Annotated in this window: 61 protein-coding genes (1 of these 61 only partly in view); 44 read left to right on the top strand and 17 right to left on the bottom strand. The window is 72.6% G+C overall.

Annotated features, from left to right (window positions below; genetic code table 11):
• The first annotated feature begins 365 nt into the window (after positions 1-365).
• From ACZ6K0_RS41115 to ACZ6K0_RS41100, 4 genes are all read left to right on the top strand, one after another.
• Positions 366-791, top strand: coding sequence for a hypothetical protein (locus ACZ6K0_RS41115; protein WP_469235031.1), 426 nt, complete (start codon positions 366-368; stop codon positions 789-791).
• Positions 792-1,037: 246 nt separating this feature from the next.
• Positions 1,038-1,622 carry a hypothetical protein gene (locus ACZ6K0_RS41110; RefSeq protein WP_469235033.1) on the top strand — a complete coding sequence of 195 codons (585 nt, stop codon included), beginning with the start codon at positions 1,038-1,040 and terminating at the stop codon, positions 1,620-1,622.
• 103 nt (positions 1,623-1,725) lie between these two features.
• Positions 1,726-2,385 (top strand): hypothetical protein, encoded by a 660-nt coding sequence (locus ACZ6K0_RS41105; RefSeq protein WP_469235035.1) that lies wholly within the window; start codon positions 1,726-1,728, stop codon positions 2,383-2,385.
• Positions 2,382-3,740, top strand: a complete 1,359-nt coding sequence (locus tag ACZ6K0_RS41100; protein WP_469235037.1) for a hypothetical protein — start codon at positions 2,382-2,384, stop codon at positions 3,738-3,740. The genes ACZ6K0_RS41105 and ACZ6K0_RS41100 overlap by 4 nt, the downstream gene beginning before the upstream one ends.
• A 117-nt stretch (positions 3,741-3,857) precedes the next feature.
• On the opposite strand, the gene ACZ6K0_RS41095 is transcribed toward ACZ6K0_RS41100, so the two are convergent.
• The gene (locus ACZ6K0_RS41095) at positions 3,858-4,166 is read right to left on the bottom strand and encodes a hypothetical protein (RefSeq protein ID WP_469235039.1); all 309 of its coding nucleotides are present in this window, start codon (positions 4,164-4,166) and stop codon (positions 3,858-3,860) included.
• 243 nt (positions 4,167-4,409) lie between these two features.
• Between ACZ6K0_RS41095 and ACZ6K0_RS41090 the strand changes: the two genes are divergently transcribed.
• From ACZ6K0_RS41090 to ACZ6K0_RS41050, 9 genes are all read left to right on the top strand, one after another.
• Positions 4,410-5,441: an AAA family ATPase gene (locus ACZ6K0_RS41090; RefSeq protein ID WP_469235041.1), complete on the top strand. Its 1,032-nt coding sequence runs from the start codon at positions 4,410-4,412 to the stop codon at positions 5,439-5,441.
• A 102-nt stretch (positions 5,442-5,543) separates the two neighbouring features.
• Entirely contained in the window at positions 5,544-7,091 is a 1,548-nt protein-coding gene (gene dndC / locus ACZ6K0_RS41085) for a DNA phosphorothioation system sulfurtransferase DndC (RefSeq protein WP_469235042.1), read from the top strand.
• The gene (locus tag ACZ6K0_RS41080; RefSeq protein WP_469235044.1) at positions 7,088-7,477 is read left to right on the top strand and encodes a hypothetical protein; all 390 of its coding nucleotides are present in this window, start codon (positions 7,088-7,090) and stop codon (positions 7,475-7,477) included. Before dndC ends, ACZ6K0_RS41080 begins: the two co-directional genes overlap by 4 nt.
• Before the next feature lie 44 nt (positions 7,478-7,521).
• Positions 7,522-8,127, top strand: coding sequence for a hypothetical protein (locus tag ACZ6K0_RS41075; protein ID WP_469235046.1), 606 nt, complete (start codon positions 7,522-7,524; stop codon positions 8,125-8,127).
• A gap of 38 nt (positions 8,128-8,165) precedes the next feature.
• A complete protein-coding gene (locus tag ACZ6K0_RS41070; protein ID WP_469235048.1) occupies positions 8,166-8,816 on the top strand; it encodes a hypothetical protein in 651 nt (216 codons plus the stop codon).
• A 140-nt stretch (positions 8,817-8,956) separates the two neighbouring features.
• The gene (locus ACZ6K0_RS41065) at positions 8,957-10,813 is read left to right on the top strand and encodes an RNB domain-containing ribonuclease (RefSeq protein WP_469235050.1); all 1,857 of its coding nucleotides are present in this window, start codon (positions 8,957-8,959) and stop codon (positions 10,811-10,813) included.
• Complete coding sequence (locus tag ACZ6K0_RS41060) at positions 10,813-11,169, top strand: hypothetical protein (RefSeq protein ID WP_388011318.1); 357 nt, start codon at positions 10,813-10,815, stop codon at positions 11,167-11,169. Before ACZ6K0_RS41065 ends, ACZ6K0_RS41060 begins: the two co-directional genes overlap by 1 nt.
• A 129-nt stretch (positions 11,170-11,298) precedes the next feature.
• Entirely contained in the window at positions 11,299-11,712 is a 414-nt protein-coding gene (locus ACZ6K0_RS41055) for a hypothetical protein (RefSeq protein ID WP_469235052.1), read from the top strand.
• A gap of 30 nt (positions 11,713-11,742) precedes the next feature.
• Entirely contained in the window at positions 11,743-12,042 is a 300-nt protein-coding gene (locus tag ACZ6K0_RS41050; protein WP_388011314.1) for a hypothetical protein, read from the top strand.
• A gap of 71 nt (positions 12,043-12,113) precedes the next feature.
• Here ACZ6K0_RS41050 and ACZ6K0_RS41045 read toward each other — a convergent pair whose 3' ends face one another.
• Both ACZ6K0_RS41045 and ACZ6K0_RS41040 read right to left on the bottom strand, forming a co-directional pair.
• Positions 12,114-12,704 (bottom strand): hypothetical protein, encoded by a 591-nt coding sequence (locus ACZ6K0_RS41045; RefSeq protein WP_388011312.1) that lies wholly within the window; start codon positions 12,702-12,704, stop codon positions 12,114-12,116.
• Between the two features lie 199 nt (positions 12,705-12,903).
• On the bottom strand, positions 12,904-13,797 hold the full coding sequence (locus tag ACZ6K0_RS41040; RefSeq protein WP_469235054.1) for a hypothetical protein: 894 nt from the start codon (positions 13,795-13,797) through the stop codon (positions 12,904-12,906).
• 302 nt (positions 13,798-14,099) lie between these two features.
• On the opposite strand from ACZ6K0_RS41040, the gene ACZ6K0_RS41035 reads away from it, so the two are divergent.
• Positions 14,100-14,693, top strand: coding sequence for a hypothetical protein (locus ACZ6K0_RS41035; protein ID WP_469235056.1), 594 nt, complete (start codon positions 14,100-14,102; stop codon positions 14,691-14,693).
• Positions 14,694-14,807: 114 nt separating this feature from the next.
• Here the strand turns inward: ACZ6K0_RS41035 and ACZ6K0_RS41030 are convergent, their stop codons facing one another.
• Both ACZ6K0_RS41030 and ACZ6K0_RS41025 read right to left on the bottom strand, forming a co-directional pair.
• Positions 14,808-16,298 (bottom strand): hypothetical protein, encoded by a 1,491-nt coding sequence (locus ACZ6K0_RS41030; protein ID WP_469235058.1) that lies wholly within the window; start codon positions 16,296-16,298, stop codon positions 14,808-14,810.
• Between the two features lie 50 nt (positions 16,299-16,348).
• Complete coding sequence (locus ACZ6K0_RS41025) at positions 16,349-16,873, bottom strand: hypothetical protein (protein ID WP_469235060.1); 525 nt, start codon at positions 16,871-16,873, stop codon at positions 16,349-16,351.
• 416 nt (positions 16,874-17,289) lie between these two features.
• Here ACZ6K0_RS41025 and ACZ6K0_RS41020 point away from each other — a divergent pair, with 416 nt between their 5' ends.
• The 7 genes from ACZ6K0_RS41020 (at position 17,290) to ACZ6K0_RS40990 (ending at position 22,139) form a co-directional block, all read left to right on the top strand.
• The gene (locus tag ACZ6K0_RS41020; protein WP_469235062.1) at positions 17,290-17,748 is read left to right on the top strand and encodes a hypothetical protein; all 459 of its coding nucleotides are present in this window, start codon (positions 17,290-17,292) and stop codon (positions 17,746-17,748) included.
• A 73-nt stretch (positions 17,749-17,821) separates the two neighbouring features.
• Positions 17,822-18,034, top strand: coding sequence for a hypothetical protein (locus ACZ6K0_RS41015; RefSeq protein WP_469235064.1), 213 nt, complete (start codon positions 17,822-17,824; stop codon positions 18,032-18,034).
• A gap of 83 nt (positions 18,035-18,117) precedes the next feature.
• Positions 18,118-18,948 carry a hypothetical protein gene (locus ACZ6K0_RS41010; protein ID WP_469235066.1) on the top strand — a complete coding sequence of 277 codons (831 nt, stop codon included), beginning with the start codon at positions 18,118-18,120 and terminating at the stop codon, positions 18,946-18,948.
• A 151-nt stretch (positions 18,949-19,099) separates the two neighbouring features.
• Positions 19,100-19,750, top strand: coding sequence for a hypothetical protein (locus ACZ6K0_RS41005; RefSeq protein ID WP_469235068.1), 651 nt, complete (start codon positions 19,100-19,102; stop codon positions 19,748-19,750).
• 257 nt (positions 19,751-20,007) lie between these two features.
• Complete coding sequence (locus tag ACZ6K0_RS41000; protein ID WP_469235069.1) at positions 20,008-20,565, top strand: hypothetical protein; 558 nt, start codon at positions 20,008-20,010, stop codon at positions 20,563-20,565.
• 99 nt (positions 20,566-20,664) lie between these two features.
• Positions 20,665-21,264 carry a hypothetical protein gene (locus ACZ6K0_RS40995; protein ID WP_469235071.1) on the top strand — a complete coding sequence of 200 codons (600 nt, stop codon included), beginning with the start codon at positions 20,665-20,667 and terminating at the stop codon, positions 21,262-21,264.
• Between the two features lie 239 nt (positions 21,265-21,503).
• Entirely contained in the window at positions 21,504-22,139 is a 636-nt protein-coding gene (locus ACZ6K0_RS40990) for a hypothetical protein (protein ID WP_469235073.1), read from the top strand.
• 91 nt (positions 22,140-22,230) lie between these two features.
• Here the strand turns inward: ACZ6K0_RS40990 and ACZ6K0_RS40985 are convergent, their stop codons facing one another.
• The 7 genes from ACZ6K0_RS40985 to ACZ6K0_RS40955 all read right to left on the bottom strand — a co-directional run bounded on the left by ACZ6K0_RS40985 (position 22,231) and on the right by ACZ6K0_RS40955 (position 27,942).
• Positions 22,231-22,536 carry a MazG-like family protein gene (locus tag ACZ6K0_RS40985; protein WP_388011288.1) on the bottom strand — a complete coding sequence of 102 codons (306 nt, stop codon included), beginning with the start codon at positions 22,534-22,536 and terminating at the stop codon, positions 22,231-22,233.
• 82 nt (positions 22,537-22,618) lie between these two features.
• Positions 22,619-23,119 (bottom strand): hypothetical protein, encoded by a 501-nt coding sequence (locus ACZ6K0_RS40980; RefSeq protein WP_388011286.1) that lies wholly within the window; start codon positions 23,117-23,119, stop codon positions 22,619-22,621.
• Entirely contained in the window at positions 23,116-24,057 is a 942-nt protein-coding gene (locus ACZ6K0_RS40975; RefSeq protein ID WP_469235076.1) for a nucleoside 2-deoxyribosyltransferase, read from the bottom strand. The genes ACZ6K0_RS40980 and ACZ6K0_RS40975 overlap by 4 nt, the downstream gene beginning before the upstream one ends.
• A gap of 19 nt (positions 24,058-24,076) precedes the next feature.
• Positions 24,077-24,895 (bottom strand): PfkB family carbohydrate kinase, encoded by an 819-nt coding sequence (locus tag ACZ6K0_RS40970; RefSeq protein WP_469235077.1) that lies wholly within the window; start codon positions 24,893-24,895, stop codon positions 24,077-24,079.
• A complete protein-coding gene (locus tag ACZ6K0_RS40965) occupies positions 24,892-25,737 on the bottom strand; it encodes an HhH-GDP family DNA glycosylase (protein ID WP_469235079.1) in 846 nt (281 codons plus the stop codon). The genes ACZ6K0_RS40970 and ACZ6K0_RS40965 overlap by 4 nt, the downstream gene beginning before the upstream one ends.
• Positions 25,734-26,444, bottom strand: a complete 711-nt coding sequence (locus tag ACZ6K0_RS40960) for a maleate cis-trans isomerase family protein (protein ID WP_469235081.1) — start codon at positions 26,442-26,444, stop codon at positions 25,734-25,736. Before ACZ6K0_RS40960 ends, ACZ6K0_RS40965 begins: the two co-directional genes overlap by 4 nt.
• A complete protein-coding gene (locus ACZ6K0_RS40955) occupies positions 26,428-27,942 on the bottom strand; it encodes a radical SAM protein (protein ID WP_469235082.1) in 1,515 nt (504 codons plus the stop codon). The genes ACZ6K0_RS40960 and ACZ6K0_RS40955 overlap by 17 nt, the downstream gene beginning before the upstream one ends.
• 208 nt (positions 27,943-28,150) lie before the next feature.
• On the opposite strand from ACZ6K0_RS40955, the gene ACZ6K0_RS40950 reads away from it, so the two are divergent.
• Positions 28,151-29,548, top strand: coding sequence for a hypothetical protein (locus ACZ6K0_RS40950; protein ID WP_469235084.1), 1,398 nt, complete (start codon positions 28,151-28,153; stop codon positions 29,546-29,548).
• 8 nt (positions 29,549-29,556) lie between these two features.
• Here the strand turns inward: ACZ6K0_RS40950 and ACZ6K0_RS40945 are convergent, their stop codons facing one another.
• The 5 genes from ACZ6K0_RS40945 to ACZ6K0_RS40925 form a co-directional block, all read right to left on the bottom strand.
• Entirely contained in the window at positions 29,557-30,354 is a 798-nt protein-coding gene (locus ACZ6K0_RS40945) for an SDR family NAD(P)-dependent oxidoreductase (RefSeq protein ID WP_469235086.1), read from the bottom strand.
• A gap of 294 nt (positions 30,355-30,648) precedes the next feature.
• Positions 30,649-31,554, bottom strand: a complete 906-nt coding sequence (locus ACZ6K0_RS40940; protein ID WP_469235088.1) for a phosphotransferase family protein — start codon at positions 31,552-31,554, stop codon at positions 30,649-30,651.
• 33 nt (positions 31,555-31,587) lie between these two features.
• On the bottom strand, positions 31,588-32,883 hold the full coding sequence (locus tag ACZ6K0_RS40935; RefSeq protein ID WP_469235090.1) for a hypothetical protein: 1,296 nt from the start codon (positions 32,881-32,883) through the stop codon (positions 31,588-31,590).
• 453 nt (positions 32,884-33,336) lie between these two features.
• Positions 33,337-33,825 (bottom strand): TrmO family methyltransferase domain-containing protein, encoded by a 489-nt coding sequence (locus ACZ6K0_RS40930; RefSeq protein ID WP_469235092.1) that lies wholly within the window; start codon positions 33,823-33,825, stop codon positions 33,337-33,339.
• Positions 33,826-33,903: 78 nt separating this feature from the next.
• Complete coding sequence (locus ACZ6K0_RS40925; RefSeq protein ID WP_469235093.1) at positions 33,904-35,292, bottom strand: Tat pathway signal protein; 1,389 nt, start codon at positions 35,290-35,292, stop codon at positions 33,904-33,906.
• Positions 35,293-35,666: 374 nt separating this feature from the next.
• Between ACZ6K0_RS40925 and ACZ6K0_RS40920 the strand changes: the two genes are divergently transcribed.
• From ACZ6K0_RS40920 to ACZ6K0_RS40815, 22 genes are all read left to right on the top strand, one after another.
• Positions 35,667-36,185 carry an ATP-binding protein gene (locus tag ACZ6K0_RS40920; protein WP_469235095.1) on the top strand — a complete coding sequence of 173 codons (519 nt, stop codon included), beginning with the start codon at positions 35,667-35,669 and terminating at the stop codon, positions 36,183-36,185.
• A 44-nt stretch (positions 36,186-36,229) separates the two neighbouring features.
• Positions 36,230-36,982, top strand: a complete 753-nt coding sequence (locus ACZ6K0_RS40915; RefSeq protein WP_469235097.1) for a hypothetical protein — start codon at positions 36,230-36,232, stop codon at positions 36,980-36,982.
• Complete coding sequence (locus ACZ6K0_RS40910) at positions 36,976-37,467, top strand: hypothetical protein (protein WP_469235099.1); 492 nt, start codon at positions 36,976-36,978, stop codon at positions 37,465-37,467. Before ACZ6K0_RS40915 ends, ACZ6K0_RS40910 begins: the two co-directional genes overlap by 7 nt.
• Positions 37,464-37,907: a hypothetical protein gene (locus tag ACZ6K0_RS40905; protein ID WP_469235100.1), complete on the top strand. Its 444-nt coding sequence runs from the start codon at positions 37,464-37,466 to the stop codon at positions 37,905-37,907. Before ACZ6K0_RS40910 ends, ACZ6K0_RS40905 begins: the two co-directional genes overlap by 4 nt.
• A 56-nt stretch (positions 37,908-37,963) precedes the next feature.
• Positions 37,964-38,986 (top strand): ATP-binding protein, encoded by a 1,023-nt coding sequence (locus tag ACZ6K0_RS40900; RefSeq protein ID WP_469235102.1) that lies wholly within the window; start codon positions 37,964-37,966, stop codon positions 38,984-38,986.
• Positions 38,983-39,366 carry a roadblock/LC7 domain-containing protein gene (locus ACZ6K0_RS40895; protein ID WP_469235104.1) on the top strand — a complete coding sequence of 128 codons (384 nt, stop codon included), beginning with the start codon at positions 38,983-38,985 and terminating at the stop codon, positions 39,364-39,366. Before ACZ6K0_RS40900 ends, ACZ6K0_RS40895 begins: the two co-directional genes overlap by 4 nt.
• A gap of 45 nt (positions 39,367-39,411) precedes the next feature.
• The gene (locus tag ACZ6K0_RS40890) at positions 39,412-40,347 is read left to right on the top strand and encodes an SAM-dependent methyltransferase (protein WP_469235106.1); all 936 of its coding nucleotides are present in this window, start codon (positions 39,412-39,414) and stop codon (positions 40,345-40,347) included.
• Positions 40,348-40,356: 9 nt separating this feature from the next.
• Positions 40,357-40,845 (top strand): hypothetical protein, encoded by a 489-nt coding sequence (locus ACZ6K0_RS40885; RefSeq protein ID WP_469235108.1) that lies wholly within the window; start codon positions 40,357-40,359, stop codon positions 40,843-40,845.
• 50 nt (positions 40,846-40,895) lie between these two features.
• Positions 40,896-41,078, top strand: a complete 183-nt coding sequence (locus ACZ6K0_RS40880) for a DUF5999 family protein (protein WP_469235110.1) — start codon at positions 40,896-40,898, stop codon at positions 41,076-41,078.
• Positions 41,075-41,605 (top strand): hypothetical protein, encoded by a 531-nt coding sequence (locus ACZ6K0_RS40875; RefSeq protein WP_469235112.1) that lies wholly within the window; start codon positions 41,075-41,077, stop codon positions 41,603-41,605. The genes ACZ6K0_RS40880 and ACZ6K0_RS40875 overlap by 4 nt, the downstream gene beginning before the upstream one ends.
• Positions 41,602-42,102 (top strand): hypothetical protein, encoded by a 501-nt coding sequence (locus ACZ6K0_RS40870; protein WP_469235114.1) that lies wholly within the window; start codon positions 41,602-41,604, stop codon positions 42,100-42,102. The genes ACZ6K0_RS40875 and ACZ6K0_RS40870 overlap by 4 nt, the downstream gene beginning before the upstream one ends.
• On the top strand, positions 42,099-42,938 hold the full coding sequence (locus ACZ6K0_RS40865; protein ID WP_469235115.1) for a hypothetical protein: 840 nt from the start codon (positions 42,099-42,101) through the stop codon (positions 42,936-42,938). Before ACZ6K0_RS40870 ends, ACZ6K0_RS40865 begins: the two co-directional genes overlap by 4 nt.
• A complete protein-coding gene (locus ACZ6K0_RS40860) occupies positions 42,938-43,654 on the top strand; it encodes a hypothetical protein (RefSeq protein WP_469235117.1) in 717 nt (238 codons plus the stop codon). Before ACZ6K0_RS40865 ends, ACZ6K0_RS40860 begins: the two co-directional genes overlap by 1 nt.
• 143 nt (positions 43,655-43,797) lie before the next feature.
• Complete coding sequence (locus ACZ6K0_RS40855) at positions 43,798-44,487, top strand: hypothetical protein (RefSeq protein ID WP_469235119.1); 690 nt, start codon at positions 43,798-43,800, stop codon at positions 44,485-44,487.
• Entirely contained in the window at positions 44,484-46,583 is a 2,100-nt protein-coding gene (locus ACZ6K0_RS40850) for a hypothetical protein (RefSeq protein WP_469235122.1), read from the top strand. The genes ACZ6K0_RS40855 and ACZ6K0_RS40850 overlap by 4 nt, the downstream gene beginning before the upstream one ends.
• A 120-nt stretch (positions 46,584-46,703) precedes the next feature.
• Entirely contained in the window at positions 46,704-48,632 is a 1,929-nt protein-coding gene (locus ACZ6K0_RS40845) for a glycoside hydrolase family 15 protein (RefSeq protein ID WP_469235124.1), read from the top strand.
• 93 nt (positions 48,633-48,725) lie between these two features.
• On the top strand, positions 48,726-48,995 hold the full coding sequence (locus tag ACZ6K0_RS40840; RefSeq protein ID WP_469235125.1) for a hypothetical protein: 270 nt from the start codon (positions 48,726-48,728) through the stop codon (positions 48,993-48,995).
• On the top strand, positions 48,992-49,531 hold the full coding sequence (locus tag ACZ6K0_RS40835; RefSeq protein ID WP_469235127.1) for a helix-turn-helix domain-containing protein: 540 nt from the start codon (positions 48,992-48,994) through the stop codon (positions 49,529-49,531). The genes ACZ6K0_RS40840 and ACZ6K0_RS40835 overlap by 4 nt, the downstream gene beginning before the upstream one ends.
• The gene (locus ACZ6K0_RS40830; protein WP_469235130.1) at positions 49,528-50,115 is read left to right on the top strand and encodes an NUDIX hydrolase; all 588 of its coding nucleotides are present in this window, start codon (positions 49,528-49,530) and stop codon (positions 50,113-50,115) included. Before ACZ6K0_RS40835 ends, ACZ6K0_RS40830 begins: the two co-directional genes overlap by 4 nt.
• Positions 50,112-50,882 (top strand): helix-turn-helix transcriptional regulator, encoded by a 771-nt coding sequence (locus tag ACZ6K0_RS40825; protein ID WP_469235132.1) that lies wholly within the window; start codon positions 50,112-50,114, stop codon positions 50,880-50,882. Before ACZ6K0_RS40830 ends, ACZ6K0_RS40825 begins: the two co-directional genes overlap by 4 nt.
• Positions 50,879-55,441 carry a DEAD/DEAH box helicase gene (locus tag ACZ6K0_RS40820; protein WP_469235133.1) on the top strand — a complete coding sequence of 1,521 codons (4,563 nt, stop codon included), beginning with the start codon at positions 50,879-50,881 and terminating at the stop codon, positions 55,439-55,441. Before ACZ6K0_RS40825 ends, ACZ6K0_RS40820 begins: the two co-directional genes overlap by 4 nt.
• A protein-coding gene (locus ACZ6K0_RS40815) for a hypothetical protein (RefSeq protein ID WP_469235135.1) crosses the window boundary here: on the top strand, positions 55,438-55,739 show its 5' portion. 916 nt of this gene lie beyond the right edge of the window; 302 of the gene's 1,218 nt are visible here — the first part of the coding sequence; the start codon lies at positions 55,438-55,440; the stop codon falls past the right edge of the window. The genes ACZ6K0_RS40820 and ACZ6K0_RS40815 overlap by 4 nt, the downstream gene beginning before the upstream one ends.

Here is a 55,739-nt window from a genome sequence, read left to right as displayed (position 1 = left end):
TCCGAGGCAGGCACTATGTTGGCCGGGTGGAATCCCCTGACCTCCCCACTGCCAGCCCGGTCCCGGGGTTCTGGTTGGTGTCGACCGATGGGATCGCCCAAGCCAGACCAGGAGTCGACTGCTCCCGTCCGCCGAGTGCCTCCGACTCCGATGTCCCGGCACGGAACTTCGCCTGCACGACGTGCGCCAGTCCCGGACCCCACACCGTGGCCGGACGGCTGGGCGGGGAGGCCCGAATCGTGTGCCACCTGTGCGGGGCACTCTGGGTTCCCCACTTCGGCCCCGACGTCGACCAAGTCCAACGCCGGCGCGACCTGCTGAGTCTGGCCGCCGCTGCGGCCTACGGAACGGGGACGACGTTCACGATGCCGGCCGAGGCAGGCCCGGAGTCGCTACGACTCGAGCTGCTCACCCGGCTGTGGGAACCCACTGCGGCCGACATCGAGTGCGCCCGCTGGCTCAAAGCGGAACTCCGTCTCGCCTCCCAGACAGGGAGCACCGGGCCGAAGCCGGTCTCGCGGTCTATGTACTGCTGCAGCCGACTCGAGTACTGGAAGCCGACCCGATCACCGGAGTTCTCCCGCCTGCTGGCCGGGGTTGTCGCCGTGCTCAGCGACGATGTCCTGACTGCCCGCCCGGCGGCGCAGAGCATCCTCGAAGCTCTCGGGAGCCTCGTCGAAGAGGTCGCCGCGTGCACGCCTCCGTCCCCCGTCCCCGTCTCCCGATGGAAGCGCGTCACGGCGGCCGGGCTGTCCCGCTGGCGACGGAGCCCCAGGGCGGAGGACCGGTAGGACCACGGCTGCGTCTTCGGCGTTCTCCACCCTCATCGGGCCACCGAACGGCACACCATCGCCACGGCGAACCGTGCGGACCCACCGCCAGCCCGTGCACGCCCCGGAACGAGGCCGTGGCCTGCACCTCTGCACTGATCGCGGACCGGTGAAACAGCCGGCCCGGGGCGACGGAGCACCGCGAGGGCCGGGCGAAGTCCGGGGATCGTCTGGTGTGGGGCTTGTCCGAGCGGCGACAATAACGGCATGCGTTTCGACCTGACCGATCTGCTGCCCGCGACCGCCGAGGTGCTGGACGCAGCCGGCCCGCTGGAACCCCTGCGGCTCGCACTCGCCGGCCGGGACGTCCAGGTCTCCTTCGCGGAGTTCACCACGATGGCAGACCAGCGCAGCAGCGTCGACCGGCTGGCAGCGGCGACCGGGGCCGACCCGGTGTTGTCCGAGCTCGGCGCACGTGCCTACACCTACACCCTGACCGCGGACCTGCCCGGCGGGATGGTGCTGGTCGCGGGAACGCACCCGACCCTGAACAGATCGCGTCCCGAACGCTCGACCTCCACCGCCGCCACAGCGACGCTCCTGCGGGCCCTTGTGCCCTGGGCGCAGACCCTGGCCGGCCTGCCGGTCTCGGTCAGCGGGCTGGAGGTCACCGACACCGCGCACCGGTTAGGAGTACAGCTGCTCGTCGACGGCGCCGACGACCCCAAGGCGGCGATGGTCGCGGCCTCGACAGGGGTCACCGCGCTGCGGACCGCCCCCGCGATCCCGTTCGGGATCGACGGCCGCGGACGCCTGCCGTCCGGGCACCCGGTGCTGATCAGCGTCATGTAGAGGAGCCTCGACCACCCGCCACACGGAAGTGTGCACCTGAGTAGACACTCGACAAAGCTGTGTGTACCTTCATGCTCACTTATCGTGAACAGGCGAGGTGGCTGTGCCCGTACCTTTCGACCAGGTCCTTCCCGCCGGGGACATCCCGGATCTCGAGGACGCCCCGCTGTGGCGCGATACGCGGGGCCAACCCCTGCGCAGGCAGTGGGGCGGCGCGACCTACGAGGTCCGCAACCACGTCGACGGTTGCATCGTGGTGTGCCACACCGCCGAGCCGACGGCGGTCAACTACCCGCTCTCGCAGGAGGCCGAGCTCGCCTTCCACCGTGCCCTGGCCGATACCGTGTTCGCCGACGCGGCGATCAACAAGGGCTGGGACGCGGACAACCGGGCGGCGGCCGGCGCGGAGCCCGGCGGAAGCCAGTGGGCCGCAGCCTGGGTCAGCAACGGCGTGCCGGGCTTCGCCGAGCACGACACCTGGGACGGAGCCCACCGCGCCGTGGCCGAGCGGCTCGACGAGATGGCCGACGGCCTCGTGCTGACCGGGGACACCCTCACCGCGCAGATCGCCAGCGCCCACCTGAGGCGCTGCGCGAACCAGGTCCGGGACGTGGTGCTGACCGCCGAGTTGGGCGATGCGGTCCGCCGGGGCAAGGAATGGATGAAGGAGGAGCGGCTCGTCACGCAGATCGCCGCCGGCCTGGGCATCAACCGCCGCTTCCTCTACCGGGTGTTCCACGGCACGGAATGGCGCCGGCTGTGACCGGGCCGGCCCGCTCCCCTGCGCGGCCGGCCTCGACGCCCGGCGGCCGTGGGCGGCGGCAGGAAGCGGACCGCGCCGCGCTGGACCGGTTCCTCTACGGCATGCCGTACGCCGATCTGCTCGCCCACGGTCCCAGGCTGCCACTGAACACCGCCTGGCGGCGCCTGCTGCACCGCACCGGCGCGGTGGACGCCGTCCGGGCGGCGTGCGGCGGATGGGCCCCGGCCGTCGACGCCCCGGAGTCAGAGCAGACGATCACCGCATTGGTGCCCAGCACAGGCCCCCGCGCCGACACCGTCGTCGACGTGGTCGCCGTGGCGGGCGGCGCCATCGCCGATGCCCGGCGCCGCGACGAGACATTCGCCCGCTACGACGAACGGTGGGCCGGCGGCCGCGGCACCCTGCGCGATCTGGTGCCCGCCGATATCGGTACGGTGCGCAGCCGGCTCGCCCCTCCCGGCGTCCTCCTGGCCCATCACGGCCTGGCGACCCCTCACCATCTGCAGGACGGGCGCCTGCTGCGCGTCTCGGCCGGCCTGGCCGCGTACAGCTCGGTGCCGCACTTCGTCCCGGGCCCGCTCGCCGAGGACGCCGCGACCACCGCGATGATGGACGCGCGGACCCGCGCGGAACTGACGCTGCCCGCCCCGTCGGTGCTGCTGTTCCACGACGGTGTGCCGTTCGACGCGGTGGCCGGCGATAGTGACCTGGTCGAGGCCGCAGGTGAAGGGCGCCTGCCGCTGGGCGATGCGCCGGTGGTGATGGGCGGAGTACTCACCGCCCGCGAGGACGGGCACTTGGACGAGGGGCTGGGCTGGCTCCTGACCGCGGCCACGGACCGGCGCACCGGCATCCCGCTCTACTCCCTGGTGCCGGTGCCGTACGGCAGTCATCCGGCCGGGCGCGCCCTGTACGGCTACGCGGCGCTGCTCGCGTTCGAGAACTGGCGGCCGCCGCCCGAGCTGCCCCGGCGGGACGGGGCCCGACGCCGGGACAGGGAGATCAAGAAGCTCGCGCGGACCCGGCAGGCCCGCGACGGCGGCTTCCACGGCGTCCACCTGCTCGACTACCTGCCTCCGCCGGATGAGCCGGCCGCGCGGATGCGCTCCGCCGCAGGGTCGGGCGAGCTCACGGCCGGCACCTGGCGCCGTGCCCACGTCCGCCCACGCGTGCGCTACGGGATCCGCGACGACACCGGGCGCAAGGTCGGGCCGGTCTACAAGGAGAACGCGGTGCTCGGGGTGACCTACGAGTACCGGCACCGGTGGGTGGCGCGGACCCGGATCAGGCCGGACCTGCCGTTGGCGGACCGGGAGACGGTGTACGCGCTGGACGGCCCCGGCCGCAGGGTGTGAGACCCGGTCGAGCGCGAAGGCGAGCCGGCTCGGCCGCAGCGGATCCCGATGTGTACGGCCTTGGCCCCTGCCGGTCGGATGCCACTCCCGTCGGCTGCAGGCCACGCGATCAGCGCTTCACTTGCCGTCGAGCCCAAGCTGATGCCGGGCACCTTCGGGATCGGCTCGGACAGCGGTGTCCGCGATCTGCATCCCTGCCGTGTCCAATGCGCGGTATAGGCCGTTTTCGCCCGCGACAAACTGGGGGTTGTCCAGGTCGTCGCGGGGTGCGAGCCGGTAGCCGGGCGGCAGCAGATCGCCATCCGCAGGTGTCTCTACCCACCACAGCCGCCAGACCGTGCCGTGAGAATCCTCGGCCTCGAACGTGTCGCTGCCGTAGCCCCCAACCGCGCCCCACTCCGGCAGGGGGCCGCGTGTATAGCTCACGAAGCGTTCCTCTCATGTCATGTACACCCGCATGTCGCGACGAGTGGACTGAAACTCTTCGGCGCCGCACTGAAGAGCCTACTGAATCTTCGGCGCGCCGCTGGAGTCCTCGGCGCGATCCGACAGGGGCGTTCGGAGCGGAGCCATCCAGAGATCGCAAAAGATTGCTTAACTCAATGAGTTCGCTTATGGTTGGGGTCACCGGGCCGGTTGCAGTCCGGCCGCCCCGAGCCGGGAGTCTCAATGATCACCACCATCGCGATAGACGGCTTCAAGTCGTTCCAGGACTTTGAGGTCGAGTTCCCCTCGGGGCCGCTCACCGTGCTGACCGGTCCGGCCGGCACCGGCAAGACCAACCTCCTGGACGCCCTCACGCTGGTCTCCCGGACCCTGACGGACGGCTGGGAGGCGGCCACCGCTTCCAGCCCCCGGCTGGCTGCCGACGTCCTCCTGCTCCAGAGCGAGCACGAAGGGCGGCCCCGGACCGCGCAGCGGATGCGGATCGTGGTGCGGGCTCTGGTGCCCGGCGCGGCCGGGCCGGTCTCGGTGGAGCTCAGCGCGTTCCGGGCCCCCGACGGTCGCACGGCCGTACTCGACGCCGCTGGCAGCGGTGTGCGGACGGCCGCGCGGACCGGGGCAGCGCAGCGCCTGCTTCCGCTGGACGGCGCTGGGGCGCTGATGGACACGCTCCGGGAGCAGGCCGGGAACTGGCAGGCGGTCTCCGGCGGTACAGGCGACACCGCTTCGATGCTGCGGCGGCTCGGCCCGGAGGCGGCGGCCCGGCTGGATGCGGACCTCGCGGCGCTGGTGCACGGCTCCTCCGGCGTCCGGGCCGTCGATGGACGGATCGAGGTCCGGATGGCGCACCGGGGCTGGGCGGCGGTGGACATGATGCCCGCCGGGGTGCTGCGGATCCTGGAGGTCCTGGCCGCCTGGCACACCCGGCCGGGCGTGCTGGTCCTGGACGGGATCGAGGAAGGGATGCACCCGACGGCCGCCGCCGAGCTCGCCCGGCGGTTCGCCCGGCGGCTCGGTTCCGCCTCCTCGCCCTCCCAGTTGGTCGCCAGCACGTACGCACTGGACCTGGTCAACGCGCTGTCCGGCGGCGACCACGGCGCCGTGGTCGTGGTCGAGAAGGCCCATCGGGTCGACCCGGCTCAGCGGACCATCACACCAGTGAGCATCGCCCTGCCCGTCCGGGAGCCCGGGCCGCAGGAGGAACCGGGGCTCTGCGTCCGGCCTTCCCGGCTCGCCCGGATGCTCACCGCCGCATGAACCCCGCCGGGGTGCCGGGCTGATCCCGGCCCGGTCCCCCGGCCCGTTCCTCCCGCCGCCGGCGCAAACCCGGCCACCACCCCGTGTACTGAAAGGTCAGTCATGCCTCCGCCCGTCCTGGTACCCGGTCTCGGCCCCACGCGCCGCAGCCCGTTCGGCGACCTCACCCCCCACCGTTACCTGGAGCTGCTCCTGGAGGAGATCCGGGAGTTGTACCGGGCCGACCAGGTGCCCTGGGTCATCGGCTACAGCGGTGGCAAGGACAGCACCCTGGTCGCGGCGCTGGTCTGGTGGGCCCTGGCCTCCCTGCCGCCGGAGCAACGGACCAAGACCGTCCACGTGATCTCCACCGACACCCTGGTGGAGAACCCCCTGGTGGCCGCGTGGGTGGGCCGGTCGCTGGACGCGATGCGCGAGGCCGCCGCCACCGAGCAGCTGCCGATCGAGGTGCACCGGCTGACGCCGGCCGTCGAGGACTCCTTCTGGATGTGCCTGATCGGCCGCGGCTACGCGGCGCCCAGGCCGAAGTTCAGGTGGTGCACAGAGCGGCTCAAGATCAAGCCGTCGACCCGGTTCATCCGCTCCGTCGTCGCCGCCCACGGCGAGGCGATCCTCGTGCTTGGCATCCGCAAGGCCGAGAGCGCGGCACGGGCCAAGTCCATGGCCCGCCACGAGAAGGGCCGCGTGCGCGCGCGGCTCTCACCCAACGGCGACCTGCCCAACTCGCTGGTCTACAGCCCGATCGAGGCTCTGACCAACGACGAGGTGTGGATCTTGTTGATGCAGTACGACAACCCGTGGGGCCACAGCCACAAGGACCTGCTCGGCCTCTACCAGGGGGCAAGCCCCGACTCCGAGTGCCCGCTGGTGGTCGACACCACCACCCCCTCGTGCGGCGACAGCCGCTTCGGGTGCTGGACGTGCACGATGGTCAGCCAGGACAAGTCCCTCAACGCCATGATCGCCAACGACGACGACAACATCTGGATGCGCCCGCTGCTGGAGCTGCGCAACGCGCTCGACATCGACGACGACCGGCATCTGCGGGACTACCGCAGGTCGAACGGCTCCCTCATGCTCTTCCACGGCCGGCTGGTGCACGGCCCCTACACCCAGGCCGCCCGGGAGGACTGGCTGCGCCGGCTACTGCGCGCCCAGCACCAGATCCGCACCCGCGGGCCCGAGTACGTGCGCGACCTGGCCCTCATCAGCCTGGAGGAGCTGCACGCGATCCGGCACGAGTGGGTGGTCGTCAAACACGAGGTCGAGGACATCCTCCCGGCCATCTACCAGGAGGAGACCGGCGAGCCGTTCCCCGGCCCGGCCGTCCTGGACGGCGGCGTCGGCTTCGACGCCGACGCCATGGCCGTACTGCGGGAGGTCTGCGACGGCGACGAGAGCCAGTACCAGGGAATCCGCGCACTGCTCGGGCTGGAGCGCCGCTTCCGCACCGCCGGGCGCCGCGCCGGGTACTTCGAGGCCCTGGAAAAGACCGTCACCAAGTACATGTTCACCGACGAGGACGACGCCCTCCAGTACGCGATCGCCCGCGAGCAGATCCGCTCCGGCCTCTACGATCAGAGCGGTCCCGAGCCCCCGGGCGCAGGTGGGGACGACGACAACCCGTACGGATCGAAGGAGAGTTCGTGACCGAGCAGCCGCCGGCCGCACCGCACCCCGACCACCGGGGCCTGCCCGCGCTGTACATGGCCGAGCTGGCCGTGCACCGGGAGCGCTGGCAGCTGGTCGTCGTCGCACCGGGCCCCGAGGTCGTCGTCGACGCGGTCGACCTCGGGCCGGTAGACACCCTCGCCGTCGCCGACCCGGACGGCCCCGGGCGCCACCTGGTCCCGAGCCCGGAGCCCCAGCCCGTTCCGCCGCTCACGGACGCGATCGGGCTGCTCCCCGCGGTGGGCTACACCGTCGACCCGGCGGCCTGGGCCGACCCGGCCAAGCTCCACGGCTGGACCCAGGTCACCCACACCATCTGGACCGCCCCTTGCCATCGGGCCGCGCCCCCGGCGCAGCGACTGTAGCGACCGGGGCCCCGAAGACCTTCAACGAGCAGGAGAGCGACGGCATGACGACCGCCGAGCCCGACCCGGCCTGCCCGGACTGCGCCGAGCAGCTGGAGTACGACACCGCCAACGCCGTCTTCGTCTGCGGCAACGGGCAGTGCGCGTTCCTCGGGATGGAGAAGCCGGTGTGGAGCACGCTGGAGGAGGCCGGGATGCTCCTTGCTCCGGTCACCGGGCTGCCCCGCCCGACGCGCCAGGGTCTGCCGGTGCCCTGGGTGACCCCGTGGAGCACGGCGCGGGTGTGGTGGCGCGCCATGGACCCCCGGCTCCTGGCCCGCGCCCACAACGAGTGGCGCTGCCAGGTGTGCGGAGACCTCCTCCCCAAGCGGGCGTGGGTGCTGGCCACGCCCTTCGGCGTGGTGCTGCAGGCCGCGCTGCACCAGGCGTGCAGAGATCTGGCGCGGGCTTCCTGCCCGCACCTGTCCGGCCCGGCCACCCGCAGCAGCGCCCACCTCGTCACCCGCGCCCAGCTGACCTCCAACGGCCGGCCCCTGCTCCAGGCCCCGCCCTCCGACCCGCACTTCCTCCAGCAGTGGGAACTGGCCGCGCACGCGGTACGACCCGAGCACGAAGCCCCTTCCGGCCCGGCGGCCGCGGCACCGGCCTGACGCCCGCCCCGGGCAATCCGACCATGCAGGAGAGCACGATGAACGAACGGTCGCCCGATGTGGCCGACCGGACCGGCCCCGCCGCGGGACCCACCGGACCCGCCCCGGCCGCCGGCGGGCTCCTGGTCCCCGCCGAGACCGCCCTGATCCGCTACCTGCGAGAGCGCGCAGCCGAGGTCGACCCGACCTCCGAGCCGGTCCTGGACGGGTGGAGGTACCCCTCCCCCTTCCACCTGCTCCTCGACGCCGGCCGGCTCTTCGCCCCGGCCCCGCTCCCGCCCGGAGCCGACCCGCTCATGGTGACCTTCTGCTACACCAACGCCGCGCAGACGATCGAAGACCAGGAGGACCCGGACCTGGTGTACGTCGAGGGGTACGGCAGCTGCACCGTCGACAGCGCCGTCCACCACGCTCCCCATGCCTGGGCCACCGGCGGCATGCACGCCATCGACCCGACCTGGCCTGCCGATTCGGGCTGCGCCTACCTCGGCATCCCCTTCGCGGATCCCGAGATGTGGCCGCACCCCCTGTACGGCGACGGGATCCTCAAGCAGTACGCCACTCTGCTCCCGATCCTGCGCGAGGGTCTACCTGCGGACGCGATCGCCGACATAGGCCGGCCACTCCCGCACCAGGCACGCCGCCGTGCCGAATCCGCAGGCCCGCTCAGCCTCACGCCCTCCAGCTGATCCCCGGCCCCGCCTTTTGCCCTTCGCCAGGAGCCGAATCCCCGACGCCGACAACGCCGTTGGACATGATGCGAAGGACGGGCTGTCTGGAAGCAGCACCCCCACGGCCGAACCACTCCGTCCACGAAGGAATCGAACCGTTGTCTCAGTCTCTGACCACCCAGCCCTCCGTCCTCTCCGACCTGGCCCCTGCCGTCATGATCGACCGCCCCGGCTCCGTCGACCGCGACGACGCCATCAGCGTCGAGCGCGTCGGCGACGGCTGGCACCTGACCGTCTACGTCGCTGACGTGGCCTCCGGCGTCGCGCCGGGCAGCGCCGTCGACCGGGAAGCCTTCACGCGCCGCGAGTCGGCGTACGGGGGCTGGCGCGGCACCCAGAAGATGCTGCCCCAGCCGGTGGAGGCCCAGCTGACCCTGGCCGAGGGGAGGCCGTGCGCCGCGATCGCGATCCGCGTGCACGTCCTCCCGGACGGAGAGGTCGGGCGCGTCGACGTCGAGCGCGCGACGGTGAGCGGCCTGGTGGCCCTGAGCCACTCCCAGGCCGCCGAGGCGGTCCGCGACCGCGCGCATCCCCTCCACGAGGTCCTGCGTGAGGCGGCGGCGGTGAGCGAGGTCCTGCTCGCCCGCCGGCGCCGCCAGGGGGCGCTCGCCCTGTACGACCTCCTCAGCGGGTGGGCGACCAGTGAGGACGGCGTCGTGGTCCGGCTCGCCTCCTTCGAGCGGACCATCGGCTACAAGATCGTCCAGGAGTGCATGATCGCCGCGAACACCGCGCTGGCCTCCTGGGCCGCGGAACGCGACCTCCCGCTGCTGTTCCGCAACCACTCCGCCGCCCGGGTCACCGCCCCGCGCCAGACCCTGCTGGACGATCTCGACCTGGCCTTCACCGACGGGTCCGCCGCCCGGCTGGAGGCACTGCGTGAACGCACCCTGATGACCCTCAGGGCCGCGGAGTACGCACCGTTCATGGGCGGCCACTGGGGCCTGAACCTGCCCGGCTACGTCCACGCCACCTCGCCCCTGCGGCGCTACGCCGACCTGGTCGTGCAGCAGGTCATCTCCAGCTACCTGGACGGCGCCGACTCCCCGTACGGGCAGGACGCCCTGGCCGCGATCGGCAAGGCGCTGAACACCGGCGCCCGGCAGGACCGCGAGGCCGAGCACGACTCCCGCAAGTCGGCCGCGCACTCCGCGGCCCGCCGCGGTGCCGCGGCGGCGGAGGCCGACTACACCGGCCTCGACGCCCCGGCGTTCCACGCCCTCCTCAAGCGCGGCTGCAAGGAGGGCATCGCCGGCGCGCCCCTGGTCGCCGAGACCTCCCGGCGGGCCGCCGCAGGGCAACTCACCTCGCTGGAACTCCAGATGGTGCTGCTCGTCGCGGGCGGGCCCGGATGGGAGTCGGCGCGCAGCGCCTGCCTCAACGCCATCGCGGCCGCACCCGAGACGGCCGTGTCCATCCTGTCCGTCCACGCGCAGGTCAACGCCCTGCCTCCGGTCGAGTTCACGGACAAGACCGTCGGCCAGAGCCCCAATACCGTCTTCTGCGCGCAGGCGTCGTGGTCGGCGGCCGAGAGCCCGGTCGAGGGAGCCCGGCGGTCCGCGTCTACGAAGAAGGGCGCCCGGCACCAGGCCGCGCTCAGCCTGCTCGCCGCGCTCACCGAACTGCCCGACCCCTCCCTCGACCTCGCACAGCCCGTCCCCGAAGCCGCGCAACCCCCGGCCGCCGAACCCGCCGCAGAAACGGCGGAGGGGCGTTCGCCCATCTCGGTCCTCAACGAGTACCAGCAGATCAAGGTCATCAGCGGCCTGAGCTACACGATGACCTCCAAGGGCCCCAGCCACCTCCCGACGTTCACGTGCACCGCCCAGGCCACCCACGACGGCACAACCGTCGTCGGCTCCGCGTCGGCCCCGACCAAGGCGGCGGCCAAGACGGCAGCGGCGGCCGGTCTGGTGGATCGGGTCGACGCGGCGCGGGCCGCGCACGTCGGCTGATGTCCGCGCCCACTCCGCGGGCCGAGCCCGTACGTGGGACGGGGCGGGAGACGCCGGCGGCGGCCGCGGTGGATCCGTGGCCGCTCGTGGTCCGGGTGACCGGCGGTCGGCTCGACCACCGGGCCCGTCCTCGTCTGACCCGGGCGGGGCGGCCCACCGGGTGGCTTGACCTGGCCTGCGGCGGCAGCTGCCTGGCCCGCGTGATGGACAACGCCCTGCGGAAGGCCGAGTGCGCCCGGTGCGCCGAGCGGGCCGGGCGAGACCGCGACCCCGAGCGGTGGCGGACCGCCGCTGCCGAACGCCGGGCGCAGATGGCGGCCGGCCGCGGCCAACACCCGTTGCCGTTCCCGGTGTGACGGCGAGACAGCTGGCTGGCATTCGGCGCGGTTGCCGCCGGCCCGTTCCGGTCCGCCGTCCGTGCCCCAGCCCGTACGATGGCCGCAGCCGGCCGGTGGACTTCGGACCGGCATGAATTCCAAGGGGGCATGGTGACCGCGCAGCCGTCAGCCGTCGGCAGGGACTACCTCTCGCCAGACGGCCGCCGAGGTGTCCTGGCGGGCCTGGAGTCCGCCACCGTCGCAGAGCTGCGCGCGGGCACGCCGGTCCACCTCGACCTCGCCCGGCTCGATGTCTGCCCTCGGCCGCTGTCCCTCCTCGACGGGGACTGGATGGCGGCCCACCCCGACATGGGCCTGATGCCGATCGGCCCCGTGCTCGAACTAACCGGGCCGGAGTTCGACCAGCTCGCCGCGGGCCACGTCGTGGAGCGGGAGATCGACGCGACGGCACTGTGGGAGGCGTTCCCCGTACGGATCGCCCAGGCCGAGACCACCGGCGAGCTTCAGGAGCGCTTCGCCGCACTCGACGAGGGACGCGTCGACCCGCAGGTCGGCCGGTAGCCGTTTTCCATTCGACCGAAGGACTGAGCCGTGCCGGACCGACCCGAGATTGTCTGCATCTGCGGCTCTGCCCGGTTCGTGGACGAGATGCGTGTGGCGAACCGTGATCTGACCTTCGCGGGTGTCATCGTTGTCGCGCCTGGCGAAGCGGACGGACCGGTCACCGACGAGCAGAAGACCGTGCTGGACGCTCTCCACTTGCGCAAGATCGACCTGGCTGACCGGGTGCTGGTCGTCAACCCTGGTGGGTATATCGGTGAGTCCACGAGCAGGGAGATCGCGTACGCCCGCGCCGCCGGCAAGCCGGTCTCGTACACCGATCCCGTCTGACCCCGTGGCGTTTCGCACCGGGCCGCCGTGGCGTGGTCTGCGCGGACGACGCATCTAGACCGGGGACGGGTTCAGCAGCCGTACGATTCCAGGATCTGCCGGGCCTTCTCGTCGGCCGGGGTCAACGCGTGCAGCCCGCCGCGGACAGCGTGGTCCAGCACCAGCGGCGGGTAGGTCTTGTCCAGCGGGGCGACCGTCATCCGGCCCGCGGTCTGGTCGTCGTAGGTGACCTGCGAGGACCTCGGGAACCCCCGGTCGCTGGCGTACGGGGTGCTGTGCAGGCACTGGCCCGGACCGCCCAGCTCCCGGTGGTAGCGCGCCATCGGGTCGGGGAACACGTACGCGGCGGCGTCCGGAGCCTGCGCTCCCACCCAGCACAGAACCACCGTGGCGAGGATGATGTGCCACCAGTGCGCGCCGAAGCGGCGGAAGAACGCCCTGGCCCCTAGGAACACCCCAAGCGACGCGGTGACCGTCACGGCGACCACCACGGCGAGGGCCACGTTGCGGTGGTCGTGCAAGAGCCGGGACTCGAGCGCGAAGTACATGGCCGTGATCATGGTGACCCAGACCGTGCCCACCGCGATCCCGCCCGCCGGCGCGGTGTAGTCCGGCTCGCCGTGTGCGTCGGCCGAGACCGGAATGCGCGAGCTGAAGGTCACTTCTCCCCCTGTGCCCGGCCGGGCCGGTTCCTCTGTTTCTGCTGGCCGTAGCACCTTACGGCACCGCACCGTCAGGCCCGGCCGGGATATCGGTGCGCCCGCTGGTGCCGGGGCGGGGTAGGTGGAGTGCGGCCCGGACATGGGTGCGGCCCGGGCGCCGGCTTGAGCCGGTGGGCGGGCCGCCGCGGGCGGGTGGTGGTCAGGTCTCGCGGGCGCTGAGGATCAGTGCGCGTTCGCGGACGAGGTCGCCGTGGACGGCGGCGTCGGTATCCACCGGCAGGGCCTCCAGCGCCTGCCCGATGGAGGCCAGGGCTTCGTCGAAACGACGCAGCCGGCGCAGCGCCGCTGCCTGGCGGAAGAGCGCGACGGCATCGGGGCGCTGGTTGAACGGCGGCCGGTTGAGGAGTTCGAGGATCCGGTGGGGCTGGCCGGGAAGGTCATGGCCGAGCCACAAGCCGTGCAGCAGCGCGTGGAAGACCTTGGGGTGGTTCCCGGACTCCTCCAGCAGCGGGTCGATGAGGTCGAGCGCGGCCGGATCGGAGCGGCCGAGGAGGGCGAAGGCGTGCAGGGACCGGCTGAAGGGGTCCAGGTCCACGGTCCGGCCGCGGTGGTCGAACAGGTCGGTCAGCACCTGGCAGCGGAAGTCGTACCGCAGGCCGAGGCCGTACAGGTGCAGCCGGGTCCGCACGGTGAGCGGCGGCGCGGCGCCCAGGACCTGCTCGGCCGTCAGGTGCGTGAGCGCGCTGCTGCCGGACTGCCGGCCCTTCCAGGCGATGTCGGAGAGCAGTTCGGCGGACTCCTGCCAGGAGGGGCGGATCACCTCCGCCCAGTGCTCCGCGCGGGCTGTCCACGGCCGATCGAGGTGGTCCGCGATGTCGTAGCCAGCGATCTCCAGTACCGCGCCGCGGGTGAGCGAGGTGAAGGCGGCCCGCTCGAGGACGGGGTGGATGTTGGGCGAGCGCAGCAGCCGGCGGGCGGCCTCCCTGCGGGCCCAGGCCGAGGAGGCGGGGAGGCGGGAGTAGGAGATCACGGCTGCTACGGCGTCGTCGAGCCAGTCCTCGGAGCTGGGGAGGTCGAGCACGGTGTCGGTCACGGGAAGGCCCTTCGTCCGGTGGGTGAGGAGCGGTACGCCCACTAGAGGTGTGAGAAGGGCCTGCGGTGTGACCAGCTGTCCGCGGCCTGCTGGCGGACAGGACCCTGGCGGTGTCGGCGCCGATCGCTATGCTCAAGGCAGCGCACCTCGCTGTGCGCGCCGGTCCGGGCCCACCCCCGGGATTTCGGTGAATCGTGCTGCCGCGCGGGTGCGAGTGACGACCGGTGCCTCTTCCCGAACCGCACCCTGGCCTGCTCGTGGTGGGACGAACCGCAGCGCCGGGGCGCGACGAAGGAGAAGCGGTGACCCCGTCCTCGCCCAACACCAGCAACCACCAGCGCATCGCCCGGTTGCTGAACAGCTCGACCGGCTGCGGCTACCAGAAGGCCCTCCAGCGCGTGCAGGCCGCGGCCAGCGCGGGCCGGCTGCCCGCCAGGCTCGACCAGGCCGGCCGCGAGGAAGCCGTGCGGATCCTCACCGAGACCCACCCCCAGCCCGTCCCGGCCCCGGCCCCGGCCCCGGCCCCGGCCCCGGCGGAGGGTGCCCCGCCCCTGGACATGCAGTCGCCGGCGGCGCTGGTCGGGCTGGTCCGTGGGGGCCTGGAGAAGACGGTGGCGGTGGCCGACGGCGGCGTGTGGGCCCGGGGCCGGCGGGTGCTGCCGGTCGACCTGGGCGACCTGCCGGCCACCGAGCTGGCCGCCACCATCGACGAGGCGATGGAACGGCACCGGAACTTGCAACGGAAGGAGCAGGTCGTCGCCGCCATGCGGGCGGAGCGGGACCGGAACCTGGCCCCGTACCCTTTTCTTCCCGCCGTCCCGGAGGCTGTGCGCGAGGAGATGGAGCGGCTGGCGGCGCGGATCCACCCGAAGCCGCGGAGCGGCGAGCCGCAGTGAACCGCCGCCGGCCGGGCGCCCTGCGGACTTCCGCAGGAGCCCGTCTTCCGCAGGAGCCCGTGCCGGTTCGGGGGAACGGACCGGCGCGCGATGGCCGGGGCCGGTCGAGTCGGGCTACGCGCCGGTGGCGGTCCGCTTGACTCCGCCGCGGCGGCCGAGGCCGTAGGCAACCCGGTAGACGTCGGGCATGTCGAGCTGTCCGCTGGTGCGGCGGCTCATCACTCCGACGTCGACCAGCTCCTCCAGCAGCTGCGGGAGGCTGGCGGGGCTGCGCGGGCCGGTCCGGGCGCGGCCGGTGCCCTTCCCGGCCTCCGGGACGGATTCCTGGAGCCGGTCGGCCAGGCTGCTGCGCTGCCACAGGTCGAACACCTCCTCCTCCCAGATCGGGACCTGCTTCCCGGCCAGCGGCTCCAGGGCGAGGCGGACCCACGGCAGCGCCCGGTGGAGTTCGGTGGCCCGCGCCCCGTTGCGCACGCTGTGGCGCAGATCGTCGTGGTGCAGTGGCCGGTCGTGTCCGGGGCGGTGGCGGCCGGTTTCCTCAAGCGCGGTGGCCAGCGCGGTGAGGAACGGGCGCGGAGTGATCACTCCCAGCGCGTCCTGGAGGTGGTTGGGCAGGAAGGTGTAGGTGTAGCCGGTGCGGGCGTTGGTGCCCATGAACCGGCCGGCGAGGGTGGTGAAGAACTCCTCCTGGATCTTCGGGTCGCCGTTCAGCCCGGAGGGGGCGAGGAAACGGCCGTCCTGGCTCTGCTCCCAGGTGGGCCAGGCCGCGCGGAAGGCGGCGGCCTCCGCGCTGTCGTGGTTGCCCAGGAGGTGGATGAACAGGCCGTACAGCTCGGTCCTGCCGGTACGGCCGAGGTAGTCGGACCGGCCCCAGGAGAGGTCGGCGGCCCGGCCTGTCAGGAAGCCGCGGTCCGGGCGCGGGACCCCGGTCAGGGCTCCGTCCAGCATGTCCGGGCGGATGAACACCTTCGCGCGCAGCCGGGTGGTGCGGCGTGAGAGGGTGACGGCGAGGTTGAGCATGCCGGAGGCCAGGTGCTCGGCCAGTACCCGGTCGGGGTGGAGCTGGTCCAGGGCGTCGAACAGGACGAGCCGCACGGTGTCATCGCCGCGCGCGGCGCTCTCGAGTTCGGCCAGGGAACGCTCGGTGGCCCCGGGGTTGCGGGTCAGCCAGTCGACGCGCTCGGTCCAGGTGGTGAGGGCGGCAAGGTCCGGTACGCCGAGCGCGGTCAGCGCGACGGCACTCCACAGGACGGTGGGCGGCACCCCCCACCCCGTCAGGGCGCGCAGCTCCCCTGCGGTCGGCTGGCCGGCGTCCGGCCGCGCCCCGAAGGCGGTGACCGCCTCCGTCTTCTCCAGCCTGGGCATGCGGTACTCGCGCGCGGCGACGGCGCGCAGCTGCGGGTCCGTCAGGGCCCTGGCCCAGAACGTCTTGCCTTCGCCCGGCCGTCCGCGTACGACGGTGCTCTCCATGTACAGAGCCGGGCGGTGAACGCCGGGGGTGTACATCAGCGGGGCCGGGAGGGTGAGGGCGTCGGTGGCGAGCGCGGCCGAGAGCGCGTCGTGCAGCAGTGTCCGGAGTTCTACGACCGGGCGGGTGAGGGGCATCGGGGCCTTCCAAGGTGGGGTTCTGTGGCGTCGGTCTTCGTTCGTTCCGGTCACCACCAGTGCCGGAACAGGTAGTTGCCGCGCGGCAGTTCGCCGCGTCGGATGAGGTCGGCGAGAATCAGTTTCAGCGACGGGGAGAAGGCGCGATCGGCGAAGAAGCGGTCCTCGAACACGGCGTTTTCAAGGTCTTGCGTCTCAGGCGGGTTCGCCTCGACGGTGGCTGGGGTGGTCTCGTCGGCGATCCGGATGCTCAGCCAGTAGTTCAGTTCCGTCATGCCGGTCTTGCGGACGCTCTCGCGGGTGCGGGAGTCCCAGCCCAGATAGATCTCGGTGTCGTCGAACGCTTCGAGTGCTTCCAGGTAGTCATCGTCGGAGGTGAGTTCGTACAGCTTCACGCTGTCATTGCGGATGTGCTCCTCGTCCCGTCGGCATCCGCTCAGCGAGCTGTACGGCTTGCCATAGACGCGCTCGGCAATGGCTTCGATCGGGATGTGGCCGTTCTCGGCGGTCGCATAGTCAGCGTGCGGCTCCAGCACGTAGATGCTGTACGGCGTGTACTCGGGTGCATCAGGCATGACGGATCTTCCTCATGGGTGGTGAGTGCGTGATTGCCGGGAGGAGGGCGTGCAACTCGGGTCCGCGGCTCCCCAAACATAAAGCAACTCATAGACTTAAGCAACATGTCCGGTGCTCCAGCCCTCGCCCCTGCCGTCGACCACCACCCTGCATGCCGGGGAACGACACCGACGGCCAACGTCGACCCCCGCGCAGCGCCGCCGGCCAAGCGGGAGGTCGATCGCGCAACGCGCCGCCGGCCGGGCGCGACAGGAGTGCGGAGGGAGGGGTTCGATATCAAGGAAGTTGCTTAACTCTATGCGTCTATGTATTGTTTGAGGTGTCGCCGGGCGAACGAGTGCCCCATCCGGGCCCGGGCCGTGCGACTCCCTCCTCTTCTCCGCGCCTTCTGGCCCGCCCACTTCTGGAGGCATCCGTGCCCGAGACAGCCCGCCGCCCCGCTCCCGCCGGCCGGACCTCATCCGCCCGCTGGTGGCGCTGGAGTGTCCTGTGCGCCCTGCCCAGCGCCGCCGTCGCCCTCGGCAGCTCCTGGCTCTACGAGCCGCACACCGCCGCCGACGCCCTGATGGCCGCCACCCTCTCCAGCGTCGCGGTCTACGTCTTCGCCACCACCATGCCGCTGCGCCGCCGCAGCACCACCTTCCAGGCGCGCCGGGCCACCCTGGCCATCGTCGAGGCCGACCCCGACCCCGAGGGCGGGAGCCCCAGCGACACCTACGAGCTGCGGGTCTACGGCGTCAGCGTGCTGGTACGGCTGCGTCGGCACTGGAAGGGCGAGCACCTGGTCCCGTACGTGCACATCGACCACGAGGCCGACCGGCCCCGGCTCCTGCTCGTCGAGGTCGACAACAAGGGCGAGACCGAACACCGCTGAACCTGACCCGCCACCGCGCCCGTGGCCGGGCCGTCCCCCAGCGCCCCGGCCGCCTCTCACCGAAGGAGCAGACGTGCAGCCCGAGTTCACCGCCGGAGACCGCATCAAGGTCGTCCTGTGCACCGACGAGCACGACCCCGTCCCCGCCGGGGCGACCGGCACCGTCACCCACTGGAATCCCCACCCGCTCATCCGGCAGCTCGGCGTCGCCTGGGACGCCCCGCACGACCACCGCCGCCTGATGCTGGTCCTCACCGACGGCGGCGACAGCGTCACCCGCATCTGACCCGCCCGCTGCCGGGCGGCCCGAGGCCGCCCGGCAGCACCCCGCCCGTCCACTCACCCCGACCCCCTTGAGAGACGCTCCTCATGCCCGCGAACACCCCCGCCCCCGCAACCGCCGCCGAGGTCCGGGCCGCGATCGACTTCGACTCCGAGTACGTCGTCCACTTCCGCGACGGGAACACCTGGGACCGGCCCGAGTCCGCCGAACACCACCAGCTCCACGGCATCGACGTCTGGCACACCGTGCGGCGCGGTCGCCGCTACGACGCCGCCGTGCACCTCTTCGAGGAGGGCGTCCTCACCCTCACCAGCCCCGGCGCGGCCGTGCGGTTCATCCCGACCGCGACCTACGAGGAGTACTTCTGCTCGGCCGAGGACTGCGAGGAATCCACCGCGGACGGCGAAGGGTGGGCAGGGCTGTGCGGCAACTGCGCCGACCGCGCCGAAGCCGAACACGAAGCAGACAACGAAGAGGCCGACGCCGGCACCCCACCGGGGCCGCCCGCGCTCCCGCCCTACACCATCGCCGATCTTCGCCACGCCGCCGCCACCGTCCACCACATGCTCCTGCTCGCCCTCGACTCCCAGTCCGGCGTCGGCGAAAGCCTCTGCGACCAGCCGATCCCCCACGCCGCGGACACCGACGAGCCGCGCACCTGGCAGTCCCTCGGCGACGAGGCGGCCAGCACCGCCTACAACGCTGTGCGGCAGCTCCTCGACAAGGCACCCGACCTCGGCGGATGGGCCATCGGGCTGGCCACCGACGACCTGGTGCCCGAGCCCGAACCCCTCACCCGGTGGGAAGACGACGAAGCCGCCTTCCGCGTCCACGTCGCCTTCGCGGACCACGTCGACGCCGAGCGGCGCGCCGCGGTCTACGACGCGCTGCGCCTGGCGCTGCGCTCCGGCGTCTGACCCCGCCGGTCCGCGTACGCACCTCCACCTCGGGGGCCTCCGCCCCGGCACCAGCGCGGCGCTCCGGCCGGCTGCGGCCCACAAGGAGCAGCCGCGGCCCGGAAGGCCGATCTCCACGACCCCATCCGACCGACCGTCCAGGGAGAATCCCGTGTCCCCGCTGCCGCCCGGCGATCTCGACCCCTACGAGCACCTCCACCACGCCCAGCTGCACCCCGTCGCCGACTCCCCCTGGCTCGGCAGATCCGTACGCGGCCACTACGGCAGGCGCTCCACCGTCCAGCACGTCTTCGCCACCCCGTTCGGAGTGGACGTCGCCCTCTGCCTCTACCCGATCCACCAGGCGGCCATCTACGACACCCTCCGCCTGGAGGTCACCGACATGCTCTCCACCCCGGACACCCCCGCCGCCCAGCGCACCGCCTACCTCCGCAACTACCGCGAACTCCTCAAGCTCCACGGCCGTGATCCACAAGACCGAACCCCGAGCACCCACCGCGCCATCCAGCGCCGTCAGGCCTTCTACGAGCAGTTCCGCAACGCGCAGGTCTACGTCGAGGCGACCCTCCTCGAAAAGGTCCGGGCCGGCGACCGGGTCGTCGACAACCTCGGCGTGCAGATGACCGTGACCGACCCGGACGCCAAGCGTGACAAGTACCGCGGCTGGCGGACCGAGATGACGGTCAGGCTCGCCCCCGAGCACACCCGCGCCGCCAGCCACTGGCGTCCGGCCGACACCGAGATCCCCTGGCGCATCCGCCACGAAGGGTGGGGCGTGCTCCCCACCCTCGGCCTCCTCTGAACCCTGCCCCCGCCGACCCCACCACCCGGAGCCCGACCCCCGTGAACGAACCCGAGCACCGTGTCCCACTGCCCGGCGACCCGCTCCCTCGAGACCAGTTACGCGCACCCGACCACGTCGGCGGACGCAGCCGGCAGCCCCGCACTCCCACCCGCCGCGGCTCCGCCGCAGCGCCGACGACGAGCACGGGGCGGGGACGGCAACTGCGTCCCGCCTCCCCGCCCCGCCACCAACCCGCACCCAGCTTGGAGACCGCCGTGACGACCCCCCATCCCCTCCCCGCCCAGTGGGCGATCAACATCCACCCCGTCGCCAACCTGGCGATCCTCACCCTCCTCGACGGCGACGGAGCCCACCGTGACACCGGCTTCCACCCCCTCACCGCGCCCGAAACCACGGAGCACTCCGTCCACGCGCTGGACGAGATCACCGACCCCGAACTGCGTGCCAGCGCACAGAAGCTGATCGACACCTTCTACCGGCGCACCGCCCAGGCCCGAGCCAGCGCCGACGCCTTCGGCGCAGCTATCCCCGACCAGCAGCACCTCGTCGGCCGGCTGCGCTCCGACCTTCCGGGCAGCACGATCGACTTCGGCATCGACGACGAGGCGCTGAGCATCGTGCTCAAGCTCAGCGCCGCAGGTCCCACCGCCGGAGCGCTCCTCGCCCTGGTCGCCCTCTGGCCCCGCACCACCTCCCCCACCAGCCCGGCGGACGGCGTCACCCAGAACCTCGCCGACGACGGCACCCTGACCGTCGCCTTCGACCAGCGCCACGCCGAGGGGTTTCTCACCTGGTACCGCGACCTGCCCTGACCCTCGCGCAGGCCCGCGACCGCCCCGCCCACCCCGCACAAACACCACCAGCACCCGAAGGGCACCACCATGGAGAACTGGGAGAGGCGCACAGTCCTCATGCCGACCACACCCCTCTGCCTCTGCGCGGACAAGATGGCCGACGCCATGGCCACCGCCCTGGCCGCCATCGAACAACGAGAAGGAGAGCGCCGGGGCTGGGGCAAGCCCGCCCGACTGTTCACCGTCCACCTGGCCGACCTCGACACCCGCTCGATCGAACTGCGCGTGGTCCCGGCCCGGCTCTGGGGAGCCCAGGTCCGCAACCCCGCCGACGCGATCACCCACACCGCCCGGCGCCTGCCCACCGTGCCGACCACGGTGAAGCACCGCTCGTACGCCGACGCCCCGGTGGCCGGCATCGCCGCGATGTTCGAAGGCTGGGGCCAGCCCGCCGACCGGGAGCCGACCGAACACGAGAACCTCTCGAACGCGCAGGGCCGGCGCGTCAACCACCTCGCCCCCGACCGGATCGAAACCCGCCTCGTCTACGCCGTGGACATCAACCAGGAGGAGTACTACGTCCATCGCCGCCGCGGCCACCAGCCCCAGGTGCTCTCCACCGCCCAACACGACCAGACCACGGTAGGCACCGGGCTCGTCCCCCTCGGCCTGGGCCGGATCGCCCACGCGCTCCGCGAGGGACAGCCCGTCTTCTGACACCCCCTCCCGGCTGCTCCGGCTCCACGGCCGGAGCAGCCGCTCCCATCTGCGCAGACAGGCAGATCAAACCCAGTAGATAATTGCTTAACGCTATGAATATGAGGTAGGGTGTACTCATACCGGCCGCGACCACCCGGCCCTCCCCCGGCATAGATCGGCCCGGCGCGCCCCATCGCCCGGCCAGCATCCGCCGGACCCCATCCGCCCACTCACCGGGCCGACAGAGAAGAGCGACCATGCAGTCCTGGGAGAAGCGCACCGTCCTCATGCCGAGCAAGCCCCTGGGCCTCTTCAAGGACGATCTCGCCGACGCCATGGCCACGGCGCTGCACGCCATCGAGGCGAGGGAGGGAGAACGACGCGGGTGGGACCGGCCCGCCCGCCTGTTCACCGTGCACCTGGAAGGCGTCGACTCACGCGCGATCGAACTGCGCATGGTACCCACCCGGTCATGGAACGGCCGGGACATCAACCCCGCCGACGCGCTCACCAGCATCGCCAGAAACCTCCCCCACCCCCCGGCCGACCTCCGGCGGCGCGAGTACGCCGACTCCCCCGTGGCGGGCGCGGCGCTGATGTTCGAAGGCTGGGGGCGCCCCAACAACCGCGCGCTCACCGAGTACGAGCAGTGGGCCGCGGAACTGGGAATGAGGGTCAACCACCTCGCACCGGACCGCATCGAAACACGGTGCGTCTACGGCGTGGACATCAACCAGCAGCAGTTCCACGTCTTCCGTACCCGAGGCGAAGAGGCCCAGGTGTACTCCAGCTCAGAACCCGACTCGGATGCCTCGGCTGCGGGGTCCGGACGCATCCCGCACGCCCTGAACCGGATCGTCCACGCACTCCGGGAAGGTCACCGCGTCTTCTGAACCCCCAGGACCACCAGTGACATGCGCTTGCCATCGCCCCACAGCCTTTCGGCCGAACAGAAACTGCCCCCTCGAAACCGAGCCGCCGGTGCTACTCGTCGCTGACTCGGATGTGCGCTCCATGCTCGTTGAGCTCGTACGTGCGCCGTGTGTTCTTCTCGATCTTCCGGGCAACCTCGGCGTCCAGGTCTACGCCTGTCATCTGTGCGAGGGCGGTGAGGTAGAGGAACACGTCGGCCAGTTCCTCTCCGAGGTCAGGAAGGCCCTTACGCCAGGCCGTGAAGGCTTCGCCTACCTCGGCGCTCAGAAGGCCGAACTCCAGAGGCACGTCCGTCTGGTTGAACCCCTTCAGGGTCTTGTTCTCCCAGGCGAGCTTCTGGGCGTCTGCGATTTTCACGACTTCTCCGGCGGCGGGACGGCAGGTGCTACCGCAGCCTACTGGGAACAGCGGAGTGCCAGCAGGCCGCTTTGGCCGGCCATCACCCGGCTGGTGGGAATTCGATGGTCGCCGCGTCCACCGTGAGCACCTTCGTGTAGTCCCCGAGGGTTGAGAAGGCCCGCTGGTAGCCGGTGACGAGGGCGGTGATCTCCTCCAGGCCCGCGGCCTCGCCGTCACGCTGGATGAGGCGTCGGCGGATCACGTGGGGGTCTGCGGTCAGATGAACGAAGAGGCCGGAGCGGGCTATGACGGTCTCGGCCAGGTCGATGGCTTGGCTCCAGGTGATGCGTGAGCGGCCGCGATAGAGCGGGCCGTACACCAGTTCGCTGATGAAGCACCGGTCGAAGATGATGCGGCCAGTGCCGTCCAGGATCGTGCGGTAGCGGCTGGTGAGGTCGAGGTGGTCGGGTGTCTGGGGAGAGTGCACGACGGTGAAGTCATATTCCTTCGACAGGCGTTCGGCCAGCGTGCTCTTGCCGACTCCGTCTGGTCCTTCGAGCACCAGGGTGTCGCAGGTGCTGGCAATCTCGGCGAGGTTCATTGTGTGGCCAGCCACGCCCGCACCGCTTCGATGTCGGTGAGGAGGGTGGTGCAGGCGTACTGGATCATGAGGTTGCGCCAGTTGGGCTCACGGCCCTCGGCGCGGGTGTATGTCGGACGCGCCTGGAACGCCGCGACCTGCAGGCCGGCCGCGGCGGCCGCGCCGATCAGCAGGGCTGTTCCCGGGGGAGTCTCCGGACCGGACACGTCGACGAGGAGCCGATCCGCCGTCCGCACGGCTGACAGGTCAGCCAAGGCCCCAGCGACCGGGTCGCCAGCGGTGAGGCGTCGGGGCAGGAGCACCGTGCGGCCGGCATCGACGCAGGCTTCGGCCAGGTGGTCGCGGCCCCATGCCGCGTAGGGAGATCCCTCGACGTACACCGATTCGGTCCCGGGGCCTCGTGCTGGCTGGCGATGGCCGGTTGGCACGGTCAGCAGTTCCTCGACGGCCGCGTCGAGCGCAGCGTCGACCTGGGAGAGATTCCGGGATTGGAACTCCGCGTACCGGGAGCGGACCTGGCCGCCGGGTGACGGGCCGAGGCGGGGAACACGGACGATCCGGGCGGCCAGCGCCTGGATCAGCGGGTCGGGGAACTCGAGCAAGGGGCCCTGCTCGGTCAGCGAGTACGTCTGGAAGTCGGTGGTGACCACGACCACGGGGACGCCGCTGGCGGCGGCGTAGCCGATCTCCATGCACACACCGTCGTCGAGGCTCGGCCCATGGAGGAGGGCAACCATCGCGTCCAGCCGGCCGAGCCGAGCCCGGTCCAGCTCGAACAGTCGGCGGCCCTTGACCTCGGCGACGAGTTCCTCCTCGTCCGTGTCGCAGAAGGGGAGGAAGACGCGCTCGGCGCCGGTCTTGCGGGCCAGCCGCTCGGCGAGATCGGCCGCGAGCGCACGGTCGTGCGCGGCAAACAGCCGGTGGGCTATGTAGAACACCGGGAGGTGCCTCCAAAGGTCAGGAGCGGCGTTGCGCCGGGATCGGAAGGGACGGTGCCGTCACGTGCTGCGCTGCGGCTGCCGTGGCCTGCGCAAGGGCGTGGGTGGCAGGGGCGCTCTGGGAGCGACGAGCCAGGAAGGTCCCTGCCAGGGTGTCGCCGGCTCCCGACACCTCGAGGGGCGGGCGCGGCGGAGGAACCGCGGCGCCGGTCTGCCGTCCATAGGCCCAGACCGTCGCCGCTCGGGGGCCGTCGGTGACGACGATCTCTCGCAGCTCGGTGGTGTCGACGACGGACTGCAGGAGCCGGTGCTCAGCCGCGTTGACGAACACGGTGGTCGCGTACGCGAGCCACGGGGCGGCCGCCTGGATCATGGCTTCGGCACTGGGGAGGAAGAAGTCCACGCTGAAGTCCGCACCGGTTCGCACGAGTCGGTCCAGGACGGCTGCCGTGTCGAGAGGGCGACGGCAGCAGACGTGGTACTGGCTGTCCGGGTGGTGGTCCACGTGTGCGAGGGCGTGTGCCGTCAGCTGGTCGGCGACTCCGTAGTCCGGGCGGACAGCGACCAGTTCGCCGTGTTGGTCGTACTCCAGCTCGAAGTGGGCGGATGGGCCCTCGGCTCGGCGGTGGGCCGACCAGTCGATCGTGGTGAGCTCCGCTGCCTGCGGAAGGTGGACCAGGTCGTCGCCGAGCACGCAGACAGGCGCGGCAGCGCGGCCAGCCTTGGCTGCGGCCAGCGCCACCAGGAGCGCGGCACCTCCGAGCCGCGCTCCTCCTCGGTGGTCCGGATAGAAGGTCACGTCCCGGCTGACGTTGCCGATCACGTCGAGACGCTTCACCGTCGCCGCCCGGCAGCCCGCAGCTCGCGGGCGCGGTGCGTGCAGTCAACGACCTTGGTGCACACCGGCCGGTTGCGGCACAGCCGCGGCGATGGCCCGTTGAGGTACAGGCGCTTGAAGTAGATCAGGACGAGGTGCACCCACCAGGTGGGTTCAACGTCGTCCGGAACGGTCACGCGGTACTCGTGTTCAGCGATCAGGGCACGGAAGTCGGCGGCGCGGGCGTGCACGGCGGCCTCTAGGACGTGGCGCATCCGTTCATGGGCCACCGCTCCCGACGGGAGGGCGATGCCCAGCGCCGGGGCCAGCTTGGTGACCATGCCGGAGTCCACCGGGATGATCCCGCAGTGGTAGCCGCGAGCGGTGAGCAGCGCGCACTGGGCCACCTTGTACGAGGCCCCGCGCACGCGGCCGGCGAAGTCGCCGATCAGCTCGTCGCTGCTCGCCGCCGATGAGGTGGGGTCGATGCCTTCCTGCTCCCAGTTCTGGAGCAGCCCGGCGAGGGAGTGCAGGTAGTCGATCCTGGTCTGCGGAAGGCCGAGCGGGCGGACCAGTTCGGTGAGTTCGGTGTCCGTCGCGGCGATCAACTTGTCGAAGCCGCGGGTGTCGGCGGCGCGGATCACTCGGGCGTAGGTCTCGACCATGCGGTAGGAGACCCGGGTGGACCAGCCTGCGGCGAGCATGCGCACGCGGGGGTCGGTGATCGTCGTCGGCCACCACCGGTTCTCGTCGTGGTTGGCCTCGACCTCTGCCTGGACGTCGGGCAGGCCAGCCGCGCGGGCGACGAGCCGGTGCACTCGGCGGATCTCCAGCGCCGTCGCTGCGGCGCGGTCGGCGGTCACGACGCGATCCCTGCGCGGGCGCGGGCGGCCAGTAGGGCCATGGCGAGGTTGGAGGAGAAGACGGGCTTGCCCAGGCGGAGTTCAAGTTCGGCGACGACCGGGAGGGTGAGCCAGCCCGTGCAGGACAGCACCACCGCCTCAGCCTCTTCGAGCGCCTTGTCCGGCAGCTGGTCCACGAGCGCCAGGATCCGCTCTGGTGGGATCCGCGGGTACCCGTCGTCCAACCCGAGGCTCGCGTGGGCCAGGACGTCGATGCCGGCCTCGGCGAGCGCGGCGGCCTCCGCCTCGGTGACCGGTTCGGGGTACGGGGTGGCGAGCACGATCTGCTCCAGGCCCTGGGCGGCCAGCGCGTCGAGCAGCGCGTCGAACGCTGTGAAGACGCCGGTGGGCAGCGGCGGTCCGCCCGTGAAGCCCGCCGAGGTGCAGGCCAGGACGACCGCGTCCAGCGCGAGGTGGGACAGCGAGTCCAATGCCTGCGCCGACGCGTCGCGCAGCCCGTGCCAGAAGGCGTCGTCGACCGCGGTCGTTCTGGACGCCGGCACGAGGCGGGCGTGGTGGAAGACCGTGTTCTGCAGTCCCAGGCGAGGCAGTTCGGTCTCGACCGCCACGTTCGCCCAGGGCAGCAGCAGCCCGACCCGGGTGATGTGGGCGGCTGCGCTGTCCAGGGCGGTGAGGGCCGCAAGCGATCCGTCAGGCAGTTGGGGCAAGGCGCTCTCCATGGATCAGCCGGGGCGCGTGGCCGGTGACCACGAGGTCGGCGGTGGTCCCGAGCGGTACGGCCGCTCCGCGTTCGACGACTTGGATGGAGTAGGAGCCGAGACGGCGCCACCAGGTCCCGCCCTGCCCGATGAAGTAGGAGTGCAGGCCGGGCAGCTGCAGGCCGGTCGGGTAGACCCGTTCCTTCATCGGCAGGTCCCAGGTGAAGTCGATGTCCGCCTTCCACGAGTCGAAGTGCTCCGCCGACGGCAGCGGCTCCCGCGCTCCGAGAGCGGCCAGCGGCGTTCCGGGGAACGGTCGGGCCAGACGGACGTTCGTGCGGTGGCACAGCAGTCCGGCGTCGAGGATCTCCGCCAGCCGCCGAAGGTTCGCCGCGTGGGTGCGGTGGGTCTCCCCGGGCAGGCCGTAGATCAGGTTCAGGCCCGGCAGCAGCATCGGCAGGCCGCCAGGGCCGCGGGCGGCGCCGGCTTCGTTCACGTGCTCGACGGCCCTCAGAAGGATCTCGGGCGTGCAGGTGAGGTTGTTGCGTTCGATGACGACCGGGTCGAAGCTCTCGATCCCCATCGGCGCACAGTTGCCCTCGGTGCAGTAGTCCGCGACCAGCTTGGCGATGCGCAGGCCCACGGGCGCGGCGACGGCGAGGGGGTCGGCGTTGTCGATGTGGAGCACTTCGAGGTCTGGGCAGTGCTCGCGGATGCCGCTCAGCAGGGCGCGGATCGCCTCTTCGTCGCGGTTGCGGTAGGAGAAGAAGCAGGTCTGCTGACCGAGGCGGAAGTTGCGGACACCGGCGGCGTAGAGCTGGGCCGCTTCGGCGACGACGTCGTCCACGTCGCGGAAGGCGACGAGCGGGGACTTGGCGGGCTCGTTGCAGAAGTCGCAGAACTTGCGGCGGGTGCAGCCGCGGTACAGCTCCAGCTCGGCGATGGGCCGCCACGGCATCTGCTCGATCAGGCCGGTGAACGAGGTCCGCTCGCGCCGCATCTGATCGTAGGCCGCGGGTTGGCGGCTGCCCAGCAGGAGGTCGCCGGAGGTGACCGTGTGGGTGTGGACGGCGTCGAACAGGCCGGCGTACTGGGCGGGTGCCGCGAGAGCGTAGGTGGACAGCGGTCCGAGCAGGTACCGGCGCCCGCGCGTGCAGGCGAGCGTGCGAGCGATCTCCTCCAGGGATCCGTTGACGGCGTGGAGGTGAACCGAGGGCACCGCGTCTCCGGCGATCACAAGGACGCTCTCGGCGTCCCGCAGGAGCTGGATGGCGTCGTCCCGGTTGACGGTTGTCGAGTAGGTGAGCGGGTCGCTCTCGGGAGGTTCGACGAGAGGGCCACCACCGGCCAGGCACCACCGGACGTCGTCGATGGTCAGGTACCGCACGTCCTCGCCGGGCCGGGCCTGCTGGAGCGCCGACCAGGCGTTGCGGACGTAGGTGGACAGGTAGGGCGGAACACCGAGTCCACTGGGCTCGACGGTGAAGCAGTCCAAGATCACCCGCATGTGTCTCCCTCCGGAGCCTCGAGCCGCGAGGGCGGTCCAGCAGACCAACACTCTGGAAGGTCGACAGCCCAAAGCCCTCCCAGTCTCGACGCAATCACGCCCTCGGAGGAGGGGGCGCGAGGGTTGTACGGTTGCACGCGGGTTGTTCCTCGATACCCGTGTGTCGAAAGCCTGGGACACAGGGTGATCGGCGCGGCATCATCTACGCATGGGTGTTGCGAAGGGGGTCGGCGAAGGCAACGCCGCGCTGGTGGCTCTGGTCCATGAAGCCGGATGCTCGCACGCGGCCCTGGCGCGCAAGGTCAACCAACTCGGTTTGGCACAAGGGGATGTGACGCGCTACGACAAGGCGTCGGTGACCCGCTGGCTGCAAGGCATGACGCCCAAGGGGCCGAGCGGGCGATCGCCCCACTACATCGTCGAGGTCCTCGCCGGCTTCTTAGGACGCCCGGTCACCCCGGCCGACGCCGGCTTCGCTCAGCAGGCCCAACGTCCGGTCGTCGCTCGCGCACTGACGTACCGTGAAGACGTGGGTGAAACACTGCACACGCTCGCCGAACTGGGCTCGACGGACATCTCCCGCCGCAGCGTGCTGGGAGCGGTTCCGTTCGTCGCGAGCGCCCTGCTGGATCCGCAGCGGCGCTGGCTCTTGTGGCTGCTTGAGGAGGAGAACGCACCCGTCCTCGCCGCTGTGGCCGGCGGCGGATCGGTCGCCCAGGTCGAAGCCATGATCGAGATGTTCGACCTGATGGACAACCGCTTCGGCGGCGGCGGGGTCCGCGCGAGCATCGTGCACTACCTGAGCACCCAGCTCACCCCCATGCTCCAGCAGCGCACCCTGCCCCCGTCGCAGCGCCGGCTCCTCTACACCTACGCCGCCAAGCTGGCGGCGATGGCCGGCTGGTGCTCCTACGACACCGCGGACTACGGACTCGCGCAGCGGTACATGATCCAAGCCCTGCGGCTGTGTGCCGAGGGCGGCGACCGCGTCCTTGGAGGACAGATCCTGGCGGGGATGTCGCACCTGGCCACGAACCTCGGCAATCCGGCCGAAGGCGTCGCCCTCGCCCGCGCGGGAGTCGCGACGGCGAAGCGCTCGGGAAGTCCTCTCGGGCTCATGCGCCTGCACGCCATGGCCGCCCGCGGATACGCCGCGCTCGACGACGCAGGGCAGGCGACCTCCTCCCTGCTCGCGGCCGGCGCCGCCCTGGAGACGAGCAGAGGGGCGGACGGGGAGTCGCCGTGGGTGCGCTTCCTCGACCACCACTACCTGGAAGCGGAGGCGGCCCTGGTGCACCGCGACCTGGGCGAGTCGGCCCAGGCCGAACAGCTCGCCTCGGCCTCTGTGGAGGCCAACGGCGACCGTCGCCGCCGCCAGGCGATCAGCCGCTCCGTACTCGCCACCTCCTACCTCCAGCAGCACCGGCTCGACGAGGCGGTCGACACCGCGAGCACCGCCCTCGAACACCTGGCCGGCGTGCACAGCGAGCGCTCCGTCCAGGCCCTTCGCACCTTCCGGGCCCGCCTGGCACCGCACAGCAACGAGACGATCGTGCGGGAGTTCGAGCGCAAGGCGCGCCCGATACTCGGCGCCCCAGCAGCGTGATCTGATGATTAGTACCCGTCTGGAGTCGGCGCGTTCTGCCCTCTGTCAACGGGGATGTTGACCCCCGTCACGCCCCGCGACTCGTCGGAGAGCAGGAACGCGACCACGTCTGCGACCTCGGCCGGTTGCACCAGCTCTCCGCCGGGGAACTCCTCGCTGAAGCGCTGGAACGCCGCGGGCTCCTCCCGGCGCATCCGGTCCCACCGCTTCCCCGGGATGAGCATGGAACCGGGAGACACGGCGTTCACCCGCACCCCTTCGCCGCCCAGCTCCCTGGCCAGGGACGCAACCATGTGAAGCTGGGCGGCCTTCGCCGCCCCGTACTGAGCCTGGGGCCCCGGCTTCCAGCCCGAGATCGACGACACCACGACGATCGAACCGCCACCAGCCGTCCGAAGGTGCGGGATGCTCGCCGCGGTCAGGCGGGCGAAGTGTCCGGCGTTCAGCTGCCAGGTTTCCAGCCAGTCCTGCGCGGTGGCATCGGTGATCCCGCGCCCCCGTGCACCGCCCGCGCAGGCGACAGCACCGTCCAGGCCGCCGAGTTCGAGGGCGGCTTGGTCGATGAACTGCTCAAGCCGCTCCGGGACGGCGACGTCGAGCGCGTGAGCGAACAGGGCCTTGGGCGAGTCAACCGAGTTGCGAAGCGCCTCCAGCGACTCGGCCCGCCGTCCGCAGGCTGCGACGCGGGCCCCCTCCGACAGCAGTAGGCGGACGATGTGCTCGCCGAGCCCCCTGGAGCCTCCGGTCACTACGAACCGGCGCCCCGTGAATCGCCCTGCCGGCCCGGGCCGCGTGCCGCTGTCCATCAAGTCCGCCACCTGTCCAACCTCCCAGCAACCGTGCCAACCCCTGTGGCCGAAACCAACCTCTGCGCACCCTTCTTATCGCGTTGCGATCACGGTTCGCTGGTGGCCGTACCCGATCACGGGACTGATTTCGGCCAACGAACTGGAATCGCCATGCGCCTTCGCCGCCACGCCGCAGAGCCTTGCGCCACCCGGAACTCGGGCCAGCCGTCGGGCGCTCGGCAAGGGCGCGCGGTTGGCCCGCAGTTCTTCCCACCTAGCGAGGTGGTACGGGCCGCCGTTGGCTTCCTCGGCTCAGAGGATGCTCCACCGCCGTCCAGTATCGCCGCTGGCAACCTGACTGATGCGGCGCTGAACCTCTTGGTGGGTGACGCTGCCCGGTACGGCGCGCCTCGCATTGGTGGTGATCATCCGGAGCTCGCGCAGGGCGGCCAGGACGGGGTAGCCAGACCACTCGGTGATGTCGAGGCCGTACTTGGCGGCGAAGGCGTCGTAGTGGGCTCGGCCGTAGCCGAAGCGGCGGCAGTGGATCTCGACGGTGGTCAGATCCCATTCGGGCTGGCCGAACGAGGCGGTGTCCCAGTCGCAGAGGACTGCTGCGCCGGCGCCGTCGTGGAGCGCGTTGCGGTGCTGGGGGTCGCCCTGGACGACGGACGGCTCCAGGAGGTAGGTAACGCTGCCGAGTCGATCTTCGAGTTCGTCCACCCGTCGGCTCAGGAGGCCGTGCTCGTCGGGGGTGAGTACCACGGCGGCGGTCAGGGAACGGCGGATGGCGGCGACCGTGTCCAGGACGGGCAGTTGGACGGGCGGGTCGGTCAGCTGGTGGAGGATTCGCAGCGGGCCGGCAAGCTGTTCGGCGGAGACCGGGTGCTGTGGCTGGGGGAGGTAGGTCCAGACCGTCGCGAGGTGACCGTCGGCTTCGACTGGCTGCTGTACGGGGTGCAGACCGACGGTCGGGAAGTCCAGCCCGGTGAGCCAGGCGACCAGCGCGGTCGTGCGGCGTACGGATTCGGGCGGTGTGCCGAGACGGGCGATCTTGAGGACGACCCGCGCTGCGGGCAGGTGGTAGACCGCGTTGGTGTGGCCGCGCAGCAGGACGGCGCCCGCGGGATCGAGGCCGGCGGTGCGGCACGTCTGGTCGAGGACGGTGGCCAGGCGTGCGGGCGTGTACCCGCCGGCAGTGACTGCGGTGGTGGACATGGTGGTCAGGGTTTCGTACGGCACGGTCCTGTGTCACGCCCGTCCGGCGGGCAGTGCGAGAGCCTGCGCGAACTGCCTGGCCGGACGGCCCGACTGGAGCTGGTTGGGGAGTATGTCGATGACCTCCTGGGCCCGGGCGCCGAGGATCGCGGTGCGGTGCGGGCCAGGTACCTCGCTGTAGGTGTGCACGGCCAGCTGCAGCGCGTCGACGGGGTTGTGCTCGATCACCAGGCACATGGCTTCCTCGAGCCGGAGCAGCGCCGGGTCGATGCCGCTGTGACCCTCCGGGTAGAGCGCCAGCGCCTGCTGCTGGGCGTGCCGGGCCTGCATGGTCTGGCCGAGGGCGGTGAACGCGCCGGACAGGTAGAGCCACAGGCGCCGCTCGGGGAAGGCCCAGGCGTCGTTGTCCGCTCCGCCGTGGCAGTGCTCGAAGAGTTCTTGGGCGAGACGGATCGCGGCCTTGGCTCCGTCGTGGTCACCGAGGCGGGCGAGCGCGCGTGCTTCGGCGGCGACGGCGAACACCGCTGTCGGGCTCGGGCGGCCTCGACTCAGGAGGCGTGCCTCCCGGGCGAGCTGCGCGGCTGCCGCCAGCGGGCCGTAGTAGTACGGCAGCATGGCCGCTTGGACGCGGACCCGCGCGCGGAGTTCGGGGTTGCCGGCGTCGTCGGAGGCCAGGCGGGCGGTGCCGTACCAGCGCTGGGAGTCGTGCAGGCGGCCGAGCTTCATCATCGCGTCGGCCACCAGGGTGGAGGCGACGGCCGTCAGCTCGGACAGGCGGCACTGCGTCGCGGCGGGCTGCCGTTCGGCGGACAGGGCCTGGATGTCCTGCAAGTCCCTGAGCAGGATCTGGATCATCTGCTCCGGTGGAGCGGTGACGTAGAGGCAGCGGGCGCTCTGGAGCCGTTCGTCGAGCAGGTCCAGCTCGCCGGGGCTGACCGTGGTGTCGGCGAGGGAGCGGTTGATCGCACGGCGGGTGCGCTCCGCGAGATCGTGCACGGGATCCGGCTGCTCCATGCCTGGCGGCGGCGCGGAGGCGAGCGCCACCGGCGCGGGGCTCGCCAGTCCCAGGGCGCTGGGCGTCGACTCGTAGAGCAGGCAGAGGAGGCGGACGGTGTGCTCGCGGGGGCGGACGCCGAGGTCCTCCCAGCCGCGCAGCAGCTCCTTGGTGCCGCGGAAGGGCCCCTGGTCGGTCTGCTCCGCGAGTTCCGCCAGCTTGGTGACGACCTGGGGGCGACTCCACCCCCGGGCCTGCCGGTGGGCGTGCAGGGCGCTGACTCCGCAGCACTGCTGCAGAGCGGCTACGAGGGCCGGCAGTCCTCCGCCGGACATCGCGCGATCATGCCGCAGCCGCAGTACGCAAGGCCGACCGTGACGATTCGTCATACCGGTCATTGTGCGGGCCCATTGACCCCAGCCGTGCACGTTGCGGCGACTTCGGTTCGAGAACGGCTCGGTTTCGCTGCTGAAACCGAGCCGCGCGTCGGCGACGGCCCAACGTTCGGCCCGGCTTTCTCCGTTCGGCCCGTTTTTGCTTGGTTGTCACGTCCGGCCACCCCGGCGAGTCTTGCCGAGCTCGCAGAGCCCCGAGGGCCACTCGGCCGTCGGCTCCGGCGTTCATGGCAGTCGGCATCTCGAAGGAGGAACGGCGTGGAGTCCACCAGCTCAGCCAGGTCGGGTCTCGCCCTGCCGAAGCGCCTCCTCGTCGTTGCCGGGCGCGGTGACCGCCCAGTACGGGATCGGGTAGCGGTGCCTGCACCAGCAGGCTGCGGGCTCGGTGCTGCTTCAGCGGCTACGGTCGGCGGCGTCGTCCCAGTAGTGGGTGAGCATCTCGCTCGGCCAGGCCGGCTCGACGATCGGTCCGCGCGGGCCCATCGCGGCGAACCAGGGCGCCAGGTCGATCACGGGGGTGCCGTCCACGGCGTCCAGGTCCGTGACGTGCAGGTCCCGGCCGTCAACACGCAGCAGGCGCGGGTAGGACGTGGCGATCTGCGCGGGCCTGCGGTGGTTGCGGTGGACGAAGGTGCCGGTGGCCGGCCACCGGCTGTCCCCGCGGGGGCTGCGGGCGTGGAGCTGGACATCGTCCGGCGAGGCCAGGTGGAAGAACCAGGTGACCGTGAGGTGGGAGAACTGGTCGATACCCAGCAGGGTCTCGAGCGGGTACTCCTCGTTCAGTCGGATGATCGACTCGACGCCGCCCTGGTAGTCGTCGGCGGGCTTGAGGTGCCCGCCGACGAGGGTGGCGATCGGCGTGAAGTGGAGCGTTTCGGGCACGGCTGGCTCCCGTCTCGGTCGGCCTGTCGATCCGCCCAAGGGCGTGACCGGGGCCGGGTGTTCGTAGCTGTGGCGCGGTTAGCCTACGGTGCGCAGGAACTCCTGGGCGCGCCGGTCGAGCTGGGCCGCGGTGCTGCCGCCCCGGCCCCGGACCGGGGACAGGGCGCGGCGCATCTGGACCACGGTGCTGCGGGCCCGGCCGGACTGGAGTCCGGCCATGGCGTCCAAGGCCTGGTGCCAGGTGACGCACGCGGCATCCACCCGGCCTTGGCGGACCTGGACGTCGCCGAGGTATCCCAAGGTGACGGCGCGGGTGCGGGCGAAGGCCGGCGGGCGGGTGCGGACGCTGTGCACGAACGCGGTCTCCGCTCCCCGGAGGTCGCCGAGATCGCGCAGGGTGCAGGCCGTCTCGTGGGCCAGGCTGGCCTCGCCGAAGAAGCCGACCCTGGCCGGATCGTCGCCACCGCCGGGTGTGCCCGCGTTGCCGAGGTCGTCCTCGGCCTGCCGCAGCGCCGTCAGGGCGTCGTGCCGGCGGCCGGCGGCGGCCAGGGCCCGTGCGTGGACGACACCCAGCAGCGACTTCTCCCGGGAGCCGGCCAGGCCGTAGCGGCGGCGGTCCACGGAGGCCTCGGCGAACTCCAGCGCCCGGCCCGGGTGGCCGAGATCCACGGCCTGGTGAGCGGCGGCGCGCAGGATGTGGCCGGCCAGCGGGGCGTCGTCCGCCTCGGCGGCCAGGGCGAGCGCCAGCTGGAAGTTGCGCTGGGCCGAGCCCTGCCGGTCGGCGTCGAAGTCCATCCAGCCGGCGAGGTAGACGAGCTCACCGGCCGCCGAGACGAGGTCGCGGCGTACCTGCTCGCTAGGGAATCGCCCGGTGACGTAGTCGACGACGTCGGTGCGCAGGTAGGTGGTGAGGGCCGCTCGGCCCGCGCGGCCGCCCAGGCGCTGGTCCCGCGAGGAGAAGAAGGCGGTCGCCTCGCGCACGGCCTCGACCTCCACCGGGCTGATGACCAGGCGCGAGACCGGCGCCCGCTTCCGCGCCGTGGCGAGCCGGCCGTCCCACCAGTGGACGGGCGGGAGTGCGGCTCCGACCGCGGAGTAGATCGAGCCTCCGATCACCTGTCGCCGGCTCAACATGTCGCTGGTGCTCCCGAGGTCTGCGAGTGCGGAAACGCTGTCGACGTCCCACTCGGACGCCGGGCGTGCCTGGCTGGCCGGGGCGAGCCCGACCTCCGAGGCCGTGATCACGCGCCCCAGTCCTCTGGAGAGCGTCGCGCACAAGATATCCGCGGCGCGGTCGCTCGGTTTCACTCCCCGCAGCCACTGCGAGATGTGACTGCGGGTCACCGACAGCAGTTCGACGGCTCCGCTCTCGGTGGCCACGTGCCGGAAGTGGGTGGCCACTCGCTCCTGCGACCAGCCCAGCTCCTTGATGGCGGCCTCCAACGCCAGGTTGCGCTCAAGCGCCACGGCTCGCCGCCCTTCTCCGAAACGATCTTTAGCAGCTTTAGCGGCATCCGCAGCCGCTGCGGGCTACCCACAGGCGGTGATCGGCGGTTCGCTCACTGTCGACGATATTCCTCCGCGGCACCGGGCCGAGGCGGTTTCGTCAAGGTCAACGACCGGGGCCCGCGATCGTGCTGCCCGTCGTCGGCCGACACCGGCTTCGACGCGAAGGGCGGAGTGAGCGTGAGTCACATACCAGCGACGGTCTCCGGCCCGCTCTGCCCCTTGCCGGCAGTACACCGCGGGCGCCCGGCGGCGGCAGCCGCTTCGACAGCACAGGTGCGCAGCACGCAGGGCCAGGTGCCCCGCAGCGGCGCTGACGCGAGGGAGCTGAAGGCATGACGACAAGCCCGGACCTGTCCTGGCTGCTCCCTGAGCCGGAGCCGGGTACGCTGCCGGACCGCAGTGAGGTCGAAGAGCTGCGCGCGGTGGAGCTGGTGGCGGACGAAGCCGCTCCCTCGGCCGGCCGCCGTCTGGTGCGCGACGAGCTCGTCGGCTGGGGCCTGGCCGACTTGGCCGACGGCGTGGTCCTGGTGGCCAGCGAGCTGATCACCAACGGATTCCTGCACGGGCGAGGGCCTGGCGACGGCAAGGGTTCCGTGACCGTGACCGTCGCCCGGTACAGCAGCATGGTCGCCGTCTCGGTCGAGGACCAGAACCTCACCCGCCCGGTTGAGCGCGTGGCGGGAGCGGGCGATGCCGGTGGCCGCGGGCTCGAACTGGTCAGCGCGTTGAGCGACCACTTGACCCTCGGCCGGACAGAGGCCGGTGACGGGAAGCGGATCACGGCCTACTGGCGCAGCGACGGCACCGCCAAGTGCCTCCAGAGAGTCACCGAGCCAGCGCTCGCTACCTGAGACGCACACGTCACCACATCCAATCACCGTTCCCTGGGGGGGAAATGATCACCATCCGCGCTGGAGGAGCACGGCGGCGCAAGCCGTCTGCGCCGGGGCGCCGGTTCCTCAACCGGCTCGGCAAGCTGATGCGGACCGGCTGCGCCGATGGCCCCTTCCAGCCGTATGCGTGCGGCCGTGCCGCCGACCACGATCACCGGCCGTCGTCCGGGCGCGTCGACCCGGCCGCCACTGCACCGGCGCAGGCGGCCGGCCAGCCGCTGACGGCGGTAGCCGCTGTGCACAGCAGCGGAGTTGATCTGCTCTCGGTGTCCGGGCATCACCCGGCGGCGCCCGAGCAGACCATCGACCAGCGGGAGGCGGGAGACTTCACGCTCGATGACCTGGTGGCCGGCCAGCTCGTCCGCGAGGCCGATGCCGTCCGCCGCGCGATCCGGCGGCAGGCCAGCACCGGTGACTACACGTGGGCGGAAGCGCGGCTGAAGGCCGCCCGGCACGCGGTGGAGCTCCTCACCGCGATCGTGGCCGACCACGGGTGGCCGTCGTACCGGCTGATTGGTGAGGAGGCCAGCACCGCAGCACTGCTGATCGCCACCGAGGCCGATCTGGCGATTCAGGCGCAGCTGCGGGACGCCCTGGGCAGGGCCGTCGACCACGGCAGGGTGCCGCCCGGCTACGTCGCCTTCCTCGACACCTACGCGCACGTCGTGTTCGGCACTGCGGCGTCGCCGACCCGACGCACCCTGGACCGTGAGCGGCCCGGCCGGCACCGGTACGCGGGGGCCGCCGCATGCTGAATCCCTCGCGCTCGGAGCCCGAGCTCCAGCTCAGCCGACCCCGTGAGCTGGAGTTCGGATCGACTCGCTTCCCCGGGCCGCACGCCGTCACCTCGCCCCCGTGCTCGCCCGCAGGGCTGTCCACGCTGGTCACCGGCATCAGTGGCGGAGTCGGCGCGGTGCGCACGACCACCGCGGGGGTGGTCCTCGCCCACACGCTCGGGCTCGACCCCGCAACCGAAGGGGCCCTGGCCCGGGTCGCGGTGGGCGGCTGGCGGTGGGCCCGGGAGGGCGGCTACCTCGGAAGGACCTGGTACTGGGCACGTCGTACCCACGACACCCAGGCCATGGTCACCGCTCTCGACGACAGCTGCCTGCTCGTCGTCTCGGCCGACGGCACCACGCCCTTCGACACGATGCGATCCGCGCTGAAGGCCTTCGCGGCGTCCGTGGCCCGCCCGTGCACGGCTGACCTCGTGCCCTTCGCCGCCGGGCAGGTCCGGTGACCGGCGCGACCGAGCGGCGACGGCCGGCGCCCGGGATCAGGTCCCAGACCCCGCGGAGCGGCTACGGCAGCTTCGGCGTCATCCCGCACTGGGTGCCCCGCGACCAGGTCGAATCCGTCGTGGTCGGAGACCACCTCGACGTCGTCCGGATGCCGCAGGCGATCGGACGCAGGGTGATCGCGGCGCTGGGGGACGAGTGCGGGATGGTCTTGGCCAGCCGCTTGGCCGACTCCATGGACTTCCTGGTCGAGCCAGGACTCCTGAACCCGGGCTGGCGCGACCGCGGCGCCCGGCTGATGCGGGCCGACGCCCGCCTGAGCGTGCCGCCCGCGGTGGTGCGATCCGGCCGGGACGTGCACTGGGTGGTACCGCCGGGGCGGCTGGTGGCCACCTCGCCCCACGTCCTGCTCGCCGCGCTCGGAGCCCCCGAGCCGACTTGACCTCCCCTCATCCGCCCCGCCCCCACCCGATGACGAGCACTGCCTTGGAGGTGAACGTGAGTACCAGGTCACTGATCGGCCGCAGCAAGCACCGACGTACCACACCCCCGCCGGACGCCGAGCTGGACAGCCGTCGCCACCAGCTCGCCGAAGCTGGCCGGACGGCGGTGGCAGAGTTCGTGCGCAGCAGCCTGCCCCGCGTTCTCCGCACAGTCCGACCCGGCGGTCAACCCCTGCACCCGAGCGCCCCGCCGGAGCTGCATCAGGCGGCCTGGCAGATCTCGAACTGCCTCGGCCAGCTCCAGCACGCGGCCCGCCAAGACCTGCTGGCCAGCGTCGAGCCCCTCCTCGACGTCCTGGCCAGCCAGCGCCGCATGTTCGCCCAGCAGCAGCAGTCGCTCACCGACCCCGACGAGCTCGACTCGATGATGAGCCTCGACCACGCCAACGCGATGGCATACCACGGCGTGCTGCGCGCGATCGTGCTGGCCGGCGGGGCCTGGCCCGAGCGACGACGCAGGCCAGCGGCCCTGGTCGAGGTCGCGCGGGGCGCCCAGTGCGCGATCGCTGACTTCCGGCGGGTCCAGGTGGCTGGCGACTCCACTGTTCAGGTGCACGGCCAAACGGTGGAGCCGCTGATGACGGCCCTGACCGAACTGCTCGACAACGCCGTCCGCGCCGGAGGCGAGGAACTCGTACACCTCCACGTCGGGCGCAGCACCGACGGCGGCGCGCTGGTCACCGTCACCGACTCGGGCCCCGGCATGGACGACCTCTCGCTGGCCCAGGCCACCGCGCTGGTCCAGGGCCGACTCCACCCCGCGGCAGACGCGACCCCCGCCCCGGGGACCATCCGTCCGGCACCGCGCCGGAACCGCCCCCGGATCGGGCTGCGGACCGTGGCCCTGGCGGCCACGGCGATCGGGTTCCACGTCCAGCTGCAGTCCGCCCCGGGCAGCGGCACGTGCGCCACCGTCTACCTGCCCGTCCCCCTGCTCGCCCCCGTTGACGCTCCGCCGGCACCACCGGCGTCCGCCCCCGCTCCTGCCGCCGACACCCTGGAAGACACGGTTCGATGAATCAGCCCCGCACCGACCTCTCCGAGACTCTGAACGCCCTGTCCGGGAAGCTCTCCGGCGTGCGCCACGCACTCCAGGTCAGCTCCGACGGTCTTCTCCTCGCTGCCACCGACGGCATGCCCCGCGACATCGCCGACATCCTCTCCGCAGCGGTCACCGGCATGGGTTCCCTCAGTGCTGGCGTCGCCGGGGCCCTGAAGGGATCCCCCACCCAGCACATCGCCGTCGACTACCGCGACTCCCAGCTGCTGATCGTGACGGCGGGCGACGGGTCGCTGCTGGCCGTCCTCGCCACTGGCGAGGCGGACCTGGGAGTCATCGGCGGGGAACTCGCTGCACTGGCCGACCGCCTGGCCCCCGCCGCCGCACTGCCGGCCTGACGTCCAGGTCCGATCCCCCGCCGCCCGCGACAGCCGGAGAACCCGATGCCCCGCACCGCCCACCGCCCCGCCGGGCCGCACCGCCCCGCGACCAGGCTCCACACCCTGCCGCGCGAGGTGGGCGGCGCCGGAATCCGCACCCCCTGGCCGGCCACCGCCCCGGATCTCGGTGAGGACCCCTGCCGGCGGCTTGACCTGCATCTCGCGCAGTCCGCCCGGGTGGAGGACTACCTGCTCCGCGGGCAGACGCACTTCCCCGCGGACCGGGAGGCAGCGCAACAGGTCCTGGACGCCCACCCGCACGCGAGGAAGCTCGCCATGGCCCGCAAGCGGTTCCGCACGCTCGCCACCGCCCGCCTCGCCCAGCTCGGCGCCGACCAGTTCATCGACTTCGGGTGCGGCCTCCCCCTGCCGTACTGGACCCTCCGTCTTCCTGAGTCGGCACCCGGCGAGATCCACCGCCTGGCCCCACCCGGGGCCACGGTGGTGCATGTCGACCGGGACCCGCTGGTGATGACGCACGCACGGGCCCTGCTCGCCGCCCCGGTGGGCAGCCTGGTGCGCGTGCGGCACCACCAGGGCGACTTCACCGACCCGGCCGCCGTCCTCGGCCGGACCGACGTGCCGATCCATACGGACCGGCCGGTTGCGCTGCTCTTCTTCGACGTTCTCCACGAGATCGAGGCCGCCGCCGAAGTGGTGGCCGCCTACAAGGCCGCCGTCGCCCAAGGCAGTTGGTTGGTGGTCAGCCACCGCAGCGCCGACACCCCGGTCGGCCGCGCTGCGGCCGCCGGCCACAGGGCGGCGGGTCTGCCCCACGTCGCGCGCAGCCGGGAGGAGGTTGCCGGCCTGGTCGAGGGCTGGGAGCTCCTCGGCCCCGGCGTCGTCCCCCTGCCGCGCTGGTCGCCGTCCCTGGGCCCGGACGCGCCGTCGGCCCCGCCCCGGGCCGACGTCTACGCCGTGATCGCCCGGAAGCCGTAGGGGGCCGCGATGAACAACACCCGAGTCCCGGCCCAGGCGTCGTTCCCGTCCCGGCCGGTGTGGCTGCCGGCCCACACCGTCCGCTTCTACTGCGGGCGTGCGTTCGACGCGCTTCGGTGCAACGAGCAGGAGGCGGAGACGGTGCTGGCCGCGATCGGCTTCGACTGCGGGCCGGTGATCACCTCGGCGCTCGGCTACTCAGATCTTCTCCTCCCGCCGGGAGAGCACTTCCGCGAGGCGGTGCCGCGCGCACCTGTGGTGCGGATGATGCCGCAGGGCACCCAGATCGACGTCCCGCCGCTGACCGCCACCCCGTCGGAGGGCTTGTATTGGCGGGTCCGGCCGGGTGTCGGGTTCACCCGGCTTGCCGACGTCGCCGCGGTGCTGCGCCCGCCCGCGCCGCCGCCGCGTGCCAGGCGGGCGGCGGCGCCGCGTGCCAGGCGGGCGGATCCGTCCCTCGCCGAGCGCCCGGTGCCCGCATGGCGGCCGGTCCGGTGACCGCGACCCGCCTCGCTTCCGTTCACCCCGATCGCCCGAAGGAGCCCGCGATGCCCGCCGAAGCGCCCTCGTCCAGCACGACGTCCGACACCGAGGAGGACAAGCTTGTCTCCTTCGCCCCCGCGCAGGGCTGGGGGCGGCTGGCCAGCGGCACGCTGGTCTTCGACGACGGCGGCCAGCTGGGCCCCGATGGCACGGTCGTGCCCCCTGTGTACGAGCGGGTGACCTGGTGAGAGCCGTCGTCCCCGGCCGCGCCCCGGGCTGCTTCACCCGTGTCCCGGCCACCGCGCCCCAGCTGACCTCCGAGCAGCTCGCCGTGCTCAAGGGCGGCCCGGCCGACCACGACCGGCTCGCAGCCTGGCTCGCCGGCCCCGAAGCGACTGCCAACCCGTGGGCGGACCAGGTCCTGCCCGCGGAGATCGACGGCGTGGGCCGCTTCGAGGTGGTACGCCTGCTCACCCCGGTCGCCGTCGCCGCCGTCGCCCGGCTGCTGCTGATCGGTGACCCGGTCGGCCCGGTGCTGGCCACCACCCCGCGGAGCTGCCTGGAACTGCTGTGCGAGCCGGGCACTGCCGACGGCCTCGCCCTGTACGGCTCCGTCCACTCGGCGCACTCCGTACGGTGCCCGCGCCCCGGCCGCACCGCCCAAGGCCGGTACTGGCTGTCCGTGCCGCCGACCGACACGCTCACCCGGCCCGCCGACCTAGTCCAGGCGATGCTCGCCGACGCCCCGCCGATGCCCGGCGGTGGTGCGGGATGACCGCCACCGTGTTCCACCGCGACATCGAGAACCTTCCCGGCGCGGCGCGCGCCCAGGCCGTCGCGGACACGTCCGGACTGCCGGTGGCACTCCTCGCGTCAGCCGACACCCCTTGGGCAAGCGCCGAAGCCACGGACGTCGCCGGCCCGGCGTTCACCGTCTGCCGGTACGGGGACGGCAGCCGCACCGAGGTTCATCGCCTCCCGGACTCCGCACTCCGTTCCGAGAGGAGTCGGCAGCGCTTCGTCCAAGCGCTGCTCGCCGCCACCGTGCCCAACGGCGAGGACGCCGGCTACCTCAGCGCCTTCGTCCAGGGGCAACTCCAGGAATCCACGGTGAGCGCCGACGGGACGTGGCGCTGCTACGCGAACGCCGTCGAGCGCTGGCTGGTGCTGGCGGTCGTGCCCGACCGCGCGGGCGCAGGCACCGCACCGAACATGGTCTTCGTGCATCCCGCCGCGCCGGCCGCCGACCGCGACCGGGGGGCCGCCGCGTGAGGCAGATCCGCACCTTCGCCGTTGTAGAGGACAATTCCGGCGACCGGCCGCTGGTCTTCGACCCGCTGACCGGGGCCGCCCACCGGGGCCCGCAGCCGCTTCCCTGCGGCCGGGTTGCCATGGACGACCAGCAGGTCACTGGCTGGCCGGAGGAGCGGCGCGCACCGGTGCTCGCCGTCAGCGCCCCCAGTAGGACGTTCGCCGAAGCGCACGCCGCGCCGGCCGCTCTGGGCCGGGCCGGCGTCGTCGCGGTGAACCTGCTGGCTGCTGGCCCGGACGAGACCCTGGTCCGCTCGGCCTGGCTGCTGCACCGCGCGGGCCTGCTGGTGACCGTGACGACCAACCGGCCCGGCCTGTCGCGACTGGCCGAGGACTTGGCCGGTGTCGTCCATGCCCTGCGGGTGCGGCTTCACGCGCCCACCGAGTTCGAACACGACAAGCTGGCCTTGCCGCACCAGGCGAGCTACCAGCAGTCGCTGAGCGGCATTCGGGCGGCGATCGACGCCGGGCTGCCCGTCCAGCTCCTTGTCGAGGCACCGCCGCCCACCGTCGGGGACGCCGGGCGGCTGCTGCTCGTCGATGCCGCCGCCCATCGGGCAGCTCAGCTGGGGGTCTGCGGTCTCACCTTGCTGCCGGGCCCCGGCAGTCTCGCCGGCCGCGCGACCGCGCGCGGCGCTGGCCGGGCCCTGGAGGCCAGGGCCCGGCTGCTGCACCGGCGCAGTAGCACCGGTCTCCGAGTTCCGGTCCGAATCGGCGTCGGGCGTGCGGAGAGGCCGGCTTCCCGAGTGGGCGTCCTGGCCGCGCTCGGCGCTGCCGCCGCCGCGGAGGTGGCCTGATGGGACGCGCACCGCTGTCACCGACCGAGGCGCCCGTCCCTTACCTGACGGTCCGTCACGGTGAAGTGCAGGACCGGCCCACCGTCGTCTACACCATGAACGGCCCCGCGCCGGTCGGGATCGGCTACGCCGACGAGGGCGAAGAGGACCGCGACGCCCGCGGCGTCCTGTGGGAGCGGGTCAGCGAGTGCCCGGACGGCGCACCGCGGTACCGCTACGCCCATCCGGAGCGCCAGGCCGCCGCAATGGACGACCTGCGCTGCCAGGTGTTCTTCACCGAGGCCGACTGGACGGAGAAGGGCGTCCTCTTTCTCCTGAGCGACGTCCGGGGGGAGGAAGAGACGCCCGCCGGCTGGCCGGAGGGCGCGGTGACGCTCCACCCTCCGCTGTCCCTCGAAGGGGCGGCCTGGTCGGTCCTGGCCTGCGGCCACCTGGCGGAGGGCTGGGTCGCCGTGCGCTCCACCGACCCCGACCCGGAGTACGGCTACTGCGGCACCCTCTACCAGCCCTCCCCTGCCGGGGCCGTCCCCGTACCCAAGGTCAAGGCCTCGACCGTCCCCTACAACCACCCGCTGGTGGGCTGGCTGGTCGCTTCCGCCCAGGCGGCGGTCCTGCGCGGCTGCACGGTCGTCGACCTGGCCGCCGAGCTCACGGACGCCGGCCACGCCGAGCTCGCCGAACGAGTCGCCGCCGCCTACCCCGAGGTGCCGGTCTGATGCCGGGCACCGACGCCGACCGCGTGCCCCGGCGGAACTGCAGCGCGCCGCACCCGCCGATCCACCGGGCCCGGCCGCCGTAGCCGTGGGCGCGACCGCAGTTCCACCGCCCGCCACCTGCTCTTGTGTCTGGAGATCTCGCTGTGCCGCCCGTTCCCACCGCCGCCCGACCGGCACCATCCATCGGCACCGGTGCCCCGCGTGAGCGGACCGCCCAGCCGAGAGGCACAGCGGCTGCCCTACCGCCCGCCCTGCCGGGCGCGGACACCGCCACCGCCGCGCCCGGCGCACCGGAGCCCGCCGCTCCGGCGGAGGTGCTCGGCGAGCCGTGCCCGTGCGGCCACACCATCGTGGTTGCCGCGGCCGACGCGGCACTGCTGCTGCCCCTGGCCCGCGGACTGACCGCGGCGGCCATCGCCCGCCAGCTCGGCCTGAAGGAGAAGCAGGTCAGTGACGGCATCAAGAGGTTGCGCACGCTCCTCGGGGCCGAGCGGATCCCGCACTTGGTGGACCTGGCCATCCGGTGGCGGCTGATCGACCCGGGCGACGTCGCCCCGATCCGCCCGGGGCGGACCAGCCGCGACCTGAAGAGCGCCGAGTCCGGTGCGCTGGCGAACGCCGCCGCGGGATTGAGCGCGGAAGCCAGTGCGAAGAGCCTGGGCATCTCGATCGGGCGGATGCACAAGGTCCTGGCCGCGGCCCGAGACGTTCTGCTGGCCCGCGACACCGCCCACGCCGTCGCCCTCGGCCACCGCTTGGACCTGCTGCCCGACACCCACCCGCACCGCGCCGCGCACGAGACCGACCTCCCAATCGGGGGAGGGGTCGCGTGAGTGTCGAGAGCCGCAACGAGATCGGCGGCAGCGGCGTCTTCGGCGCCGTCGTTCAGGCCCGCTCGGTCGGGAGCTTGACGATCAACTCCGCAGCCCCGGCCGGCCGACCACCCGCGCCGCTTCAACTGCCTCGCCGCGGACCGCACTTCCTGGACCGGCGCGACATCACGGCGCACCTGACCGTCGAGCTGGGGCGAGCCCCGGACCGGATCCACGTCCTGCACTCCCCGGCCGGCACCGGCAAGACCGCCCTCGCCACCGAACTGCTCACCAGTCTGCCGATGCCGCCCGGCGGCCAGCTGTACGCGGATCTGCGTGGTGCGGCCGTCGGCGGACCGGCCCGCGAACTCGACGTCCTGGCCCGGCTGCTGCGCTCGCTGGGCTGGGACGGTCCGTGGCAGGACCTGGGCGAGGCCGCCGCCTGGTTCCGCAGCGCGACCGCCGAGCGTCCCATCGCCCTGCTGCTGGACGACGCGGCCAACGCCGAGCAGGTGCGCGCGGTGCTGCCGGCCGCCGGGTCCACCGTGCTGGTCACCAGCCGCAGCGCCTTGCCCGGGCTGGTTGCCGTCGGCGCCGATCACCACGAGCTGGGGCCGCTGCCGACGGCCGAGGCGGTGGAGCTGCTGACGCTCCTGGCCGGAGCGCGGCACGTTCCCGACCCGCGGGTGGCCCGGGCCACGGTCGAGGCGTGCCGGAACCGTCCGCTGCTGATCGCCCTGGCCGCCGCCCGCCTGCAGACCCATCCCGGCGCCGAGCCGGTGCTCCGCTCCGACGACACCCTGGACGTGATCACTGTGCACCTGACCGAGTCGTACCGGGCGCTGCCCGAGGACGTCGCCGCCGCGTACCGGGCCGCCGGGACCGTGCCGTTCGACAGCATCACCGAGCAGATGCTCGCCGCCGTCCTCGCCACCGACCGCGCGACCGCCCGGGGCAGCCTCGCCGCGCTGGAGCGGGCCGGGCTCATGGCGGCCACCGGTGACGCCTTCACCCTGGTCCCGGTCGGCGACGGCCGGCGCGCCGCCGCCGACCTGGCCCACCTCACCGACGGCCCGGAGCAGCTGACCGAGTGGCGGCGCCGGGCGCTGGAGTGGTGGCTGGCCGCCCTCACCCGCGCCGAGCGGCACCTGGCCCCCCACCACCGCGACCTGGCACGCACCTACCTCCACCCGGTCACCGCCGAGCCGCACTTCGACTCCCGCGAGCAGGCATGGGCTTGGCTGGCCGGGCAGGGGGAGCAGATCCGCCCGGCCCTCGCCGCCGCCGCGGCGGCCGGCTGGGACGACCTGACCTGGCAGATGGTCCACGCGCTGTGGCCGCTGTGGCACCGATTTCGCCCCTACGAACTGTGGCTGCCGGCGTGCGAACTCGCGGTCGGTGCCGCCCGCCGCACGGGTGACTCTCTGGTGCTGCGCGAGATGCTCAACCAGCACGCGGTGGCGCTGCGCGGCCTGCATCGCCCCGCCGACGCGATCCCCCTGATCGAGGAGGCCTTGGAGCTGGCCCGCCTGGACGCTGATCCGCGCGGTGAGAGCCAGCACCGGCACGAGATCGGCGCCACCCTCATCGAGATCGACCGGGTTGGCCCCGGTGACCTTCCCACTCCCGGGCAGGCCGCCGCCGCACTGTCGCACCTGGAACAGGCCCGGCAACTGCGCGAGCAGATCGGCTACCGGCGCGGCGCGGCGGTGACCGACATCCTCCTCGGTCAGGTGCACGCCGCCCTCGGTGACCACGCTCAAGCGCTGGCGGACCTGGACTGGGCCCGCGACACCCTTCTAGCGGTGGAGGACCTCCACGACGCAGCCCGGGCGCTCGCCTGGCGCGGCCGGATCCAGCTTCTGCACGGCGAGACCGCCGACGGGGCCAGGACCTTGCACCACGCGCAGTCGGAGTTCGCCGCCGAGGGCTCGCGCGCCTGGGAGGCGCTGACCCTGGAGTGGCGCGCGGACGCGGCCGCAGCCGCCGGCCACCCGGACAAGGTCGCCCAGCTGCTGCGCGCGGCGCTGGCCCTCTACAGCGGAAACCCCCGCGACGCCCGGCGTCTCCAGGCGCGCCTGGTGCAGGCCGAAGCCGGCGTACCGCCCGGCCCGTGACCCGATCGGCAGCCGCCCCCTTCCGGCTGCTCACCCCCTTCGGCGGCCCCGGCCGCCGACTTCCTCGACCGGCCCCGAGCCGTTCCCACCCACCCACACCGAAACGGAACAGCCACCACCGTGCAGACCACCACCTTCGCCCCGCCCGCCGCCGCTCCGAGCACTCCACTGGAGGAACTCGTCCCCCTCGGCGATAACCAGGCCGCGGTCCTGCTGAGCACGAGCGGCGTCGTCGAGTACGGCGCGGACCGGATCGGCGGGAGCCTGCACTTCGCCCGGCTGCTCGGCGACCAGCGGCACGGACAGTGGAGCCTGGCGCCGGCCGGTGCGGGCCGAGCCGACCGCAGCGGCTGGGACGGCGACAACCTGATCCTCACCCAGGAGTGGGACACCCCCGACGGCACGGTGCGCATCATCAGCTTCATGCCGCCGCAGCCACACGGCGGCGCGCTCACCCGCCTCCACCAGATCGTCGAAGGCGTCACCGGCACCGTCGAGATGCACTCCGTCTTCCAGCCCCGCTTCGAGGACGGCCGACTGCCCGGCCACTCCGAGATCCTGGAACGCGCCGACGGTCGGCACACCCTGCGGCTGTCCGCCGGTCCCGTCACCCTCCTCCTCGACGGCCCCGTCCACGGCCTCGACTCCTTCGGCCGGTGGAGGGTCCGGTTCACCGCTGCCGAGGGCACCCGGACGGCACTGACGCTGACCATCGGCGACACCGACTCCGACAGCCGTCCGCACGCCGACACCGACCTGTACGCCACCCGCCGCGACTGGGAGGAATGGACCGCCGAACTCACGTACACCGGCCCCTACCAGGAGCCGGTACGGCGCAGCGCCATCCTGCTGCGGTCCCTGACGATCCGTCTCACCGGCGCCGTCTCGGCGGCGCTGACCCGCGGCGTGCCCGAGGCGCTCGGCGGGAAGCGGAACTGGGACTACGAGGCCTGCTGGCTGCGGGACGCGGCGCTGACGATCCTCGCCCTGGTCCGGCTGGGCGCGCTGAAGGAGGCGGCGTGGTGGCGGAACTGGCTGCTGCGCGCCATCGCCGGGGACGTGCAGAACCTGGCGATCATGTACCGGCTGGACGGATCCCGGACCCTGACGGAGCGGGAGCTGCACTGGCTGCCCGGCTACGAGGACTCCCGCCCGGTGCGGGCCGGCAACGCTGCTGCCGACCAGGTACAGAACGACATCTACGGCGAGGTCATCGAGGCGCTGGTGGCGGCCGAGCGCGCGGGCCTGCCTGCCGACGCCCGCGTGGACACCCTCATGGTCGCGCTCGGCGAAGAGATCGTGCGGGTCTGGCGCCGGCCCGACGAGGGGATCTGGGAGGTCCGCGGCCCGAAGCGGCGCTTCGTCCACTCGGCCCTGCTGTGCTGGCAGGGCCTGCACCTGCTGGTCGACTGGGCCCAGGACCGCACCGCCACCGGGACCGGGACCGGGCCGGCCGACCCGGCGACCGTCGCCCGGTGGGCGGCCGAGCGGGACACGATCAAGGACGACATCCTCCAGCGCGCCTACAACCCCCAGGTGCGGGCCTTCCCCCAGTACTACGGCGGCAGCGACCTGGACGCCGCGGTGCTGCTCATGGCCACCAGCGGATTCCTGCCCCCGGACGACAAGCGGTTGATCACCACGATCGACGCCATCCAGCGCGAGCTCACCGACGCCGCCGGGCTCGTGCGCCGCTACCTGCCCGACCCGACCGGCCGCGTCGACGGGCTCACCGACGACGAGGGCAGCTTCCTCGCCTGCAGCTTCCATCTCGTCGAGGCTCTGGCCTACATCGGCCGCACCACCGAGGCCCACGCCCTGTTCGACCGGCTCCTGACGCTGCGTTCGCCACACGGCGTGCTCAGCGAGATGTGGGACGCCGCGAAGCGGCGCCTGGTCGGCAACCTGCCCCAGGGGTTCCCGCTCTGGGCGCTGATCTCGGCAGCCCTGCGGCTCGCCCGCACCCCCGGCGCGGGTGAGCGGACCGTGCTGCCCAGCCAGCAGACGCCGGCCACCGCCCAAGACGCCGCCGTCGCGGTCGCCGTGTGAGCGCCTCGGCGACCGGGACGCGGCCCTCGGCGGCACCCGGCCACCCGCACCACCATCAGCACCTGTCACTTCGTGAGCGGCAAGGAGCCCTCATTGATCTCCCTCCAGACGACTGCCGAGCCACCCGCCGCCCCGAGCCGGGGACCGTCCGCCCGGCGCGGGCTGGTTCAGGCAGCGGTCGACTTCGTCACCGCCCTCACCTGGACCAGCGCCCCCGGCGAGAGCCTGTTCGACCCGGTGACCCTGCTGTGCGTCCACACCGCGGTGGCGGGCACCGATCTTCTGCCGCCGGGCACCGTCGAGCGGATACTGATCACGGGCGCCGCTCCCTACGGCGGTGCCGCCGGTTGGACCCGGGAATGACGGGCGAGAGCGCCGCGGCCGGGATGCCGCCCGTGCCGCTGCTCGATGCCGCCGAGCTGGCGCTGCTGCGGTACGCGCTGCTGCCCGGTGGCCGCCTGGCTCGCCAGGCCGCCACCGGGCTGAGCGCCGGTGAGGTCGCGGACGCGGGTGACCGGGCGTGCTGCCTGGTCGGCGCGGCGACCCTGGTGCAGGCCGGTGCGCTGGTCGCCGCTCACCGGTTGCTGACCGCCGGCCAGCTGGGGATCGGCCCGTTCCCGCCCCGGCGCCCTTCGGTGCGGCGCACCGAGGCGCTCCGGCTCGCCGTCGGCGGGTGCACCGCCGAACAGACCGCGGCGGCCATGGACGTCAAGGAGCACACCGTCACCGCGTACTGGCGGGCCCGGGAACTCGGCACCCGAAGCCACGGGCAGGCCGGCTACGCCGCCATCGCGACCGGCCTGCTGCCCCTGAACAGCATCCGTCCCACCTTCCCGGCCCTCACCCTCGCCACTTACCTCGCCGCAGAGGTCCAGACAGCACCGCAGGAGAGCGCGTGACTGCTCACCCGACTGTGTCCGCCGGCCCGCTGTGGCCGGTGCGGGCGGAACTCCTGCTCAGCGATCCGGACGGCCGTGTACTGCTCGTCGGCGCCGGTCCGAACGTCGGCCTGCCCGGTGGCCGGGTCCAGCCCGGCCAAGACCCGGCCACCACCGCCGCCGTCCACGGCACCGCAGTCACCGGTCTGGTCCGACTGGAGGCCGGCCGGCTCCTGGCCCTGTGCTGGTCCCCCGATCCGGCCGGGCCGATCGCATCCCCGGTGGACGCCGAGCAGGTCTGCGTCTACGACCACCCTCCGCTGACCGCCCGGCAGGTCGCCGCCCTCACCGCAGACCGCGGCCTGCACGGCGGGCCGCTCCTGGTCGCCCCGGACGAGCTCATCATCGCTGCGCCGGGAGCGGCACGGCGCATCCTCGCCGCCCTCGACGCCCGCACCCGCACGGTCACCACTGAGCTCATCCACGGCCAGCCGCGCGCGGTCCTCCCCGGCACCGGATCGGCGCACGCGCCCGGCCCGGGGCGCGGCGAGAGCACCGACACCGCGGTCGGCGGCCGGACCGCGACCCAGGGGGTACGGCAGTGAGCTCCACCGACCTCGCACCCCAGCGCCCCGGGGCTGCCCCCGCCCGGGCGCCGGGGGCAGCGGGGCTGACCGTGAACGCGACCAACCCCCTTCGAGTGGCGGTCCTCGGCTCCCCGGCCCTGCACATCACGGCGCTCGCCTCCGCACTCACCCGCCGCGGGCACCAGGCCACCACCTACCCCGGGCCCGGCCTGATCGTCCCGGCGCCGGGACGGCCGCTCACCGCAGTGCTCTTCAGCCTGGACGCGGCCGACGGCACGGCGGCCGCGGAGGTGCAGCAGCTGCACACTGCCCTGCCGGCGGTCCCGGTGATCGTCATCGGGAGGCCCGACCCCGCCGGGGTGCTGGCGCTCCTGAGCGCCGGCGCCGCCGGGTTCGTGCCCGCCACCACCGGCCTGGAGGAGGTCGAACACGCCTGCCGACTCGCCCGGACCGGACGCGCCGTCATCGCGGCCGGCCTCCTCCACGACGCGCTCGCCTCCCGCGACCATGCCGCCTCGCCCCACGACCAGGAGCGGCAGCAGCTGCTGGACGCGCTCACCACCCGCGAACTCGAGGTCCTGGGTCTGATCTGCGACGGCCTCGACACCGGCGAGATCAGTGTCCGGCTCGGGATCACGGTCAGCACCGCCCGCACCCACATCCAGCGGCTCCTCGCCAAACTCGGCGCCCCGACCCGCCTGAGCGCGGCCGCCGTCGCCGACCGGTACAGCCTGCTGGCCGATCGTCCAGCCGCACCACCCCTGCAAGGAGCACGAACATCATGACCGGAGGAACGGTCAGCCCGGCCGAGCTTGCGAAGTACCTCCGGCTCAAGAAGAAGAAGGAACCGGCGCCCCTGACGGCCCCGGAAGCGGAACTCAGCGCCCTCCCCGACCGCGCGTTCGGCCGGCTACTGCGGACGGTCTGCGCCGACGGCGTGGTCCCGGAGCCGTTCAAGGACGAGCTGGTGGTGCGGGTGAGCGCCGGCCGGGTCCGCGCGCCGTACCTGCGTGCCCTGCTGCTCGGCGACAAGGCGCCCGGCCTCCTGCCGCTGGCCGGCGCGGCGTGGGAGGCGATGGCAGCGACGCCGCGCAAGGCGGTCACCGTGCTGACCGCCCACAACCAGGCCGCCGACAGCTCCGCCCGGCTGATGGTCCGCCAGGCCCCGGTGCCGGGGGAGGGAGTGGCCGTCCAGGCCGGTCGGCGCTCGGACGGCGGTTTCGCCCACGGTGCCGCCGCGTTCTCCTACAGCCTGGAGGAAGCGCAGGACCTGGCGTTCCTGAGCCTGCTCGGACACCTCAGCGGAGCCCACCCGGTAGCCCAGGACACACCGGACGGAGACAGCTGGTCGCCCCACGGCGCCCGACCGGTGCCGGAACCGCAGACCGCTGGTCCGGGCGCGTTCCACAACGAGCTGCTGCGGCTGTGCACGCTGGAGACGGTGGCGCCGGCGGTCCTGGCCGAGATCTCCGCCCGGACCCGTGCGGGAGCCCTGACCGCGCGCGACCTCCACCAGATCCTGTTCCGGGCCGCAGGGCCGCAGTGGGAGCCGGTACGCCGAACCGCGCTGGAGGCCGCAGCGGCCCCCGGCAAGGCCCAGGCGGTGCTGAAGGTCCACGCCAAGGAGGCAGGGGTCCGCAGGCCGGTCTACCACCAGGAGCCAGCCGCGGACCCCGCCGACCGCGGGAAGCGCCTTGCCGTCCGAGCCGTCTACAAGGTCGGCGAGCACGCGCACGAGGTGACCGGCGGCGCCTACCGCTCGCCGACAGTGGCCCTCTCCGTCGCCGCATTGCACCTGCTGGCCAACCTCGCCAGCCTTCCAGCGCCCGACCTCGACGGTCCAGCCGCCGCAGACCCTCAACCTGGCCCTTCGGCCGGAGACAAGAACAGCGTCACCACGCTGCGCGAGATGGAACAGGCGATGCTCTTGACCGGTCTGCGGATCGAGGACGACGACGCGCTGACCGGTACCTCCCTGATGTTCAGCTGCCGCATCTCGTGCAGTGCCGGAGGCGAAGACCTCGAGTGCCGTGGGAGCGGAGCGAGCACGGGAAGCGCCCAGGAAAAGGCGGCTGACGCGATGTTGCGGCGCGTCCTCGACCTGCCGTCCCTCCAGCCCCGGCAACGCCAGCGCAGGCCGGTGAGGATGGTGGCCCCACCCGAGCGCACCGACGGCCTGGACCCGCTGCGGGTGGTGAAGGTGCTGAGCGACCAGCGGACAATCACCGACCTCAAGGAGGACATCGGCGTTCCGACCGGCCCCCAATTCCCCTGCACCATGTCCTGCCGCGTCCAGGACTCCTTCTACACGGCCACCGCTCGCGCCGTCGGCAAGCAGGCTGCCCGGCGCGAGGCGGCGCGTGCCCTAGTCCGGCGACTCAGTACCGTACCCGCACCCACCACCGCCACCGCATCTGCCACCCCACCTGCCCCCGAACCCGCGTTGGTCCCGGCGCAGCGCCGGCCGTCGGCAGCGAGTACCGCCGAAGCAGTGGCGGCCGAGCGAGCGGTGCGCGACGTCCTGCTGGACGGTGCGGCGCTGGTCGCCGAGCTGGTAGACGGCGGCGTGGCGATGGCCCTCTACCGAGTGGACGGCGCTTCGCTCCCGGGCAACTGCCCCGCGCCGCTCCTGCAGAGCGACCTCGAGCTGGTACTCCCGCACATGGGTGTGGGTGTCCGGGCGGTGGCCGTTCCCGTCTGGCGGGTGCCGGTGCGACTGCTGACCGGTGTCCTGGCCCAGCTGCCGGACCACGGTTTGCATCCGTCGGCGTGGCTGTGGGCGAGGGCGACCCGGCTCGCGTTGACCACGATCGCGGCCGGACTGCTCTATCCGACCCTGGACGCTGCCGAGCGAGACGTGTGGCGCCTGGGCCCGCTCCCGGCGGCGGTGGCCGCCGAGGCCGCAGGGCTGGCCGACGCCATGCCACCCCACGGCCACTGCGTGCCAGTTGCCCGTACGCCGTACCGGCTGTGGGCGCCGCGCACGGTGCTGCGCCAGTACCTGGACGCTGTCGCTGAGGCGGTGGTCCGCGGGCCCGGCGCAGCCGCCGTCCTGGGGACCGGACCGTGGAGCGGCCCGGTGCCGCGCCCGCAGCAACGCCAACTCCGGTCCTGGTGCGACCAGGTGGAGCGCAGCATCGGACGCCGTCTGCCGGCGCTGGTCCTGACCATCAAGCAGCCATCCGAGGGCAGCCCCCTGGACACCGATCTCCTGTGGGCCCACCTGGGCTTGCGCACCGCCACCATGCGCGGCGGCCGTCTCCACCTCGTCCCCGCCGCAGAGTACCTGCCGGCTGCGGGCTGCGACCCCGTCCGGCTGGAGCGGGTCCGAAGCGCGCTGCGGGCGGCAGAGCCCGCCTGGCCTCCGCTGGGCCGGCTGCTGGAGCAGGAGCGGCCCGGCCGGTTCACCGTCCGCCCCGCGGAGGCGGCCTTGCTGCTGGGCGAGATGGGCCAGCGCCTCACCCGGGCCGGCGTCGAGGTCGCCTGGCCCGAGCACTGGGCGATGGGGCTGCAGCTGCGGACCGTCGTCGGCTCCCGCCCCGTTCCCGACGACTCCGACGCCCCGCACCGCTTCGGCCTCGCCAACCTGCTGGACTTTCGCTGGCAGCTCGCCCTCGACGGCGACCACCTCACCGAGGCGGAGATGGACGCCCTCGCCGCCTCGGCCCGGCCGCTGCAACAGGTGCGGCGGCGCTGGGTCCTCCTTGACGAGCCCACCGCCCACCGCGCCGGCCACCGCGGCATCGGCACCCTCGACGCCCCTCGGGCCCTGGACGCCGCGCTGACCGGCGCCGCTGCCGTCGATGGAGTGGACCATCCCTGCGATCCGGCCGGACCGCTCGCCGACCTGGTCGAGGCACTGCGCCCCGGCGCCCGCGAGCCGGTGCCCGCGCCCGCCGCGCTGACCACCACGCTGCGCGACTACCAGGAACGCGGCATGAGCTGGCTGGCCCACACCCTCGACCTCGGGTTCGGCGCCGTCCTGGCCGACGACATGGGCCTGGGCAAGACCGTCCAGACCATCGCGGTGCGGCTTCACCGCCGGGAACGGGCTACCCGGCCCCACCCGGACCTGATCGTCTGCCCCGCGAGCATGCTCACCGTCTGGCAGCGCGAGATCGCCCGCTTCGCCCCCGGCAACCCGACCCACGCCTACCACGGCCCCGAGCGCACCCTCGACGGCGTCACCGCGGACACGGTCGTCATCACCACCTACGGCACCGCGCTACGCGACATCGAGACCCTGGCTGACTACCCCGTTGACCTCCTCATCGTCGACGAAGGGCAGCACATCAAGAACCACTTGAGCCGCACGGCCCGCGCCCTTCGCCGCATCCCCAGCACGCGGCGCATCGTGCTGACTGGCACCCCGATGGAGAACCGCCTCCAGGACCTGTGGGCCGTCTCCGACCTCGCCAACCCCGGACTCTTCGGGACGGTGCGTGCCTTCGGCGAGCGCTTCGCCCGCCCGATCGAGGCGGACCCCGGTGGTGAGGCGACCCGTCGGCTGTCCCGGCTGATGAGCCCGTTCCTGCTGCGCCGGCGCAAGAGCGACGCCCACATCCTCCAGGAACTCCCCCCGAAGATCATCTCCCACCGGTACATCCCGCTGACGCCCGAACAGGTCGTCCTGTACGAGCGGGCGGCCCAGGATGCAATGGAGGAGATCCGCACCGCCAAGTCACTGCACCGGCGCGCCCTGGTACTGACGCTCCTGTCCGAGCTGCGGAAGGTGTGCAACTCCCCCGCCCACTACCTCGGTGAGAAGCCGCAGGACCCAGACACCTACGACGTGCTGGCGGCGCGGCGCCGCTCGGGCAAGCTCGCGGCACTTGACGAACTTGTCGAGCAGATCACCGATGCCGACGGGAGCGCGCTGGTGTTCACCAACTACGCCACGATGGGGCGTCTGCTGGTCGCCCACCTCACCGCGCAGGGCATCGCGCCCCTGTTCCTGCACGGCGGCATCCCGCCCGGCCCCAAGCGGCAGCACCTCGTCGACACATTCCAGGACGGACACAGTCCGATCCTGATCAGCACGATGAAGGCCGGCGGAAGCGGGCTGACACTCACCCGCGCCGGGGACGTGATCCTCTACGACCGCCCCTGGAACCCGGCGGTCGAGGACCAGGCCACCGACCGCGCCCACCGCCTCGGCCAGGAACGCACGGTCCGCGTCCACCGGCTGGCGACCGAGCTGACAGTCGAGGACCGCGTGGACGCCCTGCTCCACCACAAGCGGGCCCTGGCCGACGCCGCCGTACCCCATGCCGCGGAGACCGCGCTCGGAGAGCTCTCGGACTCCGCGCTCGCCGACTTCATCACCCTCGGAGCGCGCCCATGACCCCGCACGGCCCGTGGGCCCAGACCTGGCAGCTCGCCGCGCAGCAGGCCGCCGCCCACCAGCACACCTTCCTCCAGGGAAGCGCGATCCACCTCGCAGGCGGAGTCGGCGACCTGAACCTGGCCGCAGGGAGAGCCAGCGGGATCGTCACCGCCCACCAGGACGAGCCGGCCCGCGCCCGGCTGGACCTCACGCCGTTCACCGCCGACGAGCAGGCCACGCTCGGCACCGCCCTCGCGGCCGGCCCGCACCGGGAACTGCTGCTCGCCGGGCACCTCCCGGCCGCGCTCACCGACTC

It is taken from the genome of Streptomyces sp. NPDC042346 (genome assembly GCF_055581845.1).
Note: the sequence above shows the minus strand (reverse complement) of the source record. Positions and strands in the feature narration are given on the sequence as shown.

Excerpts from the sequence above, each read along its gene's own strand:
- ACZ6K0_RS41090 (WP_469235041.1), top strand. The coding sequence starts at position 4,410 with ATGATCACCACCATCGCGATAGACGGCTTCAAGTCGTTCCAGGACTTT.
- ACZ6K0_RS41110 (WP_469235033.1), top strand. The coding sequence starts at position 1,038 with ATGCGTTTCGACCTGACCGATCTGCTGCCCGCGACCGCCGAGGTGCTG.
- ACZ6K0_RS40890 (WP_469235106.1), top strand. The coding sequence starts at position 39,412 with ATGCCCCGCACCGCCCACCGCCCCGCCGGGCCGCACCGCCCCGCGACC.
- ACZ6K0_RS41070 (WP_469235048.1), top strand. The coding sequence starts at position 8,166 with ATGAACGAACGGTCGCCCGATGTGGCCGACCGGACCGGCCCCGCCGCG.
- ACZ6K0_RS40945 (WP_469235086.1), bottom strand. The coding sequence starts at position 30,354 with ATGGACAGCGGCACGCGGCCCGGGCCGGCAGGGCGATTCACGGGGCGC.
- ACZ6K0_RS41025 (WP_469235060.1), bottom strand. The coding sequence starts at position 16,873 with ATGCCTGATGCACCCGAGTACACGCCGTACAGCATCTACGTGCTGGAG.
- ACZ6K0_RS40835 (WP_469235127.1), top strand. The coding sequence starts at position 48,992 with ATGACGGGCGAGAGCGCCGCGGCCGGGATGCCGCCCGTGCCGCTGCTC.
- ACZ6K0_RS40955 (WP_469235082.1), bottom strand. The coding sequence starts at position 27,942 with ATGCGGGTGATCTTGGACTGCTTCACCGTCGAGCCCAGTGGACTCGGT.
- ACZ6K0_RS40895 (WP_469235104.1), top strand. The coding sequence starts at position 38,983 with ATGAATCAGCCCCGCACCGACCTCTCCGAGACTCTGAACGCCCTGTCC.
- ACZ6K0_RS40950 (WP_469235084.1), top strand. The coding sequence starts at position 28,151 with ATGGGTGTTGCGAAGGGGGTCGGCGAAGGCAACGCCGCGCTGGTGGCT.
- ACZ6K0_RS40870 (WP_469235114.1), top strand. The coding sequence starts at position 41,602 with ATGACCGCCACCGTGTTCCACCGCGACATCGAGAACCTTCCCGGCGCG.
- ACZ6K0_RS40910 (WP_469235099.1), top strand. The coding sequence starts at position 36,976 with ATGCTGAATCCCTCGCGCTCGGAGCCCGAGCTCCAGCTCAGCCGACCC.
- ACZ6K0_RS41010 (WP_469235066.1), top strand. The coding sequence starts at position 18,118 with ATGCCCGCGAACACCCCCGCCCCCGCAACCGCCGCCGAGGTCCGGGCC.
- ACZ6K0_RS40980 (WP_388011286.1), bottom strand. The coding sequence starts at position 23,119 with ATGAACCTCGCCGAGATTGCCAGCACCTGCGACACCCTGGTGCTCGAA.
- ACZ6K0_RS40935 (WP_469235090.1), bottom strand. The coding sequence starts at position 32,883 with ATGTCCGGCGGAGGACTGCCGGCCCTCGTAGCCGCTCTGCAGCAGTGC.
- ACZ6K0_RS40920 (WP_469235095.1), top strand. The coding sequence starts at position 35,667 with ATGACGACAAGCCCGGACCTGTCCTGGCTGCTCCCTGAGCCGGAGCCG.
- ACZ6K0_RS40880 (WP_469235110.1), top strand. The coding sequence starts at position 40,896 with ATGCCCGCCGAAGCGCCCTCGTCCAGCACGACGTCCGACACCGAGGAG.
- ACZ6K0_RS40915 (WP_469235097.1), top strand. The coding sequence starts at position 36,230 with ATGATCACCATCCGCGCTGGAGGAGCACGGCGGCGCAAGCCGTCTGCG.
- dndC (WP_469235042.1), top strand. The coding sequence starts at position 5,544 with ATGCCTCCGCCCGTCCTGGTACCCGGTCTCGGCCCCACGCGCCGCAGC.
- ACZ6K0_RS40820 (WP_469235133.1), top strand. The coding sequence starts at position 50,879 with ATGACCGGAGGAACGGTCAGCCCGGCCGAGCTTGCGAAGTACCTCCGG.
- ACZ6K0_RS40860 (WP_469235117.1), top strand. The coding sequence starts at position 42,938 with ATGGGACGCGCACCGCTGTCACCGACCGAGGCGCCCGTCCCTTACCTG.
- ACZ6K0_RS41055 (WP_469235052.1), top strand. The coding sequence starts at position 11,299 with ATGGTGACCGCGCAGCCGTCAGCCGTCGGCAGGGACTACCTCTCGCCA.
- ACZ6K0_RS40990 (WP_469235073.1), top strand. The coding sequence starts at position 21,504 with ATGCAGTCCTGGGAGAAGCGCACCGTCCTCATGCCGAGCAAGCCCCTG.
- ACZ6K0_RS40940 (WP_469235088.1), bottom strand. The coding sequence starts at position 31,554 with ATGTCCACCACCGCAGTCACTGCCGGCGGGTACACGCCCGCACGCCTG.
- ACZ6K0_RS41075 (WP_469235046.1), top strand. The coding sequence starts at position 7,522 with ATGACGACCGCCGAGCCCGACCCGGCCTGCCCGGACTGCGCCGAGCAG.
- ACZ6K0_RS40995 (WP_469235071.1), top strand. The coding sequence starts at position 20,665 with ATGCCGACCACACCCCTCTGCCTCTGCGCGGACAAGATGGCCGACGCC.
- ACZ6K0_RS41060 (WP_388011318.1), top strand. The coding sequence starts at position 10,813 with ATGTCCGCGCCCACTCCGCGGGCCGAGCCCGTACGTGGGACGGGGCGG.
- ACZ6K0_RS41115 (WP_469235031.1), top strand. The coding sequence starts at position 366 with ATGCCGGCCGAGGCAGGCCCGGAGTCGCTACGACTCGAGCTGCTCACC.
- ACZ6K0_RS41030 (WP_469235058.1), bottom strand. The coding sequence starts at position 16,298 with ATGCCCCTCACCCGCCCGGTCGTAGAACTCCGGACACTGCTGCACGAC.
- ACZ6K0_RS40885 (WP_469235108.1), top strand. The coding sequence starts at position 40,357 with ATGAACAACACCCGAGTCCCGGCCCAGGCGTCGTTCCCGTCCCGGCCG.